The organism is Bosea sp. Tri-49, from assembly GCF_003952665.1.
Taxonomy (GTDB): Bacteria; Pseudomonadota; Alphaproteobacteria; order Rhizobiales; family Beijerinckiaceae; genus Allobosea.
In genome coordinates this window covers 3,953,613-4,008,806 of sequence record NZ_CP017946.1, presented here as the reverse complement: position 1 = coordinate 4,008,806, position 55,194 = coordinate 3,953,613, and the positions used below count along the sequence as shown (strand labels likewise).

The following is a 55,194-nucleotide window of genomic DNA, read 5'->3' as shown; positions in this document are numbered from 1 at the left end:
GCGAGATAGTGGGTGTCCACCTCGGCCTTGGCCCGGAAGCCCTTGTGCAGGTTGTAGGAGGCGACTTCGGCGCCACCGAGCGAGAAGGAGGGGTGGCCGTGCGAGACGACGAGGATACGCATGCTCATCCTCTCATGTTGGAAATGGCCAGCGCCCAGCGCCGGTCGAAACTGGTGCGGTCGGCGAGGCTGATCAGCGCGCCGACATGCGGGCGGGTCTCACCGTCCTCGACGACATAGATCTCGACCTCGGGCACCCAGAGCGACGGCACGCCGTTCATCCGGAGCTTCAGGCAGAGATCGAGACCCTTCTCGCCGGTGGTGAAGTAGCTGCGCGAGAAGCCGTCGACCTCGAGGAAGGCGTTGCGCGACATCACGCAGCATTCGGTCGCACCGGCGGCGACCTCCATCGGCCCGAGGCTGCCGATCGCATCCAAGGGATAGCCGACGAAGCGGTTGTAGACGCGCCGTCCGGCGCCTTCGCCTTCGAGCCAGGCGCCGGCCCAGCGGATCGAGTTGTCCTCGAACAGCAGGGTCGGGCTCGCGACGCAGTGGCCGCCGCGGCCGCGATAGGCGCGCTCCAGCCGCCCGAGCCAGCCGGGCATCCGGATCTGGGCCGCGCCGGAGAGCAGCGCCACCGTCTGGAAGCGGCAGGCGCGCACGCCGGCCTCCAGCGCATCGCAGGTATCCTCGACGCCTTCGACCAGGACGAGGCGGACCTGGAGCCCATAGAACCGTGCGAGTCGGCGCGCCTCGGCGCCGAGCCGGTCGAAGCTCTCGCCGGGGGCAGCGACCACGATCGGCAGCGGTTTGATCTCGGGATCGATCGCGAGCAAGGCGAACAGGCTGGAGAGCTCGCGCTGACGATGATCGAGGCCGATCACCAGGCCCATGGCGGCATCGGCGTTGAAACGGCCGATATCGTGCGTCTCGATCGCCTTGGGCGGCGCGATCTCGGCGGCTTGCAGCGCAGGGGCGATCTGCTTTTCGACGACGGCGGTCGCGGTCGAGGAGCGTGGGTCGAGCAGGCCGAAGACCCGCTCCAGCGCGCGCCGGGCCGGGTTGCGGCCGGGTGCAAGCGGCAGGAAGGCCGGGCCGTGGCCCTCGACCTCGAATTCGAGATAGAGCGGCTGCCCCGGCTCAGGCAGCAGCTTGGGCGCGAAGACGATGAAGCCATGACTGTTGCGCCGGCTCGCCATGGCTGGCCCGAAGCGCGGATCCTCGGCGAAAGCGGCGGTGACGTCCGGCCGCACGGCGCGTGTCCAGATCTTGTCGATGGTGCAGGACTGCGTACCGCTGCGCAGCACGACATCGCCGACCAGACGTTCCGGATCGAACAGCCAGCCGATGATCAGGACGCCGGTGCCTTCGACGATCGTGGCGTCGTCGATGCCGGCCCGCACCGGCTGGTCGAGGAAGGAGATGGTATCGCGTCCGTCGAAGCGCTGTGAGGCGTGCTTCAGCTTCTCGACGGTGGCGGCTGGGGCGGTGCCGCGCTGCAGTCCGTCACGCAGATGGCCCGGCACGGTGATCTGCTCGAGCACGACATGGCGCTCATAGACCTCGAGCGCGCGCCAGCCGTCATTGGCGCGGAAGAACAGTCGCTCGATTTCGCTGGGATGGCGTATGGCGCACTCTTCCAGCAGGCCGAAGAAGCCGCGCGCGCCCTCGCCGAGGTCGTCGCGCTCGAAGGTTCCCGCTTCCAGCACGGCCGGCGATAGCCCACCATGGGCGACCAGCAGCTTGGTCCGCCCGGCGGCGAAGTTCGCGGTCCAGCCTTGCACGAAGATGCTGTCGTCGAGCGGGCCCATCACCTCGACGAAGCCCCCGGGCTTGGCGACCGATTGCAGCAGCATGCCGACGGCGCGCAGGCGCCGCGGATTCGATTTGCCGGCGAGCAGCACTTCCAGGAGCCCGTCGACGACAGTCGGGAAGGCCTGGCCGGCTTCGTCCGCGAGCGCCGCGAGGAAGGCCTGTAGCGGCATCGGCTTCGGCGCCAGGATCAGCCGCAAGGGTCGGCCCGGCCGGCCGAGCAGGATCGCGCCCGAGCCGGCGCGGTCGGGCGACGGGGCAGGAGCGAGGCAGAGGAAGCCAGTGGCGTGTGCAGCGTCGGCCTGCGGCCGGCGCCAGGTCAGCGCCATGGTCTCGACCCGGTTGCGCGGATTGCCGTCGACCGCGACCGGCACCTTGCCTGGCAGCGCATCGCAGGCGCTCATCACCAGGATCGCGTTCTCGCCGAGCGGGGTCCAGGCGACGGTTGGCGCGGGGCTGATAACGGTCCGCTCGGGGATGATGACCTCGTTCATCGCTCAGTTACTCATCAGCATGACGGTGAGCGTGGCGAAGGAGAGCACCGCGGCGAGGCCCGAGAGGAAGCCGAGGACGACGGTGACCTGCCGCAGCGGCGCCTTTGCCTCCTTGCGGATCGCGACAAGCCGGTCGTCGAAGGCGCGTAGCGTCTGGTCGAAGCGCATCTGGAAGACGTCGAGCTCGGCGAGCCGCGTCGCGACTGCGCCGTTGCCCTCGCTCTCCTCCGAGTGCTTGGTCTCGGCCTCACGCTGACGATATTCCGCCAGCTGCACGCCGAGCTCGCCGACCTTGTCGAGCAATTCCTTCTGGGTCAGCTGCGAGCGTCGCTGCAAGGCGATCAGCGCCTCGACCCGGTCGAAGAAGCGGGCCAGCGGCACGGCGATCGCCGCCTCTGCCGCAAGTTCGGCCGGCGGCGGCAGGCGGAGTTCGAGCTCGGCGCCGGTGCTCGGGGAGACACCGACGATGGTCAGCGCATCCCGCGCCGCCGCCGTCCGGTCGTCGAGCTCCATGGCGAAGGCATGCCTGCCGTCGCCGATGCCGTTGCGGCGCAGGTCGATGCGGCCCTGGTCGGCGACCGCCTCCTGCACCTTGAGGCCGTGACGCATCAGGCGCACGGTCAGCCGCTCCTCGGGACGGGCCTCGTCCCAGATCCAGCCATGCAGCCGGTTGCCGTCGAGCGCGTCGACGCGCCCGTTGAGCTTTGCCGGGGTCTCGCTCGCTTCGCTCACGGTACCATCCGGACTGTGCATCGTCGTCATGCTGGTCATGCCGCCTCCGCCAGTTTGAGTTGATCGAACAGGGCAAGGTGCGCCTGCGCGCAGTCGTCCATGCCGGGTTGTGGGGCGATGCCGTCGACGAGGCGATGCCAGAGCCCGTCCTCGCCCGCGGCGCGCGCCATCACTTGCGCGAGATGGCGGGGATCGCCCGGGCGGGCGTGCAGCCCGTCGACGCCGTCGCGCACCATCTCGGCCATGCCGCCGATATTGCTGGCGATCACCGGCCGCAGGTGCTGGAACGCTTCCTGGATGACGAGGGGTGCGTTCTCGTACCAGATCGAGGGCATCACCACCCAGTCGACCTCGGCCATCAGGTCCGGCATCTCGTCGCGGCGATAGGGGCCGCAATGCGTAACTTCGGCGCCGGCTTCCGCCAGGGCCTTGTCGAGGGCTGTTGTAAAGGCCTCGCTCTGGAACGGCGCACCGCCATGGATGCGCAGTTCGAAACCATCAGCACCCTGCTCGCGCAGGAGCTTGGCCGCCTGCAGGAGCGGCAGCACGCCCTTCCACGGGTTGAGGTTGCCGAAATAGCCGAAGCGGTTGCGGGCGCCATGGGTGTGCCGGTGCGGCACCGGTATCTGCGCCGGCCGGGCATTGGCGACGACCTCGATCTTCTCGCCCGGCAGGCCCCAGTCGATGTAGCGCTGGCGCAGGAAACGGCTCGGCGCGACGAAGCGGTCGACGGCGGCAAGATGCGTCTTGAGGAAACGCTCGCGCAGCAGGAAGCGGTCCGGGCCGATCTCGGGGAAGCAGCCATGGCATTTGCCGGGCGTGGCGCCGGTGCAGCGCTGCTTGTCGCTCGCCCGCACCATCAGCCCGTCATGATGGCAGATCGAATAATAGTCGTGCAGCGTCATCACGATCGACGCTTGCGGCAAGAGTCGCCGGGCCAGCGCCAGGAACTCGGCGCCGATCAGCACGAGATGGTGGACGTGGATCACGTCCGGCCGGAACTCGGTCAGCAGCGAGCCGAGATCCTGCAAGGTGCCGTAATGGTCGATCTGGCTGAGGTGGAAGCGGTCGAAATGGCCGCTCCACAACAGCAGGTCGCCATCCGCTCCGGTCGCCTGGAAGGCGGTGCCGGGATGGGGCTGGCGGTGGATCGCATTGGTCGCGCCGAGAAAGAGCACCTCGCAGCCCTCGCCGCGATAGGCCTTCGCGAGGTCATGGGCGAAGATCTCGGTGCCGCCGGGATGCAGGTCCGGATGGTTATGGGCGACGACGAGGATACGCCGGCTCATCGCTGAACCCCCGGTTTCACCGCGACCAGCAGATCCTGGTAGTGAGCCGCGCTCTGGCCGCGCCAATGGCCGGGGTCCAGTCGCTCGACGGCGAGACCGGCCTGCGTCGCGTGCTCGAGCAGGAAGCCGGCGTCGATCCCAGCGGCCGCCAGCGGCGCCTCCTCGATCGCGTACCAACCTGGCCCCTCGCCCCAGCGCCGGAACTTCAAGCGCTCCTGGCCGGTGACTTGCCCATCGAGCGCGAAGGCGGTCAGGAACAGACGTCCGCCCGGCGCGAGCAGGCGCGCCGCCTCGTTCAGGTAGACCACGAGTTCGTCGGGCGGCAGGTGCGTCGCCACCGAGGTCATGGTGATGAAGTCGAAGCTCTGGTTGGCGAAGCCGAAGCGCACCTCGTTGCCCGGCAGCGAACCCTGCGGATTGTAGAGCGGGTGGGCGATGTCGAGGCGCTGGAAGCGGAAGCGCGGATAAGCCGGTGAGATCGTCTGGGCGCACCAGAGGATGCCGTCCATGACGGGATCGACGCCGTCATAGCTGCCGCGCTCGGGGTCGAGATACTGCGTCAGCGGCACGGCCATGCGGCCGATGCCGCAGCCGATGTCGAAGACGCGCTCATGCGGCTTCAGCCGGCCGATCCGGACGAAATGGCCGAGAAACTCGGCGCCGATGGCGCGATAATCGCCGTCGCCGACGAAGATCGAATCCGGCGGCGGGTGCGGCAGGAAGCGGTTCGTCTGGACATGGGCCATCAGCCAGGCGAGCTCGGGGGTCGCCGGTTCGATCGTGGGAGCCGGTTCCGGCGTGGACTGTCGCAAGGCCAGGGTCGCCGTCATGCCGCTGTGGCCCTCCTGAGATTGGCGCGGGAGAGGAGAAATTCAGCGTCAGCACGAAGTCCCTGCGCCGGTGCGGGCTGCTGCGACGCGGGTTTGTCGATCGCCGCCATCAGCGCCTCGATCTCACCGTCCCAGCGCTTGGTCTGGAGCCAGGAATTGTGCTGCGAGGCGACGCCGCGGGTGTAGTCGAGGCTCTTCGAGATCGACTGGCGCTCGAGATGGTAGAGCGAGACGCTCGGCACATAGACGATGCCGAGCCCCGCCCGGGCGATCTTCAGGCAGAGGTCGCTGTCTTCGTAATCGCCGATCACATAGCTGTCGTCGAAGCCGCCGACTTCCATGAACAGCGCCCGCGACAGCACGATGCAGGCGCCGGTGACGCCGGGGACCGGCCGTTCGACATTGGCCGGCGCGTAATGGCTCGGCATGCCCTTGAAGTAATGATGGTTGAGCCAGGTGCCTTTGCTGTCGCGCTTGAAGTAAAGCCCGGCATGCTGCAGTGAGCCGTCATCGTAGAGCAGCTTGGGACCGACCGCGCCGATGCGCTTGTGCCGGTCGAGCCGCTGGACCAGCGCCGGCAGCCAGCCTTCGCTGTCAGGGATCACGTCGGAGTTGACGAGGGCCAACGCCTGCCCACGCGAGGCTGCCGCACCAGCATTGCAGGCAGCGGAGAAGCCGCCATTGCGGCCCATCACGACGAGCTGCATCGGCAGGCCATAGGCGAGGAAGAGCCCGCCGAGGAGATGGGCGACCTCGGCCTCATGCTCGGGCGAGTCGAGCACATAGATCAGCTCGGCCTGCTCGCTGAACCAGCGATCGGCCGCGAAGGCTGAGACCTGCACGCGTAGGAACTCGTAGACGCGATAGAGCGGGATCACGACTGAAACCGCCGGATTGGCAGGCGCCTTGCCGAAGCTCCTGACCTGCGGCTCCGGCAGGGTCTCGCGCAGCGCCTTCTGGCATTCCGCCAGCACCGGCGCGATCGTCCGTTCCAGCATCTGGGCACTGAGATGCTGCGGCGGGATCGCGGCCAGCGCCCGGGCGCGGATCGCGACGGTGTCCGCCGGCTGCACGGCGGGGCGCAGCGACAGGACAGTGCCGGATTTCAACCTGAGCTCGACCCGCGGCTGCAGAACGGGCGCGCCCGAAGCGTAACCCGGGACCAGCGCCGCAAAGCCGGTGGCACGCTTCACGTCACCGTTGGAGCCGGCCGGCAACAGTGCCGGGAAACGCTCCAGCCGCTCGAGCACCGGTGTCGGCTCGCCTTCAGAGCGGTGCAGCAGCACCTCTTCGACCACGCCCTCGGCATCGCGATACCAGCCGCCCAGCAACAGGCCAGCCGGTGTCGTGATGGCAAGGTCGAGCTCGGCCGAAGGGACGTCGTCATTGCGCCGCACGGTCTGGACGGCAAGGGGAAGCCGGCGCTGCATCTCGATCGCCAGCAGGCGGCCCTGTTCGGAGAGGCCGGTGAGCTGCTCGACGAGCCAGTTGCGCAGGCCGTCGCGCTGGCTGGCCTTGCCGGCCCACCAGCGCCCCAGCGAGGGAATGTCCTGCCGCGGCGTGACCGCGCGCACGATCAGACCGGATTCAGCCTGAAGGATCAGCAGGCCGCCGGCCTGAGGCGAGAATTCGTCGATGATCAGGTGCAAGGGACGGTTGCCGGCGCGATCCGGGCGCCCGAGCCGCGGCCCGGCGGAGAGGCGCGACAGCCCGCCCGAATCGAGGCGGTAAGCGGCGCGCACGCCGGGAAGCCGGCCGGGAACCGTCGATTCCAGCAGGACCTTGCCTTCGACGAGCTTAGCGACCGGTGCTGCCGCAGCCGGCTTGCGCGCGAGGATCAGCAGGAACTGGCGCAGGAAACCAAGATAGCTCGCGCTCTCGCTGAGGCCGAACAGGTTGGGCCAATGACCGATCAGTGCGTTCGCGAGCGTACGTCGCGCATCCGGCGTGATGTCCCGCACCAGCTCGTTCGCATCGGCCATGCCGTGGACGAGATCGGGGTCGAACCGAGCCGTGATGTCGCCGCCTTGGCTGTCGTCCGACAGGGTTGCGACGAGGTCGCCGGCGCCATGGCGAAAAACGACCAGCACGCGCATGCGGCCGTCGCCGAGGGCGAGCGCGATCGAGCCCGAGGCGAGGCGCTTCTCGCGCGCCGTCAGCGCAATACGCGGGCGGGAGAGTACGGGCGCTTCGATGGTCCAGCTCAGCAGGAAGACCGAGCCGCTCAGCCGGGACAGATCCAGCTGCGGGCTCAGGCCGTCCGCAACCGGTGCAGGCGCGAGAGAGAGCATGGGTGCCATGTTCCGAAAAGGGCAGGGATGCGGCGCCGGCCGGAGAGAACTCCGGCCGGCGCCGCGTTGCGTCAGGCGACCGCGAAGTAGGAGTTCGGATCGGCCTGGATGTCTTCGGCGGTGACGCCGACGATCGTCACGGTGTCGCCATTGCCGAGATCGATGACGGCATTGCCGCCAACGGTAGTGGCGCGTGCCGCCACGTCCTCGGCCGAGCCGATATCGGTGCCGTTGATGCCCGAGGCGACCTGCAGCAGGTCGTGGCCGGCGTCGAAGTCGAGCACGACATCGTTGCCGCCGCCGCCATTGAAGACGAAGACGTCGTCGCCGGCGCCGCCGGAGAGGATGTCGTCGCCCGCACCGGCGAAGAGCAGATCGTCGCCCGCGCCGCCCTGGATGAGGTCGTTGCCGGCGCCACCTTCGAGCACGTCGTTGCCGGCGCCGCCCTGCAGGATGTCGTTGCCTTCGCCGCCGAGCAGGATGTCGTCACCCGGCCCACCCTGCAGCAGGTCGTCACCGTCGCCGCCGCGCAGCACGTCGTCTCCGGCATTGCCGCGCAGGATGTCGTTGCCCGCTCCGCCTTCGAGGACGTCGTCGCCCTCGCCGCCGAAGAGGTTGTCGTTGCCGTCGCCGCCGGCCACGATGTCGTCACCCTGGCCGCCGAAGAGCGAATCGTCGCCTTCGCCGCCAGAGAGGAAATCGTTGCCGCCGTCGCCGTAGATCAGGTCGTCACCTTCCTCGCCGAAGAGCGAGTCGACCTGGGCGCCGCCTTTGACGATGTCGTCGCCGGCGCCCGCGAGAATCACGTCACTGAAACGCGTCCCTATCAAGAAATCATCGAACGCACTGCCTTCGATCGTGGCCATTCGTCACCTCCTGGGTGATCAGAGAGCACCTTCGGATTTGCAGAAATATTTCTGCATTCTCCGAATAACGGTGCGGTTCTGACGGCGAACCCAAAGGACGCCATCGTCGACGAGCGAGAGAGTAGCCAAGATATTCTTCTTATCAAGCAATCTATTATGACTTTTTTGCGATGCAGCAAAGTTGCTGTCTTTTTATATATTGTTGGAGCGGGGATTATTGCCTGAAGTTGCTACGAAATTCGAAGTGTTTATTCTGCAATAATCGTTGCAGCTTTCGCTGCATCATTCACCTCGCAGGGCGAGGCGACGGGCTCAGTCCTCCCTGAAGGCGCGGTTGAAGCTGTCCCTGAGCGGCGAGAGCAGGTAATCGGCCGCAAACCGCCGACCGTTGACGATCAGCACCTCGGCGGCCATGCCGGCATGCAGCGTCACCTTGTTCTCGCGCAGGCTCTCCGGCGTGATCTCGGCGCGGACCACGAAGAAGGCGATGCCGGTCTTCTCATCGACCAGCTGGTCGGCTGCGACATAGCTGACCTTCGCCTGGAGCGGGGGCAGGAGCCGCGCATTGAAGGCGGTCAGCCTGACCTGCGTGTCGGCGCCGACGCGAACCGAGTCGATATCGCGCGGGTCGACCTTGGCCTCGACGATCAGCGGCTCCTGCTCGGGCACGATGTCGAGGATCGCCTCGCCTGCAGCGACGGCACTGCCGGCGGTGCGCATCCGGATATTGGCGACGATGCCTTCCTGCGGCGAGATCAACACGAGCCGGCGCAGCACGTCCTGCGCCTGAACGATGCGTTCGACCACCTCCGAGAGCTGGAGCTGGCTGTCCTGCAGATCCTTGGCGATCTCGCTCTGGCGTTCGAGGCTGATCGACTTGATCTCGAGCTCCGCCCCGGCGACTGCCTGCAGGGCCTTGGCCATGCGCGCCTTCGTCTCACCGGCCCGCCCGGTGAGCTCGCTTTGCCTGGTCTGCAGCTCGACGAGCTGGGAGCGCTTGGCGTAGCGTTTCTCGTAGAGGTCGGCGATCGTCTTCACTTCCTCGTCGATCAATGTGCGCTGGTTGCGCACGGCGTCGATCTGCGCCTGCAACGCCTCGGCCTCGGCCTGATGCTGCTCGATCACCCGCTGCTGGATGCGGGTCTTGCCGTCATAGACCTGGCTGCGGGCGCGGAAGAGCACGCGTTCGGCCGTGATCACCTCCCGTGCGATCGGCGTCAGCGCCTTCGCGATGTCGTCAGGGAAATCGATCGTGGTCGTCTCGTTCTGTTCTGCCCGTAGCCGGGCGAGCCTGGCCTCGAGGCCGACGCGCTTGGCCTGGAGCTGCTGCAGCTCGGCGCGGGCACGGGCATCTTCCAGCATGAGCAGGGGCTCGTCCTTGGCGACGCGTTCGCCTTCGGCCTTGAGCAGGGTCTTGAGGATGCCGCCTTCGAGATGGCTCACCGTCTTGCGGCGGCTGTCGACGATGACGGTTCCCTGCGCGACGGCGGCATTGTCGAGCCGGGCGGTCACGGCCCAGGCGCCGAAGCCGCCGAAGCCGATCGCCACTGCGGCGACGCCGGCGAGGACGAGATTGCGCAGCGAGGGCATCCGTTCCTCGGGCTCCGCCTCGATCTTCAACGGTACGAGCGCGCGGTCCGGCCGGCGCAACATCGGGAGATCGCTCATGCGCTCACCTCGCGGGGTGTAGGCGTTTGCTTGGCCGGATCGAGCTCGACGATGCCGCCGGGCGTGATCATGCCGGCGACCGCCGAACGCGGGCCGAACTGGGCGACGCGGCCCTCGCGCAGCACCAGGATCTTGTCGACGACCTGCATCACCGAGGGGCGATGTGCGATCAGCACGACGATGGCTCCGCTCTCGCGGGCAGCGTTGATGGCCCGGATCAGGCTCTGCTCGCCCTCGGCGTCGAGATTGGCATTGGGCTCGTCGAGCACGATGAGGCGCGGCATGCCGTAGAGCGCTCGCGCCAGGCCGATGCGCTGGCGTTGGCCGCCCGACAGCTTGAAGTCGCTGTCGGCGACGCCGGTGTCGTAGCCGAGCGGCAGCCGGCCGATCAGCTCGTGCACGCCGGCGATGCGGGCCGCCTCCAGAATGGCGTGCGGGTCCGGCTTGCGCATGCGGGCGATGTTCTCGGCGATGGTGCCGTCGAGCAGCGAGACCGATTGCGGGAGATAGCCGACCATGTCGCCGAAGGAGCCGCGCTCCCAAAGATAGGTGTTGTGGCCGTCGAGATAGACGCCGCCGACATTCGGCCTGAGCACGCCGACGAGCAGGCGTGCCAGTGTCGATTTGCCGGCTCCTGAGGGGCCGACCAGACCGAGGACCTCGCCCGGCTGAAGCGTGAAGGAGACGCCCTTGATCACGGTCTGCTCGGCCCCCTTGGGCGCATAGACCAGCCGATCGATGACGAGATCGCCCTCGGTTGCCGGGGTCGGGACGCTCTGGCGCTGCGAGCTCTGTGATTGCAGGAGGTCACGCACGCGCTTCCAGGCTGCGGCGGCGAGGACCCATTGCCGCCAGTCGGAGATCATCGAATCGAACGGGGCGAGCAGCCGGCCGAGCAGGATGCTGGCTGCCATCAGCGTGCCGATCGTGACCTCGTGCTTGATGATCAGCACTGCGCCGGTCGCATAGATGGCAAGTTGCATGGTCATGCGGCTGGAGCGGGTCAGGGCGGCGATGAACTTGCCGCGCCGCGTGCCGAGATCGAGATGCTCCAGCATCGCAACCTGCTTGGCGCGCCAGCGGCTGGACAGCGCCGGCAGCATCCCCATCGCCTCGATCGTCTCGGCATGGCGCAGGCTCGCGCTGATCTCGTTGATCGAGGCGACGCCTTCCTCGTTGGCATCCTTGAGCGAGCGGCGGGTCAGCATGTCGGAGAGGACGCCGAGCAGCAGCAAGATCAGCAGCGAGGCCAGCCCGACCAGCCCGTAGACCCAGTGGAAGGCGAAGAGAACCGCAAGGAAGATCGGTGACCACATCGCCTCCAGCGGCGTCGCGATCGCGGAGCTCGCGATGAAATAGCGGATCTCGTTGAGGTCGCGGATCGCCTGAGTCGCCTGCCCCGAGCCCTTCTCCAGCGAGGTCGAGACGGCGGCCTGCATCGCCGGCAGGTTGAGTCGGCGGGCAAAGATGCTCGCCATCGTCTGGAAGGTCAGCGAGCGGATGAACTCGACCGCGCCATAGAGCGCGAGCCCTCCGACCGCGATGACGAGCAGCATGGTGAGCGTGTCGTAGCTGCGACTGACGATGACGCGGTCCTGCACCTGCAGCATGAACAGCGGCACAGTCAGCAGCAGGATGTTGACGCAGAAGCTGAGGAAGCCGGCATAGGCCAGCCCGCCGGTAAAACCGCGCTGCAGGCTTCGAATCAACGCGTCGGCAGGCTGGATCGCAACCTTCATGCAGGTCTCCGAGTGGGGCTGGCCATCAGATGGCGCCGTCGACGCTTGTGCCGATACGGCAGGTTCTGAACGTTGTTGAAAGGGTGTCATATAAGTCGTGTCTATAATATGACAGATGAAGCCTTGTGAAATATAGGCAATTGTCGAGAATATGGCAGAACCGTGCTTTATTTCAAATTTTGAAACAGTTCATGACTATGTAGATTCTGATAAAATCTTAAATTCATTCTGTTCGGGGTGGCATGTGCTTTGCGTATAGGCTATTCGTCAGCCAAAGGGGCTCGGAGGGCTGACTGCTCATTTCGAGATCAGGCGGAGTAGGGAATGCATCTAAAACCCCATGACGGCGCTCGATTCCTAGGCAATGGCTTCAATGGAGATCATCGAGACGGCACCCGCCGCCTCGAACCCGAATCGGGTCCGGCGCGGGCGCCGGTGTCGCAGCTCGATCTGGCGCGCATGATCGAGCGGGCCAGCCGGCGCTTCCTCGACTATCTCAGGCTTGAGCTCACCAAGCTCGGCGTCGACGACATCTCACCCTCGCAGGTGATGGTGCTGTTCACCATTGGCTCCGGCGAGATCGCGGTGCGCGACCTGCTCGACCGAGGCCATTATGTCGGCTCGAACGCCTCCTATAACCTCAAGCAATTGGTCGAAAGCGGCTATCTGGAGCGCGGGGCCTCGCCACGCGACCGCCGCCTCGCCCGGATTTCGCTCTCGCCGAAAGGGCAGCTTCTCGTCGAGCGGCTTCGGCTGCTCGACGAGACCAGCCAGTTCGGCCAGGGACTCGACATCGATCTCGACGCCGACCTCCAGACCACCCACGACACCTTGCGCCGCCTCGAACAATGGTGGGGCGACGCACTACGCTATGGCGGGATCCTGCTGGCCTCATGCACGTCCTATTCGTTCATCGTTCAGGATCTGGTCAGTTCGCTCACCTGATCCAGCGCCTCGTCGCCGAGGGCGGCGAGGTCACGCTGGTGACGGAGAAGCCGGAGCCGGACCGCCCGGGGATCAGGCAGATCGCCTATTCGGTAGGCGACCCGGCGACTGCGCATGCGACGCTGGCGGCGACCGACTACCATGTCCGCACCGGCGAGGCGGTCGCGGCTGAGCTGGCGCGGCTGCATCGGCACGACAGGCCGGATGCGATCCTCGGCCATGTCGGCTGGGGCGGCATGCTCTTCGCCAAGGATGCGATGCCGGGCGTGCCGCTGATCGGCTATTGCGAGTACTTCTACAACGCGGCCGGCTCCGACCTCGATTTCGACCCGGCCTTTACCGTGCCCGAGGCCGAGCGGCGGCGCATCCGCATGCGCAACGCCGCCCAACTGGTGACGCTGCAGACGCTCGACTTCGCTTATGCGCCGACACGCTGGCAGCAGCTGCAATATCCCCGCGCGCTGCAACAGCGCATCGCCGTCTGCCATGACGGCATCGACATCCACGCCTGCCGGCCAGATGTGCAGGCGTCATTTACTCTGCCCGATGGACGCACGCTCCGTCCCGGCGACCCGGTCGTCACCTTCGCCGCCCGCGATCTCGACCCCTATCGCGGCTATCCGCAATTCATGCGGGCGGCTGCCCGGGTCGCGCAGGAGCGTCCCGATGTGCTCTTCGTCGCGGTCGGCGGCGATGGCCCGGGCTATGGCCGGCCGCGCCCGGACGGGAGGCTCTGGCGCGAGGTTATGCTGGAGGAAACCGGGCTCTCCGACCGGATCGTCCATATCCCCTGGCTCGCCCATGCCGATCTGATCAGGCTGTTCCAGGTCTCGGCCGCTCACATCTATCTCAGCGTCCCCTTCGTCCTGTCCTGGTCGATGATCGAGGCGATGGCCTGCGGCGCGCTCATCGTCGGCTCCGCCACCCCGCCGGTGCAGGAGGCGATCCGCCACGGCGTCAACGGGCTGCTCGCGCCCTTCTTCGACGAGGCGCGCCTGGCAAAGACCGTGATCGCCGCGCTCGACAGGGGCGCTGAGCTGATGCCGCTGCGTGCGGCGGCACGCCAGACCGTCATTGCCCGCTATGAGCGCGAGGCTTGCGTCGATCGCCAGCTCGGCTTCATCGGCCGGCTCGTCGCCGAGGACGATCTTCGGGCGGCGCAATAGCGGGGCGGCTCAGGCGGCGGCTGACGGGTCCGATGGCAGCGGCCCGAAGAAGCCGATGATCTGGCTGATCCGGCCGTCCTCGTCGATCATAGCGATGTCGAGCCCTTCCGGCAGCCTGGTGCCGTCGGCCTCGATCACCCGCCAGGCGAAGCGGACGAAGCCGTGATGCTGCTGGACCGCGCTGGTCCTGATCACGCGGGCGCCAGGGCGCTGCGCCAGCACGCCGGCGATGTGGTCGAGCAGGGCCTCGGCGCCGTGGGCATCGGCCCTCGGGTCGGTGTAGCGCCCGCCCTCTGCCCAGATTTCGGCCAGCGCCGCGCCCCGCAGCGCCGGGTCGGGATCAGACCAAGCCTCACAATAACGGTCGATGATCGCCTCGATCGGCATGGGCGGTTCCTTCTATGCGGTGCCGATCTCAGGCTGCGCCCTGGTAGTCCCAGCTGCCCCGGGTCTCGATCGCCGAACGCACCGAATTGGCCAGGAAGCAGTTGGCGTGGGCTTCGTGATGCAGCACCTCGACGGTGGCCTCGTTCGGCGCCTTCGGGCCACTGAAGACGATATGCGGCCTGAGCGTCACCGTCGCCACCCATTTCTTGCCGTCGGCGTTCTTCAGCATCACGCCTTCGGCCGCGTCGACATAGCTGTCTACCCGCAAGCCGCGCAGCGCCGCCAGGTTGAGGAATGTAAGCATGTGGCAGCTCGACAGCCCTGCGACATAGGCCTCTTCCGGATCGACATTGGCCGGGTTCGATAAGGGCACGCGCACCACATGCGGCGAGCTCGACGCCGGCACCTCGACTCCACCGTCGAAGCGCCAGAGATGCGCGCGGCTGTAGCGGTTGTCGAGGAAGGCCTCCTCGCCGCGCTGCCAGGTGATCGTCGCACCATGCGTCGCCATCAGTCTTCTCCCTGTTCTGAGCAGGCCGCGAGCACGACCGCGCGCGTCGCCTGCAGATGCTGATTGAGGATCGCTCGGGCGGCGGCCGCGTCTGTGGCTGCGATTGCGACGATCAACTGGCGGTGCTCGTCCGCCCAGCCCTGCTTGCGAGCGCCTGGACCGAGCGCTTGGGTGCTGAACCGGTCGATCGGCGCGCGCAGTTGCCGGAACAGAGCAAGGCTGCGGGGCCGCCCCGCCGGGCCGTAGAGCGCTTCATGGAAGGCGATGTCGCCGGCGATCCAGGCGAGCCGGTCGTCGGCATCCTCCAGGGCATCCTGCAGCCGCTTCAGCTCGCGAAGCGAGCGCTGATCGTGTTGGCTGAGCGCCCGCGCCAGCAGATCGCCCTCGACCATCAGCCTGAGATCGAAGAGCTCGTCGATCTCCTGCGCCTGCGGCCGGCTGACGCGCGCGCCGCGATAATGCGCGACCTCGAGCAGCCCTTCGCTCTGCAGCTGCGCCAGCGCCTCGCGCACCGGAATGCGGCTGACGCCGTATTCGGCCGCAATCTGCTCCTGGCGCAACAAATCGCCCGGTTGCCAGTGCCCGGCGTCGATCGCCTCGCGCAGGCGCTGGGCAAGGGCGGATGCGGTCGTGGCGGCACTGAGACGAGCGATAGTCATGGGATAATTGTATCCAAAATTTGATGAACCGCAAGCGGCGCCGATGCGGTGCTGTTGTCAGGGGCTCGTCGGCCCAGCTACAAGCACGCCGAACGAGAGGTCGTTCGCGCATGACATTCGAGATCGCCGCCACGCCGCAGGAGGCCGTCGACCGGCTGGAGCTGCTCTACGACCAGGCGCGGACGGCGCTGCGAAACGATCTGCAGCGCTTCTTCGAGACGGCGCAGCCGCCGACGCTGGAGGAGCGGGCGCTCTACCGTTACCCGATGCTGCGCGTCAGCTACGAGCCGTCGAAGCTGCCGGCGGCGACGCGGCGCGGCTACGCCAAGTTCGCCATGCCCGGCATCTACTCGACCACTGTGACGCAGCCCGCCGAGTTCCGCGCCTATCTGCTCGACCAGCTCCAGCCTCTAGTCGATGAATACGGCGCCACGATCGAGACCGGCATCAGCAGCCAGGAAATCCCCTACCCCTACGCGCTCGACGGCGGCGACGAGCTCGGCCGCGGCATGGTCACGGCCGCCGAGCTTGCCCGGCATTTCCCGACGCCGCTGCTCGCTCTGGTCGGCGACGAGATCGCCGACGGTACCTTCGAGATCGTTGAGGGCGAGCCGCGTCCGCTCTCGCTCTTCGACGCGGTCCGGGTCGACTATTCGCTGCGGCGGCTCGTGCATTACACCGGCACCGACTGGCGCGCCGTGCAGCCCTGGGTGCTGCTGACCAACTACCATCGCTATGTCGACCAGTTCGTTCGGCTCGCTTTGGCCGAGATCGAGGCCGGCACGGCGCAGGCGCTGATCGCCCCGGGCGGTATTCGCATCGATCGCGACGGCATCGACGTCAGCGCCGCCGAGCGGGTGATGTCGGCGCCCTGGCACCGCTTCCAGATGCCGGCCTACCACCTGATCCGCGAGAGCGGCGAGGGCGTGACTCTCGTCAATATCGGCGTCGGCCCCTCCAACGCCAAGAACATCACCGACCATCTTGCGGTGCTGCGACCCAATTGCTGGCTGATGGTCGGCCATTGCGGCGGCCTGCGCCAGACCCAGATCATCGGCGATTATGTCCTCGCCCACGCCTATCTCCGCCAGGACGGCATTCTGGACGAGCTGGTGCCGCCCGATGTGCCCGTCCCGGCGCTGGCGGAGGTCCAGGTCGCCTTGCAAGAGGCGGCAGCCGAGGTCACCGGCGAGAAGGGCGACCGGCTGAAGCAGCGCCTGCGCACTGGCACCGTCGTGACGCAGGACGATCGCAATTGGGAGCTGCGCTGGACCAAGGAGCGCAAGCGCATCAACCTGTCGCGGGCCATCGCGGTCGACATGGAATCGGGCACCATCGCCGCGCAGGGCTATCGCCTGCGCGTGCCCTACGGCACCTTGCTCTGCGTCTCCGACAAGCCGCTGCACGGCGAGATCAAGCTGCCGGGTGCCGCCAACGCCTTCTATGAGCGCGCCGTAAGCGAGCATCTCAAGATCGGCCTCGCCGCGCTGGAAAAGCTCAAGGAAGCCGGCTCGTCGATCCATTCGCGCAAGCTGCGCAGCTTCGACGAGCCGCCGTTCCGCTAGGGTCTACGCCGCCGGGCAGGCCGCGCCGCTATCGGCCCAGGCCTGCATCAGCTCGCCGAACTGGGCGTTCGTGCCTGGCACCGGCTGGCGACCCTTGCCGGGGTTCCAGCCCCAGAGCACCAGTGTGTCAGTGGTGACATGCTTGACGATCGCGGCGAGGTCTCGGCTGCCGTTGCGGTTCTGGTCCTTGAGCTGCTCGCAGATCTGGCCGAGCGTCTTGCCCTCCCAGGCCATCGAGGCCGGGGCGAGCGCCCAGTGACCATCGCCGGGAACGCCGGCCGGGTCGAAGTTCTGCTTGCCGTGGCAGGTGGTGCAGGCGAGCCCGGGCGCGCCATGCCCGTCCTTGCCGCGAACCACCATGGGCTCGTGCAACCGCCTGACATCGGTCTGGCGCGGCCGTTCCGTTGCCGGGTGGCAGTTCATGCAGCGCGGATGCTGCAGCACCTTGCCGATCTCGTTGAACAGCGCGACCGAGCGGTCGCGCTGATTGGCGATGTTGGTGAAGCTTGCCGCCGGGCGCAGGGTCGCCCCGCCGGGCTGCGGCGCCGGCGCGGTTTGCGCCAGCGTGAGTGCGCTGCCGAGCAGCAGAGTGACGGCGGCCGCGGTCGTGGCGAGAGCGATCGACCGCATCACACGGTCCCCCCGACCATCGGCAGCGACAGCGGCCTCTCGCGCCCGAGCCGCGCCAGCGCATTGGCGACCGCCGGCCCGATCGGCGGCACGCCCGGCTCGCCGACGCCGGTCGGCTTCTCGGTCGACGGCACGATCCGGACCTCGACCTCCGGCATCTCGTGGATGCGCAGCGAGCGATAGCTGTCGAAATTGGTCTGCACCGGCTTGCCCTGGTCGAGGGTCAGCTCGCCATAGAGGACATGGCCGAGGCCGAAACCGATACCGCCCTCGATCTGCGCCCGGATGATGTCGGGATTAACCGCAACGCCGCAATCGATCGCGCACCAGACCTTGTGCACCTTGGGCTCGCCACCTTCCCCGAGCGAGACCTCGGCGATCTGCACGACATAGGAGCCGAAGCTCTCGACCACGCCGACGCCGCGGGCGCGGCCGTTGACCGGGCCGGGGCCGTTCCACTTGGCGAGATCAGCCGCTGCCTTGAGGACATTGGCGAGGCGCTGATGCTTGCCCATCAAGGCGAGCCGGCCGGCGACCGGATCCTGCCCGGCCTCTTGCAGCAACCGGTCGATGAAGCATTCGACCGCATAGCCGGTATGGGTGTGGCCGACCGAGCGCCACCACAAGGTCGGCACGCCGACATCGACGGTGTGTAGGTCGCAGCGGAAATCGGTGACCTCGTAGGGCAGCTCGTTGGCACCCTCGACCATCACCGGGTCGATCCCATCCTTGATCATCGCCTCGAAGGGCGAGCCCTTGAGGAAGGACTGGCCGACGATCGCGGTGCTCCAGGCGGTGATCTTGCCGTCCTTCACCGCGCCGCGCATGCGGTGCAGGAAGAGCGGGCGGTAATAGCCGCCGGAGAGATCATCCTCGCGGGTGCGCACCAGCTTGACCGGCCGGTTCGGGCCGATCGCCTTGGCCACTTCGGCGAGTTCGACCGCGAGTTCGGAACTCGGCTGCGCCCGCCGGCCGAAGCTGCCGCCGCCGAGCAGGGTCTCGACCGTGACCTTCTCCGGTCCGAGACCGAGTACCTTGGCGATGACCTGATGGTCGATGGTCTGGAGTTGGCTGCCGAGGCGAGCGAGCGCGCCTTGCGCATTCCATTCGAGATAGCCGTCGAGCGGCTCCATCGGTGCATGCGCCAGATAGGGGAAGACGTATTCGCTCTCGATCACCTTGTCGGCCTTGGCGAGCACGGCTTCGGCGTCGCCATGCTTGCCCGCGACAGTGCCTTCCGTCCGGGCGAGCTTGCGATATTCGGCGATCAGCTCGCGGCTGCCGCGCTTCTCCGCGCCGCTTTCGTCCCAGGTCACCTTGAGGGCCTCGCGCCCTTTCAGCGCCGGCCAGGTCCCGGTTGCATAGACGGCGACGCCGGACGGGATCTGCTGGACATCGACGACGCCCTTCACGTTCTTTGCCGCGCTGGCGTCGAAGGAGGCGACCTTGCCGCCGAAGCGCGGCGGCCGGGCGACCACCACCGTCAGCATGTTCGGCGTATTGATATCGATGGTGAACTGCGCTTTGCCGGTCGACTTGCCCAGGCTGTCGAGACGGGGGGCCACTCCCTCCTTGCCGATCAGCCTGAACTGCGCGGGGTCCTTGAGCTTGACCTCGGTCGGGGCCTGCAGCTTGGAGGCGGCTTCGGCGAATTCACCGAAACGGCCCTGCTTGCCGGAAGCATGCTTCAGCACACCCTTCTCGATGCTGATCTCGGCAGCCGGCACCTTCCAGGCCTCGGCGGCCGCTTGCACCAGCATGGCGCGCGCCGTCGCGCCGGCCTTGCGCATCTGCTCCCAGGAGTTGGCGATTGCGGTCGAGCCGCCAGTGCCCTGGATGCCGAAGGCGAGGTTGGCGTAGAGCTTGGCGTCGGCCAGAGCATGCTCGGCCCGCATCTGGCCCCAGTCGGCATCGAGCTCCTCGGCGACGAGAGTGGCGAGGCCGGTAAACGGGCCCTGCCCGAACTCGATATGCTTGACCAGCACTGTCACCGTGTCGTCGGCGGCGATGCGGACGAATGCGTTCGGGGCGAAGGCCGCAGCACCGCCGGGCTTGAACACCTGCGCTGCGCCCGATTGCGCGCGGCCGGCCTGCGGCAGGCTAAGCCCGATGACGAGCGCGCCGGCGCCCTTGAGCAGGTTGCGGCGGGAGAGGTTCGTGTCGTGCGCGGTCATGGCTCAGCCCTCCAGCGTGCGCGCGGCGTCGTGGATCGCGGCGCGAATGCGGACATAAGTGGCGCAACGGCAGAGATTGCCGTTCATGGCGAGGTCGATGTCGCGGTCGGTGGGCTTGCGGATCTCCCTGAGCAGGGCGATCGCGCTCATGACCTGGCCGGACTGGCAGTAGCCGCATTGCGGCACGTCGTGCTTGACCCAAGCCGCCTGCACGGCCTGCGCCTCCTTGCCGGCGAGCGCCTCGATCGTGGTGATCTTGGCTTCGCCGATGGCGGAGACGGGCATGGAGCAGGAGCGCAGCGGCTGGCCGTCCATATAGACAGTGCAGGCGCCGCATTGTGCGACGCCGCAGCCGAACTTGGTGCCGGTTAGTCCGAGATTGTCGCGCAGCACCCAGAGCAAGGGGGTGTCGTCGTCGACGTCGACGCGGTGCGTCGTTCCATTGATGTTGATCGAGTGGACCATGGCTGCCTCGCGGGGATCGCGTTCATGACGCAGCACGGCACCATGGCAGTCGGATCGAGGCTCGCTCGCAGGCCCGTTCTGACATATCAGAGGCGGGCGAATGATCCGTCGTCTGGGGTCGTGCGACTAGACGAGTTAGACGTTTTGCGTCTAACTAGAATAGTCGCCGACAGTTTGGATTCTGTCAAGACTGCAAATGAGCGACCGCAGCGAAAGTTCCACAACGTCCGGCGAGGACGGCAAGGGCCGGATCGAGCAGATCGCGGAGGCGGCGCTGCGCCTCTTCGCCCGCTACGGCTACAAACGCACCTCGATGGACGACATCGCGCGCGAGGCCGGGGTCGCCCGCGCCACGCTCTACCTCCATTTCAAAGGCAAGGACGACGTCTTTCGGGCCATGCTCGCCGGCCTCGGCAGCCAAGTCGAGACACGTTGCCGCGAGGCTCTCGCAACGCCCGGCCCGTTCGCGCAGCGGCTGGCTGCGCTGATGGCAGCCCATCACGGCACTGCCTTCAGCGCCTTCAGCGCTGGCGAGCATCTCGGCGAGCTCAAGGCGGTGATGGTGAGCATCGCCGGAGCCGAGCTTGCCGCCTTCGAGGCGATCTTCGTCAGCTTCGCCCGCCAGCTGTTCGAGGATGCCGTGGCAAAAGGCCAGATCGCTATCGAGCGCAGCGGCCTGCCGCTGGATACGCTGATCGCGACGATGATGCGCGCCGCAGCAGGCGCCAAATATGGCGAGCAGCCCTCCTGCGAGGACTATCTGGTCCGACTGCGCGAGATCGCTGCGGTCTTTGCGGCTGCGGTCGCGAAGGATGCATAGCGCCACGGCCGAGACCAAGCTCTAGTCCTTATGCGTAAGCCTTTCGTCTAGGGGCGAGGGCTTCGCGTCCCCCGCATGGGTTTTTGCGCACACCCGCGCCGTTGACATGGGCGATATGCGCGGTGCAGCATGCCGCCCGGGGAAACGAACAATCCAGCAATGACTAAGGTTAAGGGCGGATGTCTGAGGATATTATTCTATCGACCTCAGGCCTCACGAAAGAATTCGCCGGCTTCACAGCCGTCAATGGCGTTGATCTGAAGGTCAGACGCGGGTCGATCCACGCGCTGATCGGACCGAACGGCGCGGGCAAGACGACCTGCTTCAACCTGCTGACCAAGTTCCTGCCGCTGACGCGGGGCCAGATCGTCTATAATGGCCGCGATATCTCCCGCGAGAAGCCGGCCGAGATCGCCAGGCTCGGGCTGGTGCGCTCTTTCCAGATCTCGGCGGTCTTCCCGCAGCTCTCGGTCAAGACCAATGTCCGCGTCGCGCTTCAGAGAAAACGCGGCGATAGCTTCGATTTCTGGCGCTCGGAGAAGGTGCTCTCTCCGCTCGATGCCGAGGCGCTGCGCCTGGTCGACGCCGTCGGCTTGTCGGCCTTCGCCGATCTGCCGGCCGGCGAGCTCTCTTATGGCCGCAAGCGCGCGCTTGAGATCGCGACGACGCTCGCGCTTGAGCCCGAGATGCTGCTGCTCGACGAGCCCATGGCCGGAATGGGCCGCGAGGACATCGAGCGCATCGAGGCGTTGATCCGCAAGGTCTCGAAGGATCGCACTATCCTGATGGTCGAGCACAATCTCTCGGTCGTCGCCTCGCTCTGCGACCGCATCACCGTGCTCGCCCGCGGCCAGGTCCTGGCTGAGGGCGACTATGCCACCGTCTCGAAGGATCCGCGCGTGGTCGAAGCCTATATCGGATCGGGGGTCGGCCATGGCCACTGACGCTGTGCTGGAGCGTCCGGCTGCGGCTGCGGGCACCAAGCCATTGCTCGCGGTGCGTGGGCTCGAGGCCTGGTATGGCGAGAGCCATGTCCTTCATGGCATCGAGCTCGACGTCGGCGAGGGCGAGGTGGTGACGCTGCTCGGCCGCAACGGCGCCGGCAAGACCACGACGCTGAAGTCGATCATGGGCGTGATCGGCAAGCGCAAGGGCTCGGTGACTTTCGCCGGGCAGGAGACGATCGGGCTGCCGTCGCGCGCCATCGCACGTCTCGGCATCGGCTATGTGCCGGAGGAGCGCGGCATCTACTCGACGCTGTCGGTCGAGGAGAACCTGCTGCTGCCGCCGCAGGTGAAGCCGGGCGGGCTCCCGGTCGAGCAGATCTTCACGCTCTTCCCCAATCTCAAGGAGCGCTTGCGCAGCCAGGGCACCAAGCTTTCGGGCGGCGAGCAGCAGATGCTGGCGATCGGGCGAATCCTGCGCACCGGCGCCAATCTGCTGCTGCTTGACGAGCCGACCGAGGGTCTCGCGCCCGTCATCATCGACCAGATCGGCGCCACCATCCGGATGCTGAAGCAAAAGGGCTTCACCATCGTCCTGGTCGAGCAGAACTTCCGCTTCGCCCAGACAGTGGCGGATCGGCACTATGTCGTCGAGCAGGGCAGGGTCATCGACATGATCCCCAATCCGGAACTCGACGCCAATATCGACAAGCTCCACAGCTATCTCGGCGTCTGACGCAGGGCGTCCAACAAGAACCTTACGAACACCAGACATCTCAGGGAGATAGAAACATGCAGCTCAAGACATTGCTCGCGGCCACGGCGCTCGGCGCACTGATGGCTTCGCCGGCGCTGGCGCAGCAGATTTCGGTCAAGGCCGGCGTACTCAACGACCGCTCCGGTCTCTATGCCGACCTTTCGGGCGAGGGCTCGGTGATCGCCGCGCGCCTCGCGGTCGAGGACTTCAAGGCGGCCGAGAAGGGCATCAAGGTCGAGATCGTCTCGGCCGACCACCAGAACAAGCCGGACGTCGGTTCGACCATCGCCCGGCAATGGTACGACCAGGACGGTGTCGACCTGATCCTCGACGTGCCGACCTCCTCGGTCGCGCTCGCGGTCAACCAGATCACTCGCGAGAAGAACAAGGTCCACATCAACTCCGGCGCGGCCTCCTCGGACCTGACCGGCAAGGCCTGCTCGCCGAACACGGTCCACTGGACCTACGACACCTACGCGCTGGCCCAGGGCACCGGCGGCGCCATGACCAAGGCCGGCGGCGACAGCTGGTTCTTCCTTACCGCCGACTACGCCTTCGGCCATGCGCTTGAGCGCGACACCGCGGCGGTGGTGACCAAGGCCGGCGGCAAGGTGCTCGGCGCCGTGCGCACGCCGTTCCCCGGCACGGACTTCTCGTCCTTCCTGCTGCAGGCGCAGGCATCCAAGGCCAAGGTCATCGGCCTCGCCAATGCCGGCGGCGACACCATCAACTCGATCAAGCAGGCGGGTGAATTCGGCATCGTCGCCGGCGGCCAGAAGCTGGCCGGTCTGCTCGTCTTCGCCACGGACGTGCATGCGCTCGGCCTGCAGACGGCTCAGGGCCTCGTCCTGACCGAGTCCTTCTACTGGGACATGAATGACCAGACCCGCGCCTGGTCCGAGCGTTTCGCCAAGCTCAACGGCGGCAAGAAGCCCTCCATGGTCCAGGCCGGCGTCTATTCCGGCATGCTGCACTATCTCAAGGCGGTCGAGGCGGCCAAGAGCAAGGATTCGGCTGCCGTCATGGCCAAGATGAAGGAATTGCCGACCGACGACCCGCTGTTCGGCAAGGGCTCGGTCCGCGTCGACGGCCGCAAGATGCACGACATGTACCTGTTCGAGGTCAAGAAGCCGTCGGAATCGAAGGCGCCGTGGGATTACTACAAGCAGATCGCGGTGCTGAAGGCGGACGAGGCCTTCAAGCCGCTCGCCGAGAGCGAGTGCCCGCTCGTCAAGAAGTGATGGGCTGAAACAGCCCGCACGACACACTCTGCCGGGGCCGGAGACGGCCCCGGATCAGCTTTCACGGAATGGTCGATCGCATGTTCGAGCTCTTGGGTGTCCCGCCACAGGCATTGTTCGGCCAGCTTCTGCTCGGCCTGATCAACGGCTCGTTCTATGCGATCCTGAGCCTCGGCCTGGCGGTGATCTTCGGCCTGCTCAACATCATCAACTTCACCCATGGCGCCCAGTACATGATGGGCGCCTTCGTCGCCTGGATGTGCCTGAACTATCTCGGTATCAACTATTGGGCGGCGCTGCTGCTGGCACCGATCGCGGTCGGTATCACCGGCGTGGTGATCGAGCGCTTCCTGCTGAAACGCATCGCCCATGTCGATCATCTCTACGGGCTCCTGCTGACCTTCGGCCTGGCGCTGATCATCCAGGGCTTGTTCCGCAACAATTATGGCTCCTCCGGCCTGCCTTACTCGATCCCGGCCGAGCTGCGCGGCGGTTATAATCTCGGCTTCATGTTCCTGCCGACCTATCGCGGCTGGGTCGTGATCGCCTCGCTCGTCGTCTGCCTCGCCACCTGGTTCATCATCGAGAAGACCAAGCTTGGCTCCTATTTGCGCGCGGCGACCGAGAACCCGACCCTGACCCAGGCCTTCGGCATCAACGTGCCGCTGCTGGTGACGCTGACCTATGGCTTCGGCGTCGCGCTCGCCGCCTTCGCCGGCGTGCTGGCGGCGCCGATCTACTCGGTCAACCCGAACATGGGCGCCGACCTGATCATCGTCGTCTTCGCCGTGGTGGTGATCGGAGGCATGGGCTCGATCATGGGCGCGATCGTCACAGGCTTCTCGCTTGGCCTGGTCGAGGGATTGACCAAGGTCTTCTATCCGGAAGCCTCGGCGACCGTGATCTTCATCATCATGGCGATCGTGCTTCTGGTGAAGCCGGCCGGCCTGTTCGGCCGCGCCGCGTGAGGAATTGAGATGGCAGACATCGCTTCCACCGACGCTCCCGCCGCCGCTCTCGCCATCGGCGAGGTTGATGACAGCACAGCGCGGCTGCACCGCAACCTGATGATCGGCATCGCGGCCGCGCTTGTGATTGCGCCATTCGTCGCCTATCCGGTCTTCGTGATGAAGGTGCTGTGCTTTGCGCTGTTCGCGCTCGCCTTCAATCTTCTGCTCGGCTATGGCGGCCTGCTCTCCTTCGGCCACGCAGCCTATTTCGGCATGGCGAGCTATGTCAGCGCCTATACGGCCAAGCATTGGGGACTGACGCCCGAGCTCGCCATCCTCGCCGGCACCGGGATCGCTGCCCTGCTTGGGCTCGCCTTCGGCGCGCTCGCCATCCGCCGCCAGGGTATCTACTTCGCGATGATCACGCTGGCGCTGGCGCAGATGGCGTTCTTCTTCTCGCTGCAGACGCCGCGCTTCACCGGCGGCGAGGACGGCATCCAGGCGGTGCCGCGCGGCAAGCTCCTCGGCCTGTTCAGCCTCGCCGACGATCGCGCGCTCTATTGGCTCGTCGCCGCGGTCTTCATGGGTGGGCTGCTGCTGATCTACCGCGTCATCCACTCGCCCTTCGGCCAGGTCTGCAAGGCGATCCGCGATAACGAGCCGCGCGCCATTTCGCTCGGCTACCGCTCCAGCCAGTACAAGCTCGCCGTCTTCGTGCTCTCGGCCGGGATCGCCGGGCTCGCCGGCGCGACCAAGGCGATCGTCTTCCAGCTGGCCTCGCTCACCGACGTGCATTGGTCGATGTCGGGCGAGGTCGTGCTGATGACGCTGGTCGGCGGGCTCGGCACCGTCTTCGGACCGATCGTCGGCGCAATCGTCATCGTCTCGATGCAGAATTTCCTGGCGACGCTCGGTGCCTGGGTCACGGTCGTGCAGGGCGTCGTCTTCGTGATCTGCGTCCTGCTCTTCCGCGAAGGCATCGTCGGCATGATCGCCAAATGGATCAAGAAGCCGCTGTGATCGGCTACCTGCTGAGCAGATAATCCGCCACGGCCGCGCGGTCCGCTCCACTGAGTCCGGCGGGTGGACTCATCCAGCCACCGGATACGAGCGCGTCTGGGTCAGAGAGGTAGGCCTTCAGCTTCTCGTCGTCCCAGCGGAGCCCTTGCGCCTTCGCGGCCCTGAACGCCGGCGAATAGTCGAAGCCATCAGCCGAGCCGAGCACGCGCCCCTTCAACCCGGCGAGATGCGGCCCGGCCATGCCGGCCTTGGCCGGATCGAGGCTGTGGCAGGACTGGCAGGCCTTGAAGACGATAGCTCCCGCCGGCTCCTGCCCCTGTAGCGGTTCGGACAGGATCAGGGCGAGCGCAAGGAACGCCGCGACGCCCGTCCTCACGCCGGCTTCACCGTCTGGATACGCACCAGCCGGTTGGTGCCGCTCTCGCCGCCCCAGGCCTCGCCGGAACGCCCGTCCATCTGGCGGACATTGGCGCCGGGCTTGTCGCTCGGGAAGCTGTTGAATTCCTCGTTCAGCGGGTCGAAGCGGACGATGCTGTTGAGGGCGAAGTCGGTCAGCCAGACCTTGTCGGCGTCGTCGACATAGACCGAATAGGTCCGCGGCTTGTGACCGGGCAGCTTCCAGCCCTTCCAGCTGCCGCTTTCCGGATCAAACGATGAGACCTGCCCGGAATTCCACTCGCTGACCCAGATCCGGTTCTTCGAATCCGACCAGACCCGGCGCGCGCCCTGGCCCTCGGTCGGCGGGTCGACCACGGTGAAGGCGCCGCTCTGCGTGTTGATCCTTGCGATGTAGTTGCCCGCGAGCGAGGCGAACCAGATCTCGCCTACCGGCGTACGCGTCATGCCATAGGGGCCGGCGCCGCGCGGCGCGTCGAAGATGTCCATCTTGCCGGACTTCGGATCGAGGCGGCCGACGATGCCGTTCTGGCCGGTGAACCAGAGCACGCCGGTCTTGTCGAAGACCGGCGTGTTGAGATTGGCGCGCTCGCGTCCGGCCGGCAGCTTGAACAGTTCGACCTTGTGCGTCTTGTCGTCGACGCGGGCGATGGCGTTCTGGCCGCCCTCGGTGACCCAGGCGGCGCCATCAGGCCCGCGCACCACGCCATGCGGGGCGGCGCCGTCGCCGAGCGGGATCACCTTGGTCTGGCTGGTGCGGGGGTCGAAGCGGCCGAGCACGCCATTGCGCTGGCCGCAGACCCAGAGCGTGCCGTCGCCGGCATCGGTGACGTCGCGCGAGCCCTTGATCTCCGGCACCTCGAAATAGGTGACGATGAATGGGCTGCCGGGCTGGGGTTGTCCAGTCGCCTCGGCGCTGCGCAAGATCAGATTCGGCGCGGCGAGGCCGGCGATGCCGAATTTCAGGAACGAACGGCGCAGCATGGGCGTCTCCTTTCGTTGTCGGCTGGCGAATGATCTGCCTGTCCAGGACAGGCGTAAACCGACAACATCGTGAAACTGTGGCTGCGGCCGGACGGTTCCCTTTTCTCGTGTTCAGCGCTGCCGCTGGATTCCTTCGGGCAGGCTCGAGACGCGCGCCATTTCACCGTCTCGGAAGGCGGCGGGATCGGAAAGATAGTCCTGTGCCATCGCCATCGCGTCGGCGCCCCAGAAGACCTCGCCGTCGATCACCAGGCTCGGCACGCCGAAGACGCCGGCGGCGATCGCTTCATCGGTCGCCTGGCGCAGGCGGTCCTTGACCTCCTGCTCCGCGATCAGCGCCAGGGCATCGGGGCGGCCGGCGGCATCGGCGACCGCTTCCAGCACGGCCGGCTCGTTGGCGTCGCGTCCTTCGCCCCAGACGAGGCGAAACGCGGCCGTCACCGCCGCCTCATTGCCGTCGAGCGCGGTCAGCAGGCGCAACATGGCGAGCGGGTTGAAGGGATGGGCCGGCGGGAAGCGGAAGAGCACGCCCATCGCCTGCGCCGTATGGGTGGCGAGGCGATAGGTATGGACGCGCTTGGGTGCGATCTCGGCCGGGCCGAGCTGGCCCCAGGCCTTGAGGATTGCGCCGAAGACGAGCGGCTTCAGTACCACCGGACGGTGCATACGGATCGCATCGAGGCGCGTCAGCGCGAGGTGCGCGAAGGGTGAGATGATGTCGAAATACCAGACGGCGGGCGCAGGCAAGGGCGGACTCACTTGATCAGAGCGAGGGCGGCGCGGAACTGGGGGTGCTCGGCTGTACGCAGCCACTCGAATACGACCGCCTCCGTGGTGACGATCTCGGCGCCGTTTCGCTCCAGCCGGCGTAAGCTCACTTCCTTGCTTTCCGGCACGCGCGAGCCGACAGCGTCCTGCACCACAAAGACATGGCGCTTGTGTTCAAGCAGCGAGAGCGCGGTCTGGCCGAAGCAGACATGCGCCTCGCAGCCGCAGAGTATGAGGTCATCATCGCCGGCGATGGCGTCGATGAAAGCCGGCGTGCTGCAGGCATCGAAGCTCATCTTGGTGATCGCGGACGCGGCCTCGGCGAGCTCCGGAACCGTCGCGCCGAGGCCGGCTGGATTCTGCTCGGTCATCACGATCGGCACCTCGAGGAGCTTTGCCGCCGCAACCAGCCTACCGGCATTGGCGAGGAGGCGCGGCCCGTCATGGATCGCCGGCATCAATCGCGCCTGGAAGTCGATGACGATGAGGCGGGACCGCTTGGCGTTAATCAGATGCATCGGCATCACCTTCGCTGGAGCCGGTCGAGCTCGGTTTCGACATGGCGCTCCATCAGCATGCGCGCCGAGGCGCCGAACATGCGGATGCGCTGCGTATGCGCCAGCAGCAGCACACCGGAAGCATGAGCGAAGGCGTCGGCCATGATCAAGTCGGCCTGCGTTTCATCTGCGCCGAGCGCCAGCGCCGCCTCGCGGATCGGTGCCAAAGTCGCTTCCAGCGCCTCGTTCAGGGCCCGGTCACGCTCGCGGCCGAGGCCGTGCGGGCGCATGCCGCCACGGAACAGGTAGAAGCCGAGATCAAGATCGCGCGGGTTCTCGGCGTAGAAGTCGAAGAAGGCGAGCGCGGCGGCGCAGAAGCACTCCGACGGGCTGCCGGCAGCCGCGACCGCCGCATCGACCGCCGCCTGCAGCGCCGCGATCGAGCGGCCAAGAACCTCGGCATAGAGCGCCTCTTTCGAGTCGAAATGGAAATAGAGCGCCGCCGGCGTGTAGCCGGCCTCGGCTGCGATCGCCCGCAGTGAGGCGCCGTCCAGTCCCTCGCGCTCGAACACCGTGCGCGCTGCGGCAAGAATGCCCTCGCGCTTGGCGTCTGTGGCGGCATAGCGGCCGCGTTTCCGCTCTGCGGATCCCTCGCTCACTCTGGAACGCCTCCAAGCTTCTTGACGAAAATCTAACGCTGTTCAATTTTAAGAACAACAACTAACCGGGAGGAGGCTAGCATGCTGATGGACGCCGCCGGCTATCGTGAATCCTTGCGGGCCTATTCTCCGCGCGTCTTCGTCAACGGCCGCAGGGTCGAGAGCGTCGCCGACGAGCCCATGCTGCTGCCGGGCATCAACGGCATCGGCGTGACCTACGACCTCGTGCATGAGGCGGCCTATCGGCCGATCATGACGGCGGTGCAGGATTCTTCCGGCCGCATTGTCAACCGCATGCTTCATATCGACGCCTCGTCGAGCGATCTGCTCGCCAAGCTCGAGGCTGTGCGTCTGGTCTGCAAGATCTCCGGCTGCGCCCAGCGCTATCTGACGCATGACGCCTTCAACGGCATTCTGCAGGCGACCGTTCGCGCCGACGCCAACCATGGCACCGATTATCACCAGCGCTTCGTGGCCTATATGCATCGCATCCAGGATGAGGACCTGACTTGCGGCGTCGCCATGACCGACGCCAAGGGCGACCGCTCGCTGCGGCCGGGCGAGCAGGCCAATCGCGATTCCTATGTGCACATCAAGGAGCGCCGGCCCGACGGTATCGTCATCCGCGGCACCAAGGCGATCGTCACCGGCGCGCCCTATGTCCATGAATTCCTGGTGATGCCGTGCCGCACCCATGCCGAGGGCGACGAGGATTTCGCCGTCTGCTGCGCCGTGCCCTGCGATGCCGAGGGCGTCACCATCGTGGCGCGCCCGGCCGGGCGGCCGGGCGATCCCGCCGCGAAATTCTCGGCGAAATACGGCCAGTCGACCGGCGCCGTGATGTTCGACGACGTCTTCGTACCGTGGAGCCGTGTCTTCCTCGCCGGCGAGATCGAGGAGGCCGGCTATCTCACCACCAGCTACGCCACCCATCACCGTCACAGCTGCATCGCGGCGCGGGCCGGCTTCGGCGACCTCTTGATCGGCGCCGGCGCGCTGATGCTCGAGGCCAATGGGCTCGATGCCGACAGGCATTCCCATGTCCGTGAGCAGTTGGTCGAGCTGATCACCATTACCGAGAGCTTCTTCGCCTGCGGCGTCGCAGCCTCCGTCTATTGCAGCAAGGACGCCTCGAGCGTGGCGATGCCGGACGCAGTTTTCGCCAATATCGGCAAGCTGCTGCTCGCTACCAAGATCTACGACATGCACCGCATTGCTCACTATGTTTCGGGAGGCTTGATCGTGGCGCTGCCCGGCCCGGACGAGGATCACAACCCTGAGACATCAGCGTCGCTCGCGGCCGTGCTGACTGGGCGGCCGGACATCCCCTATGAGCAGCGCGCCGAGGTCGCCCGCTTCATCGAGGACCTCACCGTCTCCAAGGAGGCCGGCTGGTATTCGGTGATCTCGCTGCATGGCGGCGGCTCGCCCGAGGCGATGAAGCGCGAGATCTGGCGCAACTATCCCGTCATGGAAAAGGTCGCGCTGGTCGAGAGCCTTCTCGATCGCGGCGTGCTCGCCGACGGTTCGCGCGCTTCAAAGCAGCCAGGGCGCTGCTGCGTGACCGGTTGCGAGGTGCCCGAGCGCGTAACAACACCGGAGGCGGCGGAATGAACATCCACGCGAACGCCACCCACCAGGTCCTCAACCAGGCCCGGCCCGCCACGGGCTGGAATGCCTTCTCCGACGATGCGGTGCTGCAAGGGATCGTCACGCGCGGCGCGCCCTGGGTCGCAGACAAGGCGGCGGCACTCGGAGCCCATGCCGGCGATGCCGAGGTGCAGGAGCTCGCCCGTCTCGCCAACCGCCATGGCCCGGAACTCGAGAGCCATGACCGCTATGGCAATCGCATCGACTGGATCGACTTCCATCCGGCCTGGCACGAGCTGATGGCGCTCGCCTTCGCCCATGAGGTGCCATCGCTCGCCTGGACGACGAAGGAGCCGAACGGCCATCTCGGCCGCGCCGTCTTGTCCTATCTCTGGAACCAGATCGAGCACGGGACGGGGTGCCCGACCGGCATGACCTATGCCGCCTTTCCCGGCCTCGCCCAGCCGGAATTCGCACTCTGGCGGCAGAAGATCACCTCGGGGCGCTACGACAAGCGCCCCTTGCCAGTCACGCAGAAGACCGGCGCCAGCATCGGCTATGCGATGACCGAGAAGCAGGGCGGCTCCGACCTGCGCCAGACCCAGACCACGGCCCGCTTCCTCGAGGATACGCCGGAAGGCCGGGTCTATCTGATCACCGGGCACAAATGGTTCTTCTCGGTGCCGCAATCGGACGGGTTCTTTACCTTGGCGCAGACGCAGAGCGGCGTCTCCTGCCTGTTCTGCCCGGGCTTCCTGCCCGATGGCAACCGCAACCGGCTGCAGATCCAGCGCCTCAAGGACAAGGCCGGCAACCGCTCGAATGCCTCCTCCGAGGTCGAATTCCGCGAATGCCTGGGCTGGCTGGTCGGCGAGGAGGGCGCCGGCATCAAGGAAATCCTCAGCCACGCTCATCTAACCCGTCTCGACTTCGCCGTCGGCTCGGCCGGGCTGATGCGCCAGGCGCTGACGCTGGCGCTGAACCACACCCAGTCGCGTAAGGGGTTCGGTTCGTCGCTCGCCGAGCAGCCGATGATGACCAACATCCTTGCCGACCTCGCGATCGATTCCGAGGCCTCGACGCTGATGGCCTTCCGCGTCGCCGCCGCGACCGATGCGATGGAGACCTCCGAGGAGGAGCGTCATCTCGCCCGCGTCACCACCCCGCTGGCGAAGTTCTGGAACTGCAAGCGCGCCGCCGCCTTCGTTGTCGAAGCCCTGGAATGCCATGGCGGTAACGGCTTCATCGAGGAGAACCCGATGGCGCGGCTCTATCGCGAGGCGCCGCTCAACGCGATCTGGGAGGGCACCTCGAACATGATGTGCATGGACGTGCTGCGCGCCTTCAATCGCGAGCCGCGCACCAAGGAGGCCTTCATGAACGAGGTCGGCGCAGCGCGCGGCGCCAACCGCGCCCTCGACCGCTGGCTGGACCGGCTCGGCGACGAGGCTGCCAAGCCCCGCAACGATGACGGCCATGGCCGCCGGCTCGCGAATCTGATGGCCTATGCGCTGCAGGCATCAGAGCTCAGGAAACATGCCGACGAGACCGTATTCGAGACCTTCTGCCGCTCGCGGCTCGACGCCGACTGGGGCTATGTCTTCGGCACGCTCGACCCCTCGCCTGAGCTGGCGGGGATCGTGCAGCGGGCGACCGTGGCGCGTGGTTAGTCGTCATTGCGAGCGAAGCGAAGCAATCCAGAAGACGTGAAACTCTGCCGTCCCTGGATTGCTTCCTCGGCTTCGCCTCCTCGCAATGACGGTAGGCAGCCGGACTACTGGAAAAACACGCGCCCCAAGCCCATCCCCTCGCGGGAATGGGCATCCCACCAACCCTATGCGCGTGGTCTGGCTCGCTGCGCCTCAGGCGGCGCAGCAGGCATGGGCTTTCGGCTGGTCCTCATACTCGTCATGACGCTTGATGAAGCTCAGCGTCGAACTCTCGTTGCGGCCTTTCGGCGCCCGGTCGAGGATCATCAGCGTACCCAGCATCTCCTCGCCGCCACGGGCATAGGACGAGTAGGTATGGAAGACCTCGCCGGCCTCGTTGCGGATGAAGGCGCTGGTGCCCGGAAGTTCGTCATGGGCCTGTTCGGCCGGCGTCTGGGTGAAATTGTAGAGCACCGGGCCCTTGGCGAGCTCCTCCCGGCTGAAGGAGACATGGTAGTCGAAGTTGAAATCGCTGCCGAAGGAGGAGACCCAGGGGAAGCTCCAGCCCATGCGTGTCTTGTAGGCCTCGATCTTGGCGAGCGGCGCGCGCGAGACGGTCACCAGCGTGACGTCGTGATTGTTGAGATGCGCCAGCGTGCCGTCGAAATGGTCGGCCATGAAGGAACAGCCGGGGCAGCCGGCCTCCCAGTCCGGTCCGAACATGAAATGGTAGATTACCAGCTGGCTGCGGCCGTCGAACAATTCGGCGAGCGTCTTCTTGCCCGCAGGCGTATCGAAAACGTAGTCCTTGTCGACCTTGACCCAGGGCAGAGCGAGGCGCTCGGCATTGATCTGATCGCGCAGCCGGGTGAACTCTTTCTCGCGGCTGAGCAGGGCCTTGCGCGCCTCAAGCCATTCGGATCGGGGAACCACATGATGCTCCATCATCGCCTCCTTGCAGCCCCCAGCTCTTCAGCTTAATCTTGTTGCGTTGATATCAACATATCTGAACGATGTCAAAATCACCGGAAGCACCCCTCGAAGCCCTCGTCCCCTTCGCCACGACGCTGCATGTGCGCGACCATTGCCTGTGCCTGCATGTCCAGCGTGCGGCGCGGGCGCTGGCGCGGCTGTTCGACGAGGCGCTGCGCCCGGTTGATCTCACCAATCAGCAATTCTCCCTCCTGATGTCGCTGAACCGGCCGGAGCCGCCGCCGATCGGCCCGGTCGCGAGCCTGCTCGGCATGGATCGGACGACGCTGACCGCGGCGCTGAAGCCGCTGGAGCGCCGCGGCCTCGTCGTCGTGGCTGCGGGCGAGAAGGACCGCCGCAGCCGGCTCCTGGCAATTACGCCTGAGGGAATTGCCCTGCTCGCACGCGCCATGCCGATCTGGCAGCGCACGCATGACGCGGTCGATGCCCAACTCGCCAACGTCGTCGAACCGGCCAGGCTCAGGCAGGCGCTTCTGGCCGTGTCATAGCCGCGCCACATCGCCCCGGCCCACTGGCCGATGCATCCGACAGACGGTGCCGACCCCAGAACAATGCTGCCAAGGAGCACAAAATGCCCCAGATGATCTTCGTCAACCTGCCGGTGAAGGACCTGCCGAAATCGATCGCTTTCTTCGAGGCGCTCGGCTTCTCCTTCAACCCGCAATTCACCGACGAGACCGCCGCCTGCATGGTGATCAGCGAGACGATCTTCGCGATGCTGCTGACCCATGAGAAATTCGCCGGCTTTTCGCCCAAGCCGATCGCCGACACCAGCCAGTCGCTGGAGGTGCTCACCGCGCTCTCGCGCGACAGCCGCGAGGCGGTCGATGCGATCGTCAAGGCGGCACTCGGCGCCGGCGGCACGACCTATAGCGAGCCGAAGGATTACGGCTTCATGTACGCCCACGGCTTCCAGGACCTCGACGGCCATGTCTGGGAGGTGATGTGGATGGATGAGAGCGCCACCCAGCAATAGCCCACCGGGCAAAGCCCATCAAAAAATCGGGGGCGCGGCATTGCTGCCGCGCCCCTTTCGCGCTTTTGAGCCGGGAGGAGGGGGCTCAGCTGCGCTTGGGCGGAGACGCCGGCCAGCTCTTGATCAGCGTGTCGTAGTCGATCGTTTCGCCCTTCGGCTTCTCGTTGGCGAGCTTGCGCTGCGGCGCCAGCGTGCCGGCCTTCTCGGCCTTGGCGAACCACTCCTCGGCCGTGGTACGCGGGTTGAGCTTCGGCCCGCAATCGCCCTGCACGCCGGAGCGCTCCAGGCGCTCCATCACCGAGTCCTGGGCCGCCGCGAGCGCGTCCATCGCCGCCTGCGGGGTCTTGGCGCCGGAGGAGGCGTCGCCGATGTTCTGCCACCAGAGCTGGGCGAGGCGCGGATAGTCCGGGACGTTGTTGCCGGTCGGGGTCCACTGCACGCGCGCCGGTGAGCGGTAGAACTCGATCAGCCCGCCGAGCTGCGGAGCGCGCTCGGTGAAGCTCTTGTCCCAGATGTCGCTCTCGCGGATGAAGGTCAGACCGACATGGCTCTTCTTCAGGCTGACCGTCTTCGAGACGATGAACTGCAGATAGAGCCAGGCCGCCTTGCGGCGCTCGACCGGGGTCGAGTTGAGCAGGGTCGCCGAGCCGGCGTCCTGGTAGCCGAGCTTCATCCCGTCCTTCCAGTAGGAGCCCTTGGGCGAGGGCGCCATCCGCCATTTCGGCTTGCCGTCCGCGCTCATCACCGGCAGGCCGGGCTTGACCATGTCGGCGGTGAAGGCGGTGTACCAGAAGATCTGCTGGGCGATCGTCCCTTGCGCCGGCACCGGCCCGGACTCGCCGAAGGTCATGCCTTGCGCCTGCGGGGGAGCATACTTCTTCAGCCAGTCGACATATTTGGTGATCGAGTAGACCGCCGCCGGGCCGTTGGTGTCGCCGCCGCGCTCGACCGCGGAGCCGACCGGGCGGCAGCCCTCCATCCGGATGCCCCATTCATCGACCGGCAGGCCGTTCGGGATGCCCTTATCGCCATTGCCGGCCATGGAGAGCCAGGCGTCGGTGAAGCGCCAGCCGAGCGATGGGTCCTTCTTGCCATAGTCCATATGGCCGAAGATCTTGGTGCCGTCGATTTCCTTGACGTCGTTGGTGAAGAACTCGGCGATGTCCTCATAGGCCGACCAGTTCACGGGCACGCCGAGATCGTAGCCGTATTTGGCCTTGAACTTCTCCTTGAGGTCGGCGCGCTGGAACCAGTCGTAGCGGAACCAGTAGAGGTTCGCGAACTGCTGCACCGGCAGCTGGTAGAGCTTGCCATCCGGCCCGGTGCCGAAGGACTTGCCGATGAAGTCGTCGATGTCGAGCTGCGGATTGGTGACGTCCTTGCCCGGCCCGGCCATCCAGTCGGTCAGGTTCGTCGCCTGCTTGTAGCGGAAATGCGTGCCGATCAGGTCGGAATCGTTGATCCAGCCATCATAGATGTTCTTGCCGGACTGCATCTGCGTCTGGATCTTCTCGACCACGTCGCCTTCCTGGATCAGGTCGTGCGTCAGCTTGATGCCTGTGATCTCGCTGAAGGCCTTGGCCAGGGTCTTGGCCTCGTATTCATGCGTGGTGATCGTCTCCGAGACGATGTTGATTTCCATGCCGGCGAAAGGCTTCGCCGCATTGACGAACCACTCCATCTCCTTCTGCTGCTCCTCCTTGGAGAGCGTCGAGGGCTGGAATTCGCTGTCGATCCATTTGCGCGCTTCCTCGGGGCCGGCGAGGGCCGGTCCGGCGGCGAGCGCGAGCGCGAACAGGCTCGCGCCGGTCAGGCTGGCAACGGTCTTGCTGGTGAGGGTCCTGCTGAGCGTCGTCATCGTTGTCCTCCGATGTTTCCCTTGGGTGCCGCCCCTTCTCCGGGGTCGGTCGTTTCTTGTTGTTGGGCCGGCTCTTCAGACGAAGCGGAAGACCGCTGCGGCATAGAGGAGCGCGAGGCCGGAAGCCCACCACAGCGGCTGGCCAATGATGCCGAGCCAGGCGAGGTGAATGAAGGCGCTGCCGAGCAGCGAGATGAAGAGCCGGTCGCCGCGCGTGGTGGCGATGCCGAGCACGCCGACGCGCTCGGTCTCGGGCCGGAAGACCGCGAGCAGCGTCAGGATCAGGAGCAGGCTGGCGATGCCGGCGAAGAAGACGCCGGTCTGCCAGGTCCAGGCCATCCAGGCGAGTTCCATCACACCCTCCCCAGGGCGAAGCCCTTGGCGATGTAGTTGCGGACGAACCAGATCACGAGCGCGCCGGGGATCAGCGTCAGCACGCCGGCTGCCGCGAGCACCCCCCAGTCCATGCCGGCGGCCGAGACCGTTCTGGTCATGGTCGCCGCGATCGGCTTGGCGCTGACGCTGGTCAGCGTGCGCGCCAGCAGGAGCTCGACCCAGGAGAACATGAAGCAGAAGAAGGCGGCGACGCCGATGCCGGATGCGATCAGCGGCATGAAGATCTTCACGAAGAAGCGCGGGAAGGAATAGCCGTCGATCGCCGCGGTCTCGTCGATCTCGCGCGGTACGCCGGACATGAAACCTTCGAGGATCCAGACTGCCAGCGGCACATTGAACAGGCAGTGGGCGAGGGCGACCGCGAGCGGCGTGTCGAACAGGCCGATCGCGGAATAGAGGTTGAAGAACGGCAGCGCGAACACCGCCGGCGGCGCCATCCGGTTCGAGAGCAGCCAGAAGAACAAATGCTTGTCGCCGAGGAAACGGTAGCGTGAGAAGGCGTAGGCCGCCGGCAGCGCGAAGGCGAGCGAGAGCAGGGTGTTCAGCGCCACATATTGCAGCGAGTTGATGTAGCCGTTGTACCAGCTCGGGTCGGTGAAGATCTTGGCGTAGTTGTTGAACGTGAAGGTCCGCGGCCAGAGCGTCAGCGCGTTGGTGATCTCGGTGTTGGTCTTGAAGCTCATGTTGACGAGCCAGTAGATCGGCAACATCAGCGCGATCAGATAGAGCGAGAGGATCAACCGGCCGCCGCGCATCAGCCCCTCCCCGCTTCAGAGTCGGCCCACGCATCGGCGGTGGTCATCACCGTGTAGAACACCCAGCACACGGCGAGGATGATCAGGTTGTAGACGATCGAGAGCGCCGCCGCCTTGCCGAGGTCGAACTGGCCGAGAGCGAGCTTGACCAGCTCGATCGAGAGGAAGGTCGTCGAATTGCCGGGGCCGCCACCGGTGACGACGAAGGGCTCGGTGTAGATCATGAACGAGTCCATGAAGCGCAGCAGCACGGCGATCAAAAGCACACGGTTCATCTTCGGCAGCTGGATGGTGCGGAACACGGCCCAGCGCGAGGCGCCATCGATGCGCGCCGCCTGATAATAGGCGTCAGGGATCGACTTCAGGCCGGCATAGCAGAGCAGCGCGACCAGCGAGGTCCAGTGCCAGACATCCATCACGATGATGGTGAACCAGGCGGCGACCGGGTCGGAGACGTAATTGTAGCGGATGCCGAGCCCGTTGATCGCGGCGCCGAACAGGCCGATGTCGCCGCGCGCGAAGATCTGCCAGATCGTGCCGACGACGTTCCACGGGATTAGCAGCGGTAGCGCCATCAGCACCAGCGTCGCCGAGACCGTCCAGCCCTGGCGCGGCATCGACAGCGCCACCAGGATGCCGAGCGGAATCTCGATGGCGAGGATGATTCCCGAGAAGGCGAGATTGCGCCAGAGCGAGTCGTAGAAGCGCGAGCCGAGATCGCTCTTGGGATCGAGCAATTCGGCGAACCAGCCGACGCCATTCCAGAAGAACTGGTTGTTGCCGAAGGAATCCTGGACTGAATAGTTCACCACCGTCATCAGCGGGATCACCGCCGAGAAGGCGACGATCAGCAGCACCGGCAGGACGAGCAGCCAGGCCTTCTGGTTGACCGGCTTCATGGCTGGCCTCCCGCGAGCGCTTCGCCTTTGACCAGGTGGCCGTCACTGTAGATGTGGATCTGACCTGCCTGCAGCGAAAGCGCGGCCTGATCGCCATCGAAGCTCGCGCCTTCCGGCACGCTCGCGGCCAGCTTGAGGCCGCCGAGCTCGACGCGGGCGATGCGGGCGCGGCCGATATCGTCGATGCGCGCGATCCGAACCGGCAGGCCGGCGCCGCTTGGCGCGAGTGTCGCGTATTCCGGCCGGATGCCGAGCTCGACCTTGCCGGCGAGCGAAGGATAGTGCCGCGCCAGCGCGATCTCCTGTCCGGCGAGGCTCGCGCGCGCGCCCTCTACCGCGCAGGGCAGCACGTTCATGCCGGGCGAGCCGATGAAATGGCCGACGAAGGTGTGGGCCGGATGCTGGAACAGCTCCTCGGGCGTGCCGGTCTGCACCACCCCGCCATCATGCATCACCACCACGGTGTCGGCGAAGGTCAGAGCTTCCGTCTGGTCGTGGGTGACGTAGATCATGGTCAGGTCGAGCTTGCGGTGCAGCTCCTTCAGCATCGAGCGCAATTGCCATTTCAGATGCGGGTCGATGACGGTCAGCGGCTCGTCGAACAGGATCGCGGCGACGTCGGGCCGGACCAGCCCGCGTCCGAGCGAGATCTTCTGCTTGGCGTCGGCCCCGAGCCGGCTCGCCTTGCGGTCGAGCGCCGAGGTCAGGTCGAGCAGGCCGGCGATCTCGGCGACGCGGGCCTCGATCTCGGCCCGCGCGACGCCGCGGTTCTTCAGCGGGAAGGCGAGGTTCTCACGCACCGTCATCGTGTCGTAGACGACCGGAAACTGGAAGACCTGGGCGATGTTGCGCGCCTCGGTCGGCAGCTTCGTCACATCCTTGTCGTCGAACAGGATGCGCCCGCGCGTCGGCACGACGAGACCGGAGATGATGTTGAGCAGCGTGGTCTTGCCGCAGCCGGAGGGGCCGAGCAGCGCATAGGCGCCGCCCTGGCGCCAGACATGGTCGACCTCGCGCAGGGCATAGTCCTGCGGCCCCTGCGGGTTGGGCTTGTAGGCATGGGCCAGTTTGTCGAGCGTGATCCTGGCCATCTCACGCCGCCTTTGCCGGAGCTGCCGCGGCGAGCCCGCCGGCAGCATCGAACAGGAAGATCCGGGCGGGATCGAGCCAGGCTGTCACGGCCGCGCCCGGCTCCAGACGCCGCACGCCCGGCACCAGCGCGATCAAGCGGTGCGCGCCGACATCGAGATGGACGAAGGATTCCGAGCCGGTGATCTCGGAGACGGAGACGCTTGCCTGCAGCGCAATCGCCGGCGCCGGCAACGCATCGAGCGCGAGGTGATGGGCGCGGAAGCCGATCGTGTAGGCGCCATCAGGCACGCTCGCGAAAGCTCCCGTGGCAGGAATGCTCTGGCCGGTCGAGAGCCGGACTTCCCCGCCCTGCTTGGTGCCGGAAAGCGTGTTGAGCGGTGGATCCGAGAAGACCTGCGCGGTCACAAGGTCATGCGGCTGGCGATAGACCTGCGCGGTCGGGCCGAACTGGGTCACCCGACCCTGGAAGAGCGTGGCGGTATTGCCGCCGAGCAGCAGCGCCTCGCTCGGCTCGGTGGTGGCGTAGACGAAGATCGCGCCGGATTCGGCGAAGATGCGCGGCAGTTCCTCGCGCAATTCCTCGCGGAGCTTGTAGTCGAGATTGGCGAGCGGCTCGTCGAGCAGCACCAGTTCGGCTCGCTTCACCAGCGCGCGGGCGATCGCGGTGCGCTGCTGCTGACCGCCGGAGAGCTCGAGCGGCTTGCGCTGAAGATAGGGCTCGAGCCGCAGCAGCGCTGCGGCGCTCTTGACCCGGGCATCGATCTCATTCGCCGGCAAGCGGGCGACACGCAGCGGCGAGGCGATGTTCTCGTAGACCGACAGCGCCGGGTAGTTGATGAACTGCTGGTAGACCATCGCGACATTGCGCTTCTGCACCGGCAGCCCGGTGACGTCGCGGCCCTCGACCAGAACCTTGCCGGTGCTCGGTGCGTCGAGCCCGGCCATCAGCCGCATCAGCGAGGTCTTGCCCGCGAGCGTCGCGCCGAGCAGGACGTTGAGCGAGCCTCTCTCCAGCGTCAGCGAGATGTCGGCGAGCAGGGTCTGCGCGCCGCGCGTCAGGCCGATACTGTCGAGCGTCAGGCTCATCCGCGCGCCTCCGCCCGAAGGGGAGCAGCAGGCGAGACTTTCGCCGCCATGTACTCGTCGAGCGCCCGACGCTGCTCGGGCGAAAAGCGCAGGCCGAGCTTGCTGCGCCGGAACAGCACGTCCTCGGCGCTCCCAGCCCATTCCTGGCTCATCAGCCAGGCGACCTCGCGCTCGGTCAGGTCGGCGCCGAAGACCCGGCCGAGATCGGCCATCGCCTTGGCGCCTTCGAGCAGGGTTTCCGCGCGAGTGCCATAGGCGCGGGCGAGCCGGCGCGCCAGCTTGCGCTCGAGCCAGGGGCGGGCCGCGCAGATGTGCTCGACCAATCCCTCGAAACCCTCGACGGGGAAATCGCCGCCGGGCAGATGTGCCCCGGCCGTCCAGGGCGATGCACGCAGCGCCGGCACGGCGGCGGCAAGCTTTTCGACCGCAGCTTCCGCCAGCCGGCGCGCCGTGGTGATCTTGCCGCCGAAGACCGAGAGCAGCGGTGCCGAGCCGGCCGGCTCATCCAGCGTCAGCACGTAGTCGCGCGTCGCTTCCTGAGCCTTGCTGGCGCCGTCGTCATAGAGCGGGCGCACGCCGGAATAGGTCCAGACCACATCCCCGCGCGTGATCGGCTTGCGGAAATACTCGCTCGCCGCGGCGCAGAGATAGGCGATCTCGTCCTCGCTGGCGGCGACCTTGGCGGGGTCGCCATCATAGTCCTTGTCGGTGGTGCCGATCAGGGTCAGGTCGCCCTCATAGGGTATGGCGAAGATGATGCGGCCATCGGCGTTCTGGAAGATGTAGCAGCGCTCGTGCTCGAACAGGCGCGGCACGACGATATGGCTACCCTGGACCAGGCGCACCGCAGCCGGGCGGTTGCTGGCGACGATGCCGTTCAGCACATCGGCGACCCAGGGGCCGGCGGCGTTGACGAGTACGCGCGCGCTGGTCTCTGCGCGGGTCCCGTCCGCCGCTTCCGTGGCGACCACCCAGACATCGCCCTGGCGGCGCGCGCCGATGACCTTAGTCCGCGGTAGGATCTTGGCGCCGTGTTCGGCCGCGTCGCGAGCGTTGAGCACGACGAGGCGGGCATCCTCGACCCAGCAATCGGAATATTCGAAGGCGCGGTCGAAGCGTGGCTGCAGCGATTCGCCGGCAGCGTCGCGCCTAAGGTCGAGCGAGCGCGTCGGCGGCAGCAGTCGGCGCCCGCCGAGATGGTCGTAGAGGAAGAGGCCGAGCCGCAGCATCCACCAGGGCCGCAGGCCCGCATGATGCGGCAGCACGAAGCGCAGGGGGCGGATGATGTGCGGCGCGGCGCGCCACATCACTTCGCGCTCGGTCAGCGCTTCGCGCACCAGCCGGAACTCGTAATGCTCGAGATAGCGCAGCCCGCCATGGATCAGCTTGGTCGAGGCCGAAGAGGTCGCGCTGGCAAGGTCCGACTGTTCGAACAGCACGACCGAGGCTCCACGCCCCGCCGCATCGCGCGCAATGCCGCAGCCGTTCACGCCGCCGCCGATAATGGCGATGTCGAACACCGGAGCCGTCACGCATTCCTCCCGCAGGCGGCCTTTGCGGGCGCCTCTTCAACGTACGGTAGAGCGTGATTTTCTTGCGTGCAACGGCAAAACGAAAGTGAAAGTGAAAATTCTAGCTTTCACTTGCGATGCGCACGGCTTGATCGGCCAGCGTTTCGGTTTCGACCACGGTGATGCCCTCGCTGCGGCAGAGCTCACGCAGCGGTGGCGGGCCGAGCCTGTCGGTGACGAAGACGTCGACATCACGAAGATGGCCGATGCGGACCGGGGCGGAGCGCTCGAACTTGGTGCTGTCAGCGACGAGCAGGCATTGCCGGGCGTTCTCGATGATCGCCTGCGAAACCCGGACCTCGCGATAATCGAAATCGAGCAGCGCCCCCTCCTCGTCGATAGCGGAGGTGCCGATCACGGCATAATCGACCTTGAACTGACGGATCAGGTCGACCGCAGCGGCGCCGATGACGCCACCGTCGGAGCGCCGGACCGGCCCGCCGGCGACGATCACCTCGATATTCTGATGCGGGTAGAGCAGCGTCGCGACGTGCAGGTTGTTGGTGATGACGAGCAGGCCGTGATGGTCGGTGAGCGCGCGCGCCACCTCCTCGGTCGTCGTGCCGATATTGATGAAGAGCGAGGCGTCGTTCGGGATCAGCGCCGCCGCGGCCCGGCCGATCGCTGCCTTCTCGTCGCGGGCGATGAAGCGGCGCGCCTCATAGGCGAGGTTTTCGACGCCCGACGCCACCACCGCCCCGCCATGGATGCGCGACATGATACGCTGGTCGCAGAGCTGGTTCAGATCCTTGCGGATCGTCTGGGCGCTGACTTCGTAGCGCGCCGCCAGCTCCTCTACATTGACGCGCCCCTGCGCCCGGGCCAGCGCCACGATCTCGCGCTGGCGTGGCGTGATGGTCTCCATATCCGGCTCCTCATGACGTGGCGCCAAGCTGACCGCGCCGGCCGGCAGCGTCAACCGTGTATCATTCGACGGCTAAGGATTGCCGCGCCATCGCAACTGGCGCCGCCTGTCGGACGACCTGTCAAAAGACATGCGCGTTTGACAGAGGCTGCGCTAGCGGTCGAATGATGAAGTCTCATTCCCGACTCGAAAGCCTGCCCGTGCCGACACCGCTCGACAAGGATGTCCGCTTCCTGCGCGCCGTGCTGGCCGCGTCGGACGACTGCATCAAGGTCATCGGCCTCGACGGCGCGCTCGAATTCATGAGTGAGGGCGGCCAGCGCGTGATGGAAGTCCAGGATTTCGAAGCGATCCGCGGTTGTCCCTGGCTGCAGTTCTGGGACAGTGCCGGCAATGTCGAGGCCCAGGCGGCATTGGCAGCGGCGCGGGCCGGCAAAAGTTATCGGTTCCAGGGCCCGGCCAACACCGCTGCGGGCAATCCGCGCTATTGGGATGTGCAGGTCTCGCCAATCATCGCATCCAACGGCAAGCCCGAAGCTATTCTCTCGGTCTCGCGCGACATCACCGCATTGCGGGCCGGCGAAGAGCGCTACCAGCTGCTCGCTGCCGAGCTGAATCACCGTATCAAGAACCTGCTCGCCATGGTTTCCGGCATCGTCAACCAGTCGCTGCGCGGCCAGGACGAGCCGCTCGACATGGTGAAGCGGCGCCTCTCCGACCGCTTGCAGGCATTGGCGGCGGCACAGGATGTGCTGATGATGGCAAGCCGCCACGGCGCCGATCTCAGGCAGCTGGTCGAAGTCGTTCTGGCGCCGCATCGCTCCGGCGAGCGCATCGTTTTCGATGGCCCGTCGGTGACGCTCTCCTCGAAATGCGCTCTGGCGATGGCGCTCGCTCTGCACGAGCTTGGAACCAACGCGGTGAAATACGGCGCGCTCTCGCAGGATGGCGGTCATGTCGACGTGTCCTGGCGCAGCGAGGCCGGCGAATTTCACTTCCGCTGGCAGGAAAGTGGCGGACCTCGCGTGACGTCGCCGCAGCGGCGCGGCTTCGGCTCGCAAATGATCGAGAAGGTGCTTGGCAGCTATCTCGGCGGCACCGCCAAGATCGATTTCGCGCCTGATGGCATCGTGCTCTCGCTCGACGCGCCGGCAGCGGCGCTGGCGGAAGGCTAGCCGCCGACATCCGACCACTGTATGGCGGCGCGAAACCGGCTAGTCTTGCCGGCAGGTTCCGACAGGAGGTCGACACGCTGATGCTGAGGAGGTCGCGCCGCGCCGCCATCCTCGTAGCGGGTCTCATCGCATTCGGGCTCGCCTGCGCCGCCTATTCGCTTAACCGGCGCAGCCATGATGCCACCGCGCTGGAAGAGGCCGGGCGGACGCTGCACCGTCTGATCTCGCAGCGGGTCGACCAGCACGACGCCCATCTGACCAGCCTGTCGGCGCTGGTGCAGGCGGCCGAGCCGGCGCCGATCGCGACCGTCGAGCAGGTCGCGGCCAGCATCGTCCGCTTCTATCCGCGCATTGTCGGTATTGACGTGGTCGACCTCGCGACCAGCCCGCCACGCTCGCTGCTGAACGCCGCCGATCCCGCGATCGTCGCGGTGGAGGCACAGCAGGCGGTCGGGTCCAATCTGCGCACGCGTGCCCTCGACGGCGGCGCCCGGCTGCTCCTCGTCAAGCGCGCTTTGACCGACGGCGTCGGCCATTACGCGCTCGCCCTCGTCATCGATATGGCACGGCTCGCGGCAAGCGATACGCCCCTGCCGGAGGGGGCCGAGGTTCACCTGCGGCTGATCGAGCAGGGTCAAGCGAGCGAAAGGCCGGCGAGCGCCTTCAGCGCCGAGATCGCGAGCCGCACCCAGCCCCTGAGATTGACGCTGACGACCAGCGCGCCGGATTGGCCGCTGCCGCCCCCGGCCTTTCTGGCGCTAGCGGGCGTACTCGTCGCCCTCGCCGCATTCCTGGTCGAGCGCCTGCTCGAAGCGCGCAATGTCGCGCGCGAGGCGGCGCGCAAAGCCGTGCTCGCCGAGCAGGATGCCCGCCTCGCCCATGCCGGCCGTGTCAACGCCATGGGCGAGCTCGCCTCCGGCATCGCCCATGAATTGACGCAGCCTTTGACCGCGATCCTCGGTCAGGCTCAGGCGGGCCGGCGGCTGCTGACGCAGCCCGATGCGGATCAGGCGATTTTGGCCGGCGCCTTCGAGGCGATCGCGCGCAATGCCCGCCGCGCCGGCGATATCCTTGCGCGTTTACGCGCGTGGATCAGCAAATCCGAACCCGCCATCGAGACGGTCGACCTGACCGAACTCGCCGGCGAGGTCGTCCATCTCTTGGCGGCGAACGCCCAGAGTGCCGGCGCGACGCTGCGGGTCACCAGTGAAGGCAGCCGGCCGTTGGTGCGGGCTGACCGGGTTCAGCTCGAACAGGTCGTCTTCAACCTCGCCCGCAACGGGCTGGAGGCGGTCGAGGGGCGGGGCGGCGAGCGGAGCGTGACGATCGAAGTCGACACGCAAGGCGGCGATGCGGTGCTCGCGGTGCGCGACAGCGGCTCCGGCCTGTCCCCGGAGGCGCAGGCGCGCCTGTTCGAGCCGTTCTTCACCACCAAGCCGGCCGGGCTTGGCCTCGGTCTTGCCCTCTGTGTCCGGCTGGTCGAGCGTTTTGACGGAACGCTCGCCGCCGAGAATGCGGCGGAGGGCGGTGCGGTTTTTCGTATCCGCCTGCCGCGCGTAGCTGAGGCTCGGAAGGAGGCGGCCGAATGAGCCGGCAGCTCGTCCATCTTATCGACGACGATTGGGAGGTGCGCGAGGCGCTGAGCTTTCTGCTGCGCACCGTTGGGCTCGAGGTCCAGCCGCACGCCAACGGCGCCGCCTTCCTGGAGGCGCTACCCGGCTTGCGGCCGGGCTGCATCGTCACCGATATCCGCATGCCGCGCCTGACCGGGCTGAAGCTGCAGGAACGGCTGGCCGCTGCGCGCTGCCGCTGGCCAGTCGTCGTCATCACCGGCCATGGCGATGTCGAGGCCTGCCGCGCCGCCTTCCGCAATGGCGCCGCCGATTTCCTGACCAAGCCGGTCGACGAGCAGGTGCTGATCGACACCGTGCAGGCGGCGCTGGCGACGCTCGATGGCATGCTCGCCGCCGAAAGCGGCACGGCCTCGCTCCGAGAACGGCTCGAGCGCCTGTCGCAGCGTGAGGCCGAGATCCTTGCTCTGATCGCAGAGGGGCGCTCGACCAAGGAGATCGCGCGGGCGCTGTCGATCTCGCCGCGCACCGTCGACACGCACCGCGCCCATATCGCCGAGAAGCTGGAGACGACCTCAGTCGCCGAGATGGTCCGACTGCATCTGGTCGGGGCGGATCGGTAGAACTACGTAAGGTCCGCGCGGAACGCCCGGATGCAACGGCGAAGCCGGGTTTGGCATCGTCCCTTCACACCAAAACGGTGGTCACCAGAGGGATCGTCATGTCGTTCGCCCGTCTCGCCATCATGTCTGCCGCCATCGCCCTGCCGACGCTCGCTCAGGCTCAGGTCCTGCAGGTTCGCGCTTTGCCGACCGCACTCGCTGTCGAACTCGCCCAGGCCACCGTCGCCGCCTGCGCCGCCAAGAACTTCAACGTCGCCGCGACCGTGGTCGACCGCGGCGGCGTCGTGCTCACCACCATCCGCGCCGACCGCGCCGGCCCGCACACGGTCGAGGCGGCCCGCGCCAAGGCCTTCACCTCGGTTTCGGCCAAGAACAACACCGGCGCCATGGCCGAGGCCGCGGCCAACAATGCCGGCGCGCGCAATCTCGTCCACATCCCCGGCTTCCTGCTGCTCGGCGGCGGCGTGCCGGTGAAGGTCGGTGACGAGGTCATCGCGGCGGTCGGCGTCGGCGGCGCTCCCGGTGGCCATCTCGACGAGGAATGCGCCAATGCCGGCCTGCAGGCGATTGCCGCCAAGCTGAAGTGACCGGATTTCAATGAGGGGGCATCAGGGCCGTTGCCGCAAGACGCGGCCCTGATCGTTTCAGGCGGCAGATTTCGTCGTCACGGCCCGCGTTGCCTCGATCGGTATCGCCTTCAGGGTTGCGGCCCAGAAGATCAGCGCGACCGCGGCGATACCTGCGCCGAGCAGGCTGACGCCGGTCCAGCCGGCATGCGCGTAGACCAGCGTCGAGCTCGACGAGCCGAATGCACTGCCGATCGAATAGAACACCATGTATCCCGCGGTCAGCCGGCTCTGCGCCTCCGGCCGGACCCGGTAGATCATCGCCTGATTGGTGACGTGCACCGCCTGCAGGCCGAAATCGAGGATCAGCACGCCGGCGATCAGGAACAGGATCGACTGCGGCAGCAATCCGATCGGCAGCCAGGCGAACAGCATCAGCGCGAGCCCGATGCCGGTGACGCGCTGGCCGCGGCCGCGATCGGTCCAGGCTCCGGCCCGCGCCGCACCGAGTGCTCCTGCTGCACCAGCAAGGCCGAACAGGCCGATCGCTGTATGCGACAGCGAGAAGGGTGGCGCGGCGAGCGGCAGCACCAGCGGCGTCAGCAGCGTGGTGACGTCGGCGAAGATCAGCATGGCGATGATCGCGCGGATGCGCAGCACGCGCTCTTGCCGGAATAGCGCGAAGAGCGAGATGATCAGGCGCGGATAGGAGAGCTGCGCCGGCTGCTTGTGTTCGGGCGGCAGCGCCTTGAACAGGATCGCGGCGATCACGAGCGTTGCCACCGCCGACAAAACGTAGACCGCACGCCAGCCCGAAAGATCGGCCACCGCGCCGGCGATGGCGCGGGCGAGCAGGATGCCGAGTACGATCCCGCTCGTGACCGAGCCGACCACCTGACCGCGTTCCTCCGGCCGCGCCAGGCTCGCGGCATAGGCGACGAAGGCCTGCGTCACCACGGCGAGGAAACCCATCGCCGCCATCGCGGCGAGGAGCATCGCACCCGAAACCGAGACGGCGACGCAGATCAGCGCCGCGACCGAGAGCAGCGATTGCAGGACAACGAGCTTGCGGCGGTCGACGAGATCGCCGAGCGGCACCAGCAGGATCAGCCCGAGCCCGTAGCCGAGTTGCGTTGCGCCGACGACGAGGCCGACCGTTGCCCGCGACAGTCCGAGGTCGTCGGCAATGATGTCGAGCAGCGGGTGGGCGAAATAGGCGTTGGCGACGGCCAGCCCGCTTGCTACCGCAAAGAGCAGGATCATGCCGGCTGAGAGCGGCGCAGTCGGAGGAGAAGGCGATGGGCGTGCGTCGGCGCTCGCGGCGCCGGCCGGCGCCGCCTCAGGGTCCAGTCGCATGGGCATGCCTCCGCTAGAAGAGTTTCATAATGAAACTCATTGCGGTGTAGCGGTGTCAGTTTTATCTTGCAACCGAATGATCGATCACGGAACCTTGAGGAGAATGCGGGAACGATGGTGAAGCGCCGCAGCCTGGTCAGCGATTATTGCCCGAGCGCTCGGGCGCTCGACGCGATCGGTGACTGGTGGTCGATGCTGATCGTGCGCGACGCCTTCGACGGCATGACCCGCTTCGGCGAATTCCAGAAGAGCCTCGGTATCGCCCGCAACATCCTCTCCGAGCGGCTGCGGACGCTGACGGCGCGCGGCATCCTCGAAGCCGTCCCGGCCGCGGCCGGTGGCACCAGACAGGAATACCGGCTGACCGCCAAGGGCCGCGACCTCTTCCCGGTGATGGTGGCGCTGCGGCAATGGGGTGAGCAGCATCTGTTCGCGCCAGGCGAGCAGCATTCCTCGCTGATCGAGCGCGATAGCGGCCGCAAGGTCACCTTGACCGTGCAGACCGAGGACGGGCGCCCGATCGGCGCGGACGAGGCGGTGATCCTGAAGGTGCCGGAGACAGGCTGAGCCGAAACGGCTGCCTCAGTCGCTTCGTCCATGCCTGAATGTCGAAGCCGGCATCGGCCTGCGCTCACCTCTCAGCGGCCCTGCGTCCCCGACTCTGGCGCATGACAGGCCCGCGCTCTATCCTCCAGCATTCCCCACGCACAGGACGGGCACGTGCCGATGGACAAGCGGGTCGAGACGCCGCCGGCGCAGGCGGCGCTTTCCCATGCCGATATCCGGTCGATCCTGATCGGGACCATGCTCGCCATGTTCCTGGCGGCGCTGGACCAGACCATCGTAGCGACTGCCATGCCCACGATCGGCCGCGAGCTCGGCGACGTCGCCCATCTGCCCTGGGTCGTCACGGCCTATCTGCTCGCCTCGACCGCGGTGACGCCGCTCTACGGCAAGTTCGCCGACATCCATGGCCGGCGCGTCACCATGCTCGGTGGCATCGTGATCTTCGTAATCGGCTCGATCGCCTGCGCGCTCGCCTCCTCACTCTGGCTGCTAGTGGCCGCCCGCTTCGTGCAGGGGCTCGGTGGCGGCGGGCTGATCGCCATGGCGCAGACCATCGTTGGCGACATGGTTCCGCCTCGGGAGCGCGGCAAATACCAGGTCTATTTCGCCACCGTCTTCTTCTCGTCCTCGCTGCTCGGCCCGGTGCTGGGCGGCCTGATCTCCGAGGCGCTGCACTGGTCGGTGATCTTCTGGATCAATCTGCCGCTCGGGCTCGGCGCCTACTGGATGACCGACAAGGCCTTGCAGCGCCTGCCGCGGCACGAGAGGCCGCATAAGCTCGACGTGCTCGGCGCAGCGCTGATGACCAGCGCGACGATGACCCTGCTGCTGGCATTGTCCTGGGGCGGCACGCATTACCCTTGGGCTTCCCCGCCGATCCTCGGCCTCGTCGCCGGCTCGGCCCTGCTCTGGCTCTGCTTCGCCTGGCGTCTGCGTAGCGCGGAGGAGCCGCTGATCCCGCTCACCGTCCTGGCCAATCCGGTGGTCCGCAACGGCACCATCGCCGCCGGCTTCGGCATGGGCACCTTCATTGGGCTGACCATCTACCTGCCGCTCTATTTCGAGACGGTGGCGGGCCTGTCGGCCGCCAATTCCGGCCTCGGCCTGATCCCGCTGACTTGCGGGACGGTGCTGGGCGCGACGTCCTCGGGTCGGGCGATGGGCAAGCTGACGCATTACAAGCGCGTGCCGGTCGCGGGGCTTGCCGTCGCACTCGCCGGTACGGCCGCCCTGATCGCCTATGGCGACCGGCTGCCGCTGTGGGGCTTCGGGCTGATCCTGGCTTTCATCAGCGTCGGCTTCGGCACGCTCTTGCCGGTCGCGACTGTCTCGATTCAGAACGCGGTGCCGATGCACCAGCTCGGCACGGCCACCGGCACGGCGAACTTCTTCCGTCAGATCGGCGGGGCGCTGATCGTCGCCATCTTCGGCGCGATCGTGCTCGGCGGCCTCGGTGCGAGCGGCGTCGGGCTCTCGGCCGAGACGCTGAAGGCCGGCGCGGTCGACCGGGCGACCATGGTCGGGCTGTTCCGCTACGTCTTCGCCGCGAGCTTCGCCGGATTCGCCCTGGCTCTCCTCTTCCTGATACGCATGAAGGAGCTGCCTCTGCGCGGCGCGGCGCTCGCGGCCGCGAAGGAAGTAGGCGGAGAGTAGAGCGGAACGTGCCGGTTCGTCGCGCGTTTGCCGCAAGCCCGTCACAGAGCGGCGGCAGTTTCGAGCCGTCGTGTCACAGGAGTGCGCTATGTCCGATCTCGTCGTCATCGTCTATCCGACCGAGGCCAAGGCCGAGGAAATGCGGCAGAAGATCATCGGCCTGCAGAAGGAATACCTGATTGAGATCAGCGATGCTGCGATCGCGGTGATGCACGAAGGCGGCAAGATCAAGCTCAACCAGCTGCTCAACACCACGGCGCTCGGTGCGGCTTCCGGCGGCTTCTGGGGCCTGCTGATCGGCGCGATCTTCCTGATGCCGGTCTTCGGCGCGGCGCTCGGTGCCGCCTCCGGCGCGCTCGGCGGGGCGCTGACCGACTACGGCGTCAATGATGGCTTCATGAAGGAGCTCGCTGCCAATCTGCAGCCGGGCAATGCCGCGCTCTTCGTGTTGATCCAGAAAATGACCGGCGACAAGGTGCTCGAGGCGCTGAAGGGCACTGGCGGCGTCGTGCTCAAGACCTCGCTCGACCATACGCAGGAGCAGAAGCTGCGCGACGCGCTCGCCGCCTCGCCGGCAGCGCAGCGGCAGGAGTTGGCGCCGGCCTCGACGGAGCCGGCGCCGAACCCGATTCCTGGGGCGTGAGACCAGTAGGTCGCAGTCCTACCGGCGCTTGAAAGCCTGCTTGGCGATGGTGAGCGCGACGGTTCGGCCGGTTTCGGCTGAGCCTTCCATGCTGTGCGCCTTCAGCTCGGCGCCGATGCCGGTCAGCCGCGGCCCGGCCGGATCGTCGGGCAGGCTCCAGCTCTGCGTGTTGGCGTGGAAGGCCAGCGGCAGGTCGAAGCGGCCGCCGGCGCCCGGCAGGAAGGCATTGATCTGGCCGACCGTGCCCGCTTTGGTCTGATCGAGCCTGACGCGATAGAGCGCACGCCGGCCGATCAGATCGAGCTCGACGCCGACGACGAGATGCTCGGCCGGGTGGCGGGTGAAGGCGCTGGTCGAGGAGACGCTGCGGCGGTCGATCGTCGCCTCGGCCGTCATGCGCACGACGCCGCTCGCATCAGTGGACAGGCGCTGGCCTGCTTCCGGCGCGCTGGCCTCGGCCTCCGAGCCGATCGCGACCCGGAGTGCCTGGCCGGCGATCGGTTTGCCAGCTTCGTCGATGAGCTTCAGCGTCAGCCTGACCGGCTCGGCGCGTACCTGCTGCGCAGACAGGGTGAAGATCGAGAGGGCAGCGGCGCTCAGAAGGGTCTTCAAAGGCTCTGCCTCCGTCGTGGTCAGTCGCGCAGCAATTCGTTGATGCCGGTCTTGGCGCGGGTCTGCGCGTCGACCGTCTTGACGATCACGGCGCAGTAGAGCGAGGGGCCGGGCGTGCCGTCGTTCAGCGGCTTGCCCGGCAGCGAGCCGGCGACGACGACCGAATAGGGCGGCACCTTGCCGATATGGACCTGCCCGGTGGCGCGGTCGACGATCTTGGTGGTCGCCGAGATAAAGACGCCCATGGCGAGCACCGAGCCCTCGCCGACGACGACGCCCTCGACCACCTCGGAACGGGCGCCGATGAAGCAGTTGTCCTCGATGATGGTCGGATTGGCCTGCAGCGGCTCGAGCACGCCGCCGATGCCGACGCCGCCCGACAGATGCACGTTCTTGCCGATCTGGGCGCAGGAGCCGACCGTCGCCCAGGTGTCGACCATCGTGCCGGAATCGACATAGGCGCCGATGTTGACGAAGGATGGCATCAGGATGACGTTCGGCCCGAGATAGGAGCCCTTGCGCGCGGCGGCCGGCGGCACGATGCGGAAACCTGCAGCGCGGAAGCGGTTCTCGCCCCAGCCGGCGAACTTCGAGGGCACCTTGTCCCAGAACACGCCTTCACCGGGGCCATGCGCCATGACCTCGTTGTCGGCGAGCCGGAAGGAGAGCAGTACCGCCTTCTTCAGCCACTGATTCGTGACCCATTCGCTACCGACCTTCTCGGCGACGCGAGCCTGGCCGGAATCGAGCAGTTCGATCGCCTGCTCGACCGCCTCGCGCACGGCGCCTTTCGTGTTGATGCCGATCTCGGCCCGGTTCTCCCAGGCGGCGTCGATGGTGGCGGCGAGATCGGTCAGGGACATGGTCTGGCTCCGGCGGGTCTTGCAATGTAGGGCGGAGCGATGGCGGAAGCCCGCGGCGGCGTCAAGGCAAAGCGGGAACGCGAGCGGCGCGGGCATGTTACAATGCGAACAGGCTTAACGCAGCGGAGGCGAAAGATGACCCGGATCCTGATCACGCTGCTCGCCCTCAGCCTCGCCGGCACGGCGCTCGCACAGGGGCGGCCGCAATCCCCGGAGCGCAGTTGCGCTGCCAACCGCCAGAGCGTCATCGCCAATGGCGCGATCGTGCTCGGCACCGGCGGCTACACCTATGACCGCTTCGTGGCTCACCGAGGCTTCTGCCAGTTCGACGAGATTACCTATCCAGCCTGGGTGCCAGCCCGCGATACGCCGCAATGCTTCGTCGGCTACCGCTGCAAGAGCGCCTCCCCCTGGGACGACTGAGACGGCCCTCAAAAGCCCGTGCGCTGGCGGATCGCCGCCGCCAGCGTGCCGTCGTCGAGATAGTCGAGTTCGCCGCCAACAGGCACGCCATGGGCGAGCTTGGTTACCTTGACTTCGAGATGCGCCAGCAGGTCGGTGATGAAATGCGCCGTGGTCTGGCCTTCGACCGTGGCGTTGAGCGCGAGGATCACTTCCTTCACCGCCGGCTCCGAGGCGCGCGCCACCAGCGCGTCGAGCGAGAGGTTCTCGGGCCTAATGCCGTCGAGCGCCGAGAGCACGCCGCCGAGCACGTGATAGCGCCCGCCGACCGCGCCCGAGCGTTCCAGCGCCCAGAGATCGGCGATGTCGGCGACGACGACGATCAGGCTCTCGTCTCGGCGCGGATCACGGCAGAGCCCGCACGGGTCGCTGGTGTCGACATTGCCGCAGGTCGAGCAGACGACGATACGCTCGCGCGCCACCGCCATCGCTTCCGCCAGAGGGCCGAGCAATTGCTCGCGCTTCTTGACGAGATGCAGCGCCGCTCGCCTGGCCGAGCGCGGGCCTAGGCCCGGCAGCTTGGCCAGGAGCTGGATCAGGCGCTCGATCTCGGGGCCGGCGATAGTGCGGGACATGGTTCTCTGGGCGTCATGGTCGGCCTTGAGCCGACCATCTCAGGACAAGAGGGCGCTTCAGCTGGGATGCTCGGGCCTGGCCCGGGCATAACGCGGCGGTCGACTCAGAACAGCTTCATGCCGGGCGGGATCGGCAGGCCGCGGGTAACCTCGGCCATCCGCTCCTGCACCGAGCGCTCGGCCTTGTTGCGAGCGTCGTTGCTGGCGGAGATGACGAGGTCCTCGAGGATTTCCTCCTCGCCCTGCACCATCAGGCTCGGGTCGATCTTCACCGATTTCAGCACGTTCTTGGCGGTCATCACCACCGTGACCAGGCCGCCGCCAGCCGAGCCCTCGAATTCGAGCGTCTCGAGCTGGGCCTGCATGTCGGCCATCTTCTTCTGCATGTCCTGTGCCTGCTTCATCAGGCCCATCATGTCGCGCATGGCGACGCTCCCTTCGTGTTCAATTATCGGTCCAGAACTCAACGCCGTCGAAATCGGGTTCGCTATCGTCGAAGAGCGGCTCGGCTTCCGGCAGGTCCTCATCGCCGCCCGCTGCCATGGCCGGTGTCTCCGGTTCCGGTTCGCGCGGATCGCGGACGTCGACGATGCGCGCGCCCGGGAAGTGTTCCAGCACGGCGCGCACGGCGGGATGGCTGGCAGCATCGTTCTCGCGCTTGTCGCGCGCGGCCGCCGCCTGCTCGCGCAGGGTTGCCGTTCCCTCGGCGTTGACGACCGCGACCAGCCAGGTCTGGCCGGTCCATTCTTTCAGCCGCTTCGACAAATCATTGGCAAGAAGGCGGTTGCCGCTCTCGGCCAGCGCGAACTCGATCCGGCCCTGCTCGAAGCGCACCAGCCGGATGTCGCGTTCGAGCGCCAGCTTCATGGTGATGTCGCGCTGGCGCGAGGCGAGCGCGACCAGCTCTTCGAGGTTCTGCGGCTGTGGCAGGGCGCTGGCGCGCGGCTGCGCGACGGGAACGGGATTGGCACTGGCGAGCACCGGGCGGGCCGCGAGCGCGGTCGCGCCGCCGCCCGAGGGCGACCGCGGCGCAGGTGAACCATTGCCGCCAAGGCTGCCGCCGCCGTCGCGGAGCATCCGGAGCGCTTCGTCAGGCGTCGGCAGGTCGGCGGCATGGGCGAGGCGCACCAGCGCCATCTCGGCAGCCAGCACCGGCCGGTCGGCCTGGCGGACCTCGCCGATCGCCTTCAGCAGCATCTGCCAGGCCCGCGCCAGCACGCGGATCGACAGGCGCTGGGCGAAGTCGGCGCCGCGCACCCGCTCGGCCTGGGAGAGGCTGTTATCCTTGGCGGCCTCCGGCACGAGCTTGAGCCGCGTCACCAGATGGCTGAACTCGGCGAGGTCGGAGAGCACCACAGCCGGATCGGCGCCGGCGTCGTATTGCGCCCGTAGCTCGGTCAGCGCCCCCGCAATGTCACCCTTCATCACGAGCTCGAACAGGTCGATGACGCGCGCCCGGTCGGAGAGACCGAGCATGGTGCGGACCTCGGCCAGCGTGATCGTGCCGCCGGCATGGGCGATCGCCTGGTCGAGGATCGAG

General features: G+C 66.9%; 56 protein-coding genes (2 of these 56 running past the window's edge). 21 read left to right on the top strand and 35 right to left on the bottom strand.

The features are described 5' to 3' along the window. From BLM15_RS19335 to BLM15_RS19295, 9 genes are all read right to left on the bottom strand, one after another. A protein-coding gene (locus BLM15_RS19335) for a glycosyltransferase family 4 protein (protein WP_442859382.1) crosses the window boundary here: on the bottom strand, positions 1-122 show its 5' portion. 1,183 nt of this gene lie to the left of the window's left edge; only the first 122 of its 1,305 coding nucleotides appear in the window; its start codon is at positions 120-122; the stop codon falls past the left edge of the window. Between the two features lie 2 nt (positions 123-124). Next, on the bottom strand, positions 125-2,305 hold the full coding sequence (locus tag BLM15_RS19330) for a glycosyltransferase family 2 protein (protein ID WP_126114278.1): 2,181 nt from the start codon (positions 2,303-2,305) through the stop codon (positions 125-127). Positions 2,306-2,308: 3 nt separating this feature from the next. After that, the gene (locus tag BLM15_RS19325) at positions 2,309-3,076 is read right to left on the bottom strand and encodes a hypothetical protein (RefSeq protein WP_126114277.1); all 768 of its coding nucleotides are present in this window, start codon (positions 3,074-3,076) and stop codon (positions 2,309-2,311) included. Beyond that, positions 3,073-4,326 (bottom strand): glycosyltransferase family 4 protein, encoded by a 1,254-nt coding sequence (locus BLM15_RS19320; RefSeq protein WP_126114276.1) that lies wholly within the window; start codon positions 4,324-4,326, stop codon positions 3,073-3,075. The genes BLM15_RS19325 and BLM15_RS19320 overlap by 4 nt, the downstream gene beginning before the upstream one ends. Beyond that, positions 4,323-5,156: a class I SAM-dependent methyltransferase gene (locus BLM15_RS19315; RefSeq protein WP_126114275.1), complete on the bottom strand. Its 834-nt coding sequence runs from the start codon at positions 5,154-5,156 to the stop codon at positions 4,323-4,325. Before BLM15_RS19315 ends, BLM15_RS19320 begins: the two co-directional genes overlap by 4 nt. After that, a complete protein-coding gene (locus tag BLM15_RS19310; RefSeq protein WP_164547580.1) occupies positions 5,153-7,447 on the bottom strand; it encodes a glycosyltransferase in 2,295 nt (764 codons plus the stop codon). The genes BLM15_RS19315 and BLM15_RS19310 overlap by 4 nt, the downstream gene beginning before the upstream one ends. Before the next feature lie 71 nt (positions 7,448-7,518). Further along, a complete protein-coding gene (locus BLM15_RS19305; RefSeq protein WP_126114273.1) occupies positions 7,519-8,313 on the bottom strand; it encodes a calcium-binding protein in 795 nt (264 codons plus the stop codon). Positions 8,314-8,625: 312 nt separating this feature from the next. Continuing rightward, positions 8,626-9,981 carry an HlyD family type I secretion periplasmic adaptor subunit gene (locus tag BLM15_RS19300; protein WP_126114272.1) on the bottom strand — a complete coding sequence of 452 codons (1,356 nt, stop codon included), beginning with the start codon at positions 9,979-9,981 and terminating at the stop codon, positions 8,626-8,628. Further along, a complete protein-coding gene (locus tag BLM15_RS19295; RefSeq protein ID WP_126114271.1) occupies positions 9,978-11,720 on the bottom strand; it encodes a type I secretion system permease/ATPase in 1,743 nt (580 codons plus the stop codon). The genes BLM15_RS19300 and BLM15_RS19295 overlap by 4 nt, the downstream gene beginning before the upstream one ends. Before the next feature lie 435 nt (positions 11,721-12,155). Here BLM15_RS19295 and BLM15_RS19290 point away from each other — a divergent pair, with 435 nt between their 5' ends. Further along, a complete protein-coding gene (locus BLM15_RS19290) occupies positions 12,156-12,665 on the top strand; it encodes a MarR family winged helix-turn-helix transcriptional regulator (RefSeq protein WP_236846353.1) in 510 nt (169 codons plus the stop codon). Beyond that, positions 12,614-13,831 (top strand): glycosyltransferase, encoded by a 1,218-nt coding sequence (locus BLM15_RS19285; protein ID WP_126114269.1) that lies wholly within the window; start codon positions 12,614-12,616, stop codon positions 13,829-13,831. The genes BLM15_RS19290 and BLM15_RS19285 overlap by 52 nt, the downstream gene beginning before the upstream one ends. Before the next feature lie 9 nt (positions 13,832-13,840). Here BLM15_RS19285 and BLM15_RS19280 read toward each other — a convergent pair whose 3' ends face one another. Genes BLM15_RS19280 through BLM15_RS19270 form a run of 3 tightly spaced genes read right to left on the bottom strand, consistent with a single transcriptional unit; the run spans position 13,841 to position 15,388 of the window. Further along, positions 13,841-14,218 carry a nuclear transport factor 2 family protein gene (locus BLM15_RS19280; RefSeq protein WP_126114268.1) on the bottom strand — a complete coding sequence of 126 codons (378 nt, stop codon included), beginning with the start codon at positions 14,216-14,218 and terminating at the stop codon, positions 13,841-13,843. A gap of 28 nt (positions 14,219-14,246) precedes the next feature. Next, complete coding sequence (locus BLM15_RS19275; RefSeq protein WP_126114267.1) at positions 14,247-14,729, bottom strand: OsmC family protein; 483 nt, start codon at positions 14,727-14,729, stop codon at positions 14,247-14,249. Continuing rightward, positions 14,729-15,388, bottom strand: a complete 660-nt coding sequence (locus BLM15_RS19270) for a GntR family transcriptional regulator (RefSeq protein WP_126114266.1) — start codon at positions 15,386-15,388, stop codon at positions 14,729-14,731. The genes BLM15_RS19275 and BLM15_RS19270 overlap by 1 nt, the downstream gene beginning before the upstream one ends. A 110-nt stretch (positions 15,389-15,498) precedes the next feature. Here BLM15_RS19270 and BLM15_RS19265 point away from each other — a divergent pair, with 110 nt between their 5' ends. Further along, the gene (locus BLM15_RS19265; RefSeq protein ID WP_126114265.1) at positions 15,499-16,953 is read left to right on the top strand and encodes an AMP nucleosidase; all 1,455 of its coding nucleotides are present in this window, start codon (positions 15,499-15,501) and stop codon (positions 16,951-16,953) included. Between the two features lie 3 nt (positions 16,954-16,956). Here BLM15_RS19265 and BLM15_RS19260 read toward each other — a convergent pair whose 3' ends face one another. Genes BLM15_RS19260 through BLM15_RS19250 form a run of 3 tightly spaced genes read right to left on the bottom strand, consistent with a single transcriptional unit; the run spans position 16,957 to position 20,222 of the window. Continuing rightward, positions 16,957-17,583, bottom strand: coding sequence for an Isoquinoline 1-oxidoreductase subunit (locus tag BLM15_RS19260; RefSeq protein WP_126114264.1), 627 nt, complete (start codon positions 17,581-17,583; stop codon positions 16,957-16,959). Further along, complete coding sequence (locus BLM15_RS19255; RefSeq protein ID WP_126114263.1) at positions 17,583-19,757, bottom strand: xanthine dehydrogenase family protein molybdopterin-binding subunit; 2,175 nt, start codon at positions 19,755-19,757, stop codon at positions 17,583-17,585. Before BLM15_RS19255 ends, BLM15_RS19260 begins: the two co-directional genes overlap by 1 nt. Positions 19,758-19,760: 3 nt before the next feature. After that, the gene (locus BLM15_RS19250; RefSeq protein ID WP_126114262.1) at positions 19,761-20,222 is read right to left on the bottom strand and encodes a (2Fe-2S)-binding protein; all 462 of its coding nucleotides are present in this window, start codon (positions 20,220-20,222) and stop codon (positions 19,761-19,763) included. 196 nt (positions 20,223-20,418) lie between these two features. Here BLM15_RS19250 and BLM15_RS19245 point away from each other — a divergent pair, with 196 nt between their 5' ends. The 6 genes from BLM15_RS19245 to BLM15_RS19220 all read left to right on the top strand — a co-directional run bounded on the left by BLM15_RS19245 (position 20,419) and on the right by BLM15_RS19220 (position 25,954). Next, the gene (locus BLM15_RS19245; protein WP_126114261.1) at positions 20,419-21,042 is read left to right on the top strand and encodes a TetR/AcrR family transcriptional regulator; all 624 of its coding nucleotides are present in this window, start codon (positions 20,419-20,421) and stop codon (positions 21,040-21,042) included. A 179-nt stretch (positions 21,043-21,221) separates the two neighbouring features. Continuing rightward, positions 21,222-21,986 carry an ABC transporter ATP-binding protein gene (locus BLM15_RS19240; protein WP_126114260.1) on the top strand — a complete coding sequence of 255 codons (765 nt, stop codon included), beginning with the start codon at positions 21,222-21,224 and terminating at the stop codon, positions 21,984-21,986. Then, positions 21,976-22,722, top strand: a complete 747-nt coding sequence (locus BLM15_RS19235; RefSeq protein ID WP_126114259.1) for an ABC transporter ATP-binding protein — start codon at positions 21,976-21,978, stop codon at positions 22,720-22,722. Before BLM15_RS19240 ends, BLM15_RS19235 begins: the two co-directional genes overlap by 11 nt. Positions 22,723-22,778: 56 nt before the next feature. Further along, positions 22,779-23,984 (top strand): ABC transporter substrate-binding protein, encoded by a 1,206-nt coding sequence (locus tag BLM15_RS19230; protein ID WP_126114258.1) that lies wholly within the window; start codon positions 22,779-22,781, stop codon positions 23,982-23,984. Between the two features lie 80 nt (positions 23,985-24,064). Continuing rightward, the gene (locus BLM15_RS19225; protein ID WP_126114257.1) at positions 24,065-24,952 is read left to right on the top strand and encodes a branched-chain amino acid ABC transporter permease; all 888 of its coding nucleotides are present in this window, start codon (positions 24,065-24,067) and stop codon (positions 24,950-24,952) included. A gap of 9 nt (positions 24,953-24,961) precedes the next feature. Beyond that, complete coding sequence (locus BLM15_RS19220) at positions 24,962-25,954, top strand: branched-chain amino acid ABC transporter permease (protein WP_126114256.1); 993 nt, start codon at positions 24,962-24,964, stop codon at positions 25,952-25,954. A gap of 4 nt (positions 25,955-25,958) precedes the next feature. Here BLM15_RS19220 and BLM15_RS19215 read toward each other — a convergent pair whose 3' ends face one another. The 5 genes from BLM15_RS19215 to BLM15_RS19195 form a co-directional block, all read right to left on the bottom strand. Beyond that, positions 25,959-26,330, bottom strand: coding sequence for a c-type cytochrome (locus BLM15_RS19215; RefSeq protein ID WP_164547579.1), 372 nt, complete (start codon positions 26,328-26,330; stop codon positions 25,959-25,961). After that, positions 26,327-27,334: a Vgb family protein gene (locus BLM15_RS19210; protein ID WP_126114254.1), complete on the bottom strand. Its 1,008-nt coding sequence runs from the start codon at positions 27,332-27,334 to the stop codon at positions 26,327-26,329. The genes BLM15_RS19215 and BLM15_RS19210 overlap by 4 nt, the downstream gene beginning before the upstream one ends. A gap of 111 nt (positions 27,335-27,445) precedes the next feature. Further along, entirely contained in the window at positions 27,446-28,081 is a 636-nt protein-coding gene (locus tag BLM15_RS19205) for a 2-hydroxychromene-2-carboxylate isomerase (protein WP_164547578.1), read from the bottom strand. Between the two features lie 8 nt (positions 28,082-28,089). Then, positions 28,090-28,620 carry an isochorismatase family protein gene (locus BLM15_RS19200; RefSeq protein WP_126114252.1) on the bottom strand — a complete coding sequence of 177 codons (531 nt, stop codon included), beginning with the start codon at positions 28,618-28,620 and terminating at the stop codon, positions 28,090-28,092. A gap of 5 nt (positions 28,621-28,625) precedes the next feature. Continuing rightward, on the bottom strand, positions 28,626-29,258 hold the full coding sequence (locus BLM15_RS19195; protein WP_126114251.1) for a TetR/AcrR family transcriptional regulator: 633 nt from the start codon (positions 29,256-29,258) through the stop codon (positions 28,626-28,628). 81 nt (positions 29,259-29,339) lie between these two features. On the opposite strand from BLM15_RS19195, the gene BLM15_RS19190 reads away from it, so the two are divergent. Both BLM15_RS19190 and BLM15_RS19185 read left to right on the top strand, forming a co-directional pair. Then, complete coding sequence (locus tag BLM15_RS19190) at positions 29,340-30,872, top strand: 4-hydroxyphenylacetate 3-hydroxylase family protein (RefSeq protein ID WP_126114250.1); 1,533 nt, start codon at positions 29,340-29,342, stop codon at positions 30,870-30,872. Next, positions 30,869-32,518: an acyl-CoA dehydrogenase family protein gene (locus tag BLM15_RS19185; RefSeq protein WP_126114249.1), complete on the top strand. Its 1,650-nt coding sequence runs from the start codon at positions 30,869-30,871 to the stop codon at positions 32,516-32,518. The genes BLM15_RS19190 and BLM15_RS19185 overlap by 4 nt, the downstream gene beginning before the upstream one ends. A gap of 192 nt (positions 32,519-32,710) precedes the next feature. Here BLM15_RS19185 and BLM15_RS19180 read toward each other — a convergent pair whose 3' ends face one another. After that, positions 32,711-33,442, bottom strand: a complete 732-nt coding sequence (locus BLM15_RS19180) for a DUF899 domain-containing protein (RefSeq protein WP_126114248.1) — start codon at positions 33,440-33,442, stop codon at positions 32,711-32,713. Positions 33,443-33,510: 68 nt separating this feature from the next. On the opposite strand from BLM15_RS19180, the gene BLM15_RS19175 reads away from it, so the two are divergent. Both BLM15_RS19175 and BLM15_RS19170 read left to right on the top strand, forming a co-directional pair. Next, positions 33,511-33,978: a MarR family winged helix-turn-helix transcriptional regulator gene (locus tag BLM15_RS19175; RefSeq protein ID WP_126114247.1), complete on the top strand. Its 468-nt coding sequence runs from the start codon at positions 33,511-33,513 to the stop codon at positions 33,976-33,978. Positions 33,979-34,061: 83 nt separating this feature from the next. Then, positions 34,062-34,466 carry a VOC family protein gene (locus BLM15_RS19170; protein WP_126114246.1) on the top strand — a complete coding sequence of 135 codons (405 nt, stop codon included), beginning with the start codon at positions 34,062-34,064 and terminating at the stop codon, positions 34,464-34,466. Positions 34,467-34,551: 85 nt separating this feature from the next. Here the strand turns inward: BLM15_RS19170 and BLM15_RS19165 are convergent, their stop codons facing one another. The 8 genes from BLM15_RS19165 to BLM15_RS19130 all read right to left on the bottom strand — a co-directional run bounded on the left by BLM15_RS19165 (position 34,552) and on the right by BLM15_RS19130 (position 42,988). Next, a complete protein-coding gene (locus BLM15_RS19165) occupies positions 34,552-36,324 on the bottom strand; it encodes an ABC transporter substrate-binding protein (protein WP_126114245.1) in 1,773 nt (590 codons plus the stop codon). A gap of 75 nt (positions 36,325-36,399) precedes the next feature. Continuing rightward, a complete protein-coding gene (locus BLM15_RS19160; RefSeq protein ID WP_126114244.1) occupies positions 36,400-36,678 on the bottom strand; it encodes a DUF2160 domain-containing protein in 279 nt (92 codons plus the stop codon). After that, positions 36,678-37,475 (bottom strand): carbohydrate ABC transporter permease, encoded by a 798-nt coding sequence (locus BLM15_RS19155; protein WP_126114243.1) that lies wholly within the window; start codon positions 37,473-37,475, stop codon positions 36,678-36,680. The genes BLM15_RS19160 and BLM15_RS19155 overlap by 1 nt, the downstream gene beginning before the upstream one ends. Then, positions 37,475-38,374 (bottom strand): carbohydrate ABC transporter permease, encoded by a 900-nt coding sequence (locus tag BLM15_RS19150; protein ID WP_126114242.1) that lies wholly within the window; start codon positions 38,372-38,374, stop codon positions 37,475-37,477. Before BLM15_RS19150 ends, BLM15_RS19155 begins: the two co-directional genes overlap by 1 nt. Next, positions 38,371-39,465, bottom strand: a complete 1,095-nt coding sequence (locus BLM15_RS19145; protein WP_126114241.1) for an ABC transporter ATP-binding protein — start codon at positions 39,463-39,465, stop codon at positions 38,371-38,373. Before BLM15_RS19145 ends, BLM15_RS19150 begins: the two co-directional genes overlap by 4 nt. Before the next feature lies 1 nt (position 39,466). Beyond that, positions 39,467-40,552, bottom strand: coding sequence for an ABC transporter ATP-binding protein (locus BLM15_RS19140; protein ID WP_126114240.1), 1,086 nt, complete (start codon positions 40,550-40,552; stop codon positions 39,467-39,469). Further along, the gene (gene glpD, locus BLM15_RS19135) at positions 40,549-42,084 is read right to left on the bottom strand and encodes a glycerol-3-phosphate dehydrogenase (RefSeq protein ID WP_126114239.1); all 1,536 of its coding nucleotides are present in this window, start codon (positions 42,082-42,084) and stop codon (positions 40,549-40,551) included. The genes BLM15_RS19140 and glpD overlap by 4 nt, the downstream gene beginning before the upstream one ends. A gap of 100 nt (positions 42,085-42,184) precedes the next feature. Beyond that, complete coding sequence (locus BLM15_RS19130) at positions 42,185-42,988, bottom strand: DeoR/GlpR family DNA-binding transcription regulator (protein ID WP_126114238.1); 804 nt, start codon at positions 42,986-42,988, stop codon at positions 42,185-42,187. A gap of 200 nt (positions 42,989-43,188) precedes the next feature. On the opposite strand from BLM15_RS19130, the gene BLM15_RS19125 reads away from it, so the two are divergent. From BLM15_RS19125 to BLM15_RS19110, 4 genes are all read left to right on the top strand, one after another. Continuing rightward, entirely contained in the window at positions 43,189-44,163 is a 975-nt protein-coding gene (locus BLM15_RS19125; protein WP_206438542.1) for a sensor histidine kinase, read from the top strand. A gap of 80 nt (positions 44,164-44,243) precedes the next feature. Then, the gene (locus tag BLM15_RS19120) at positions 44,244-45,752 is read left to right on the top strand and encodes a sensor histidine kinase (RefSeq protein WP_126114236.1); all 1,509 of its coding nucleotides are present in this window, start codon (positions 44,244-44,246) and stop codon (positions 45,750-45,752) included. Beyond that, positions 45,749-46,357 (top strand): response regulator transcription factor, encoded by a 609-nt coding sequence (locus BLM15_RS19115; protein WP_126114235.1) that lies wholly within the window; start codon positions 45,749-45,751, stop codon positions 46,355-46,357. Before BLM15_RS19120 ends, BLM15_RS19115 begins: the two co-directional genes overlap by 4 nt. Positions 46,358-46,455: 98 nt before the next feature. Beyond that, positions 46,456-46,944, top strand: coding sequence for a GlcG/HbpS family heme-binding protein (locus tag BLM15_RS19110; protein WP_126114234.1), 489 nt, complete (start codon positions 46,456-46,458; stop codon positions 46,942-46,944). 57 nt (positions 46,945-47,001) lie between these two features. Here BLM15_RS19110 and BLM15_RS19105 read toward each other — a convergent pair whose 3' ends face one another. After that, the gene (locus tag BLM15_RS19105; RefSeq protein WP_126114233.1) at positions 47,002-48,279 is read right to left on the bottom strand and encodes an MFS transporter; all 1,278 of its coding nucleotides are present in this window, start codon (positions 48,277-48,279) and stop codon (positions 47,002-47,004) included. A gap of 114 nt (positions 48,280-48,393) precedes the next feature. On the opposite strand from BLM15_RS19105, the gene BLM15_RS19100 reads away from it, so the two are divergent. The 3 genes from BLM15_RS19100 to BLM15_RS19090 all read left to right on the top strand — a co-directional run bounded on the left by BLM15_RS19100 (position 48,394) and on the right by BLM15_RS19090 (position 51,142). Further along, entirely contained in the window at positions 48,394-48,846 is a 453-nt protein-coding gene (locus tag BLM15_RS19100; protein WP_126114232.1) for a winged helix-turn-helix transcriptional regulator, read from the top strand. Between the two features lie 159 nt (positions 48,847-49,005). Continuing rightward, complete coding sequence (locus BLM15_RS19095; RefSeq protein ID WP_126116257.1) at positions 49,006-50,499, top strand: MDR family MFS transporter; 1,494 nt, start codon at positions 49,006-49,008, stop codon at positions 50,497-50,499. Between the two features lie 88 nt (positions 50,500-50,587). Next, a complete protein-coding gene (locus tag BLM15_RS19090) occupies positions 50,588-51,142 on the top strand; it encodes a DUF1269 domain-containing protein (RefSeq protein ID WP_126114231.1) in 555 nt (184 codons plus the stop codon). Positions 51,143-51,160: 18 nt separating this feature from the next. On the opposite strand, the gene BLM15_RS19085 is transcribed toward BLM15_RS19090, so the two are convergent. Further along, a complete protein-coding gene (locus BLM15_RS19085) occupies positions 51,161-51,754 on the bottom strand; it encodes a hypothetical protein (RefSeq protein ID WP_126114230.1) in 594 nt (197 codons plus the stop codon). A 20-nt stretch (positions 51,755-51,774) separates the two neighbouring features. Beyond that, the gene (gene dapD, locus BLM15_RS19080; RefSeq protein ID WP_126114229.1) at positions 51,775-52,617 is read right to left on the bottom strand and encodes a 2,3,4,5-tetrahydropyridine-2,6-dicarboxylate N-succinyltransferase; all 843 of its coding nucleotides are present in this window, start codon (positions 52,615-52,617) and stop codon (positions 51,775-51,777) included. Positions 52,618-52,752: 135 nt separating this feature from the next. On the opposite strand from dapD, the gene BLM15_RS19075 reads away from it, so the two are divergent. Further along, positions 52,753-53,040 (top strand): hypothetical protein, encoded by a 288-nt coding sequence (locus tag BLM15_RS19075; RefSeq protein ID WP_126114228.1) that lies wholly within the window; start codon positions 52,753-52,755, stop codon positions 53,038-53,040. Positions 53,041-53,048: 8 nt separating this feature from the next. On the opposite strand, the gene recR is transcribed toward BLM15_RS19075, so the two are convergent. The 3 genes from recR to BLM15_RS19060 form a co-directional block, all read right to left on the bottom strand. Then, complete coding sequence (recR, locus tag BLM15_RS19070) at positions 53,049-53,654, bottom strand: recombination mediator RecR (protein WP_126114227.1); 606 nt, start codon at positions 53,652-53,654, stop codon at positions 53,049-53,051. Positions 53,655-53,758: 104 nt separating this feature from the next. Further along, the gene (locus BLM15_RS19065) at positions 53,759-54,079 is read right to left on the bottom strand and encodes a YbaB/EbfC family nucleoid-associated protein (RefSeq protein ID WP_126114226.1); all 321 of its coding nucleotides are present in this window, start codon (positions 54,077-54,079) and stop codon (positions 53,759-53,761) included. Positions 54,080-54,098: 19 nt separating this feature from the next. After that, positions 54,099-55,194: the 3' portion of a DNA polymerase III subunit gamma/tau gene (locus BLM15_RS19060; RefSeq protein WP_126114225.1), read on the bottom strand. Its footprint extends 746 nt past the window's final position; the window shows 1,096 of its 1,842 coding nt (coding positions 747-1,842); its start codon lies off the right edge, out of view — the gene reads right to left on this strand; it ends in the stop codon at positions 54,099-54,101.

Coding starts and splice junctions, on each gene's coding strand:
- BLM15_RS19230 (WP_126114258.1), top strand. CDS start 22,779: ATGCAGCTCAAGACATTGCTCGCGGCCACGGCGCTCGGCGCACTGATG.
- BLM15_RS19315 (WP_126114275.1), bottom strand. CDS start 5,156: ATGACGGCGACCCTGGCCTTGCGACAGTCCACGCCGGAACCGGCTCCC.
- BLM15_RS19260 (WP_126114264.1), bottom strand. CDS start 17,583: ATGCGGTCGATCGCTCTCGCCACGACCGCGGCCGCCGTCACTCTGCTG.
- BLM15_RS19150 (WP_126114242.1), bottom strand. CDS start 38,374: ATGAAGCCGGTCAACCAGAAGGCCTGGCTGCTCGTCCTGCCGGTGCTG.
- recR (WP_126114227.1), bottom strand. CDS start 53,654: ATGTCCCGCACTATCGCCGGCCCCGAGATCGAGCGCCTGATCCAGCTC.
- BLM15_RS19275 (WP_126114267.1), bottom strand. CDS start 14,729: ATGGCGACGCATGGTGCGACGATCACCTGGCAGCGCGGCGAGGAGGCC.
- BLM15_RS19120 (WP_126114236.1), top strand. CDS start 44,244: ATGCTGAGGAGGTCGCGCCGCGCCGCCATCCTCGTAGCGGGTCTCATC.
- dapD (WP_126114229.1), bottom strand. CDS start 52,617: ATGTCCCTGACCGATCTCGCCGCCACCATCGACGCCGCCTGGGAGAAC.
- BLM15_RS19300 (WP_126114272.1), bottom strand. CDS start 9,981: ATGAGCGATCTCCCGATGTTGCGCCGGCCGGACCGCGCGCTCGTACCG.
- BLM15_RS19330 (WP_126114278.1), bottom strand. CDS start 2,305: ATGAACGAGGTCATCATCCCCGAGCGGACCGTTATCAGCCCCGCGCCA.
- BLM15_RS19305 (WP_126114273.1), bottom strand. CDS start 8,313: ATGGCCACGATCGAAGGCAGTGCGTTCGATGATTTCTTGATAGGGACG.
- BLM15_RS19250 (WP_126114262.1), bottom strand. CDS start 20,222: ATGGTCCACTCGATCAACATCAATGGAACGACGCACCGCGTCGACGTC.
- BLM15_RS19160 (WP_126114244.1), bottom strand. CDS start 36,678: ATGGAACTCGCCTGGATGGCCTGGACCTGGCAGACCGGCGTCTTCTTC.
- BLM15_RS19270 (WP_126114266.1), bottom strand. CDS start 15,388: ATGACTATCGCTCGTCTCAGTGCCGCCACGACCGCATCCGCCCTTGCC.
- BLM15_RS19220 (WP_126114256.1), top strand. CDS start 24,962: ATGGCAGACATCGCTTCCACCGACGCTCCCGCCGCCGCTCTCGCCATC.
- BLM15_RS19090 (WP_126114231.1), top strand. CDS start 50,588: ATGTCCGATCTCGTCGTCATCGTCTATCCGACCGAGGCCAAGGCCGAG.
- BLM15_RS19185 (WP_126114249.1), top strand. CDS start 30,869: ATGAACATCCACGCGAACGCCACCCACCAGGTCCTCAACCAGGCCCGG.
- BLM15_RS19310 (WP_164547580.1), bottom strand. CDS start 7,447: ATGCTCTCTCTCGCGCCTGCACCGGTTGCGGACGGCCTGAGCCCGCAG.
- BLM15_RS19075 (WP_126114228.1), top strand. CDS start 52,753: ATGACCCGGATCCTGATCACGCTGCTCGCCCTCAGCCTCGCCGGCACG.
- BLM15_RS19140 (WP_126114240.1), bottom strand. CDS start 40,552: ATGAGCCTGACGCTCGACAGTATCGGCCTGACGCGCGGCGCGCAGACC.
- BLM15_RS19245 (WP_126114261.1), top strand. CDS start 20,419: ATGAGCGACCGCAGCGAAAGTTCCACAACGTCCGGCGAGGACGGCAAG.
- BLM15_RS19295 (WP_126114271.1), bottom strand. CDS start 11,720: ATGAAGGTTGCGATCCAGCCTGCCGACGCGTTGATTCGAAGCCTGCAG.
- BLM15_RS19200 (WP_126114252.1), bottom strand. CDS start 28,620: ATGCATCTGATTAACGCCAAGCGGTCCCGCCTCATCGTCATCGACTTC.
- BLM15_RS19320 (WP_126114276.1), bottom strand. CDS start 4,326: ATGAGCCGGCGTATCCTCGTCGTCGCCCATAACCATCCGGACCTGCAT.
- BLM15_RS19095 (WP_126116257.1), top strand. CDS start 49,006: ATGGACAAGCGGGTCGAGACGCCGCCGGCGCAGGCGGCGCTTTCCCAT.
- BLM15_RS19105 (WP_126114233.1), bottom strand. CDS start 48,279: ATGCGACTGGACCCTGAGGCGGCGCCGGCCGGCGCCGCGAGCGCCGAC.
- BLM15_RS19165 (WP_126114245.1), bottom strand. CDS start 36,324: ATGACGACGCTCAGCAGGACCCTCACCAGCAAGACCGTTGCCAGCCTG.
- BLM15_RS19240 (WP_126114260.1), top strand. CDS start 21,222: ATGTCTGAGGATATTATTCTATCGACCTCAGGCCTCACGAAAGAATTC.
- BLM15_RS19180 (WP_126114248.1), bottom strand. CDS start 33,442: ATGGAGCATCATGTGGTTCCCCGATCCGAATGGCTTGAGGCGCGCAAG.
- BLM15_RS19115 (WP_126114235.1), top strand. CDS start 45,749: ATGAGCCGGCAGCTCGTCCATCTTATCGACGACGATTGGGAGGTGCGC.
- BLM15_RS19265 (WP_126114265.1), top strand. CDS start 15,499: ATGACATTCGAGATCGCCGCCACGCCGCAGGAGGCCGTCGACCGGCTG.
- BLM15_RS19170 (WP_126114246.1), top strand. CDS start 34,062: ATGCCCCAGATGATCTTCGTCAACCTGCCGGTGAAGGACCTGCCGAAA.
- BLM15_RS19235 (WP_126114259.1), top strand. CDS start 21,976: ATGGCCACTGACGCTGTGCTGGAGCGTCCGGCTGCGGCTGCGGGCACC.
- BLM15_RS19280 (WP_126114268.1), bottom strand. CDS start 14,218: ATGCCGATCGAGGCGATCATCGACCGTTATTGTGAGGCTTGGTCTGAT.
- BLM15_RS19100 (WP_126114232.1), top strand. CDS start 48,394: ATGGTGAAGCGCCGCAGCCTGGTCAGCGATTATTGCCCGAGCGCTCGG.
- BLM15_RS19225 (WP_126114257.1), top strand. CDS start 24,065: ATGTTCGAGCTCTTGGGTGTCCCGCCACAGGCATTGTTCGGCCAGCTT.
- BLM15_RS19210 (WP_126114254.1), bottom strand. CDS start 27,334: ATGCTGCGCCGTTCGTTCCTGAAATTCGGCATCGCCGGCCTCGCCGCG.
- BLM15_RS19155 (WP_126114243.1), bottom strand. CDS start 37,475: ATGCGCGGCGGCCGGTTGATCCTCTCGCTCTATCTGATCGCGCTGATG.
- BLM15_RS19145 (WP_126114241.1), bottom strand. CDS start 39,465: ATGGCCAGGATCACGCTCGACAAACTGGCCCATGCCTACAAGCCCAAC.
- BLM15_RS19130 (WP_126114238.1), bottom strand. CDS start 42,988: ATGGAGACCATCACGCCACGCCAGCGCGAGATCGTGGCGCTGGCCCGG.
- BLM15_RS19190 (WP_126114250.1), top strand. CDS start 29,340: ATGCTGATGGACGCCGCCGGCTATCGTGAATCCTTGCGGGCCTATTCT.
- BLM15_RS19285 (WP_126114269.1), top strand. CDS start 12,614: ATGCACGTCCTATTCGTTCATCGTTCAGGATCTGGTCAGTTCGCTCAC.
- BLM15_RS19110 (WP_126114234.1), top strand. CDS start 46,456: ATGTCGTTCGCCCGTCTCGCCATCATGTCTGCCGCCATCGCCCTGCCG.
- BLM15_RS19255 (WP_126114263.1), bottom strand. CDS start 19,757: ATGACCGCGCACGACACGAACCTCTCCCGCCGCAACCTGCTCAAGGGC.
- BLM15_RS19065 (WP_126114226.1), bottom strand. CDS start 54,079: ATGCGCGACATGATGGGCCTGATGAAGCAGGCACAGGACATGCAGAAG.
- BLM15_RS19175 (WP_126114247.1), top strand. CDS start 33,511: ATGTCAAAATCACCGGAAGCACCCCTCGAAGCCCTCGTCCCCTTCGCC.
- BLM15_RS19325 (WP_126114277.1), bottom strand. CDS start 3,076: ATGACCAGCATGACGACGATGCACAGTCCGGATGGTACCGTGAGCGAA.